Below are 57671 nucleotides of genomic sequence, written 5' to 3'. Positions count from 1 at the left end.
GTTTTAAGTCAGAATATATGCCTTCGGCTTCTACGGCAAATCCCGGCTTTTTCTCAACAAATATACGGCGAACAGCGCTCAAGCGAAAATACCTCCTTAAATATCACAGACGGGAAGTATCCCGTCCTGGAATGCTAATTTAACTGGCCTTACATTAGTGGAGTTGATACCTAAGCTGATGTAGTCACTAAGTATTTACAGCTAGATATTATTATAATTATAATGACTTGACTCTATAAAGGCAAGATTATGCAAAAAAGCAGCCCTGCGCTTACGCCTTGAGCTGCTATTGGTATTATATGTACTTATTTATTACATAAATAAATTTAATACTTTATACATGAGAGCACTTGTAACGGCACTAAACGGAATAGTTAGTACCCAGGCAAACAACATTTGTTGAGCAACACCCCACCGTACGGCAGAAACCCGTTTGGCGGAACCTACACCCATAATAGAACCTGATACTACATGGGTAGTACTTACAGGTAAGTGTAAGTTAGTGGCTATAAAGATAACCATAGATGAATTCAAATCGGCAGCAAAGCCGTTGATGGGCTCCAGTCTGAATATTTTCCCACCCATCGTTTTTATAATTTTCCAGCCGCCTACTGCCGTACCACAGGCCATAGCTGTCGCGCACGCTACTTTCACCCAGGTAGGTACTTCCAAGGACGGAATTTGACCTGAGCTTACGAGTGCTAACGTTATAATACCCATAGCTTTTTGCGCATCGTTTGAGCCATGAGAAAAAGACATCATACTGGCAGATAATAACTGCATTTTTCTGAAGCCTTCGTTTATCTTGCCCGGCTCGTGTCTGCCAAAAATCCACATCATGGCAATCATCATAAGATAACCGCCAGCCATAGCAATAAGTGGCGACAATACAAGGGACAACACAATTTTTTCAACACCGACAAAGTTAATAGCATTAACCCCTGCGCCTACCACTACCGCACCTAAAACACCACCCACAAGCGCGTGGGAAGAACTGCTGGGAATACCTAGCCACCAGGTAATCAAATTCCAGACGATAGCACCGAATAATGCAGAGATAATAACAGGCTGGTTTACTAAGGAAGCTGATTTTACAAGATCACCGCCAATGGTTTTAGCAACCCCGGTGCTATACAGCGCGCCGGCAAAGTTAAGGATAGCCGCAAGTATTACAGCGTGCTGTGGCTCCAGTGCACGGGTAGACACCGAAGTGGCAATTGCATTAGCTGTGTCGTGAAAGCCATTAATATAATCAAACGCCAGCGCAAAGAAAACCACAACATAGACTAGCGTTAAATCAGGCATATTTCACGATTACTCCCTTTAATAAATTTGCAATATCCTCACAGATATCCAGAGTTTCTTCAAGTTGAGACAAAATTTCTTTCCATTTGATTATTTCAATAGGATCAGTGCATTCTCTGAATAGTTTTGCCAGCTCCTGGCGATATAACCTGTCACCCTGAGCCTCATACTCAACAATTCGGTCACAACGTTCTTCCAGTTTGTCTTTTTGCTTCTTAATCTCTGGCAAGTGGGTAAACGCCTTATCAATCTGTTTAGCGCTTTTGCCCACAAGTTCGGCAAGCTCCCTGGCACCTTCAGAAGCAGACCCGGCATTATATAGCTCCATGCGTTCAACTGCGCCTTGCATACAGTCAATAACATCATCCAATTTGTGGGCAATGCTATAAATGTCCTCCCGGTCGAGCGGCGTTATAAATGTTTTGTGTAGAAGGCCGACAATCTTAGCAGTATTGCCGTCAGCTTTCTTTTCGAGTTCGTCAATATTAACCATTAATTCAGACAGATCGCTGCCGCGGTTCAACGCTTCCTGCAGAATATCTGCCGCATCCCGGATAAGCTGAGTGTTCTCTAATAGATAGCCATAGAATTTCTCTTCACGCGGCTTTAAGCCAAATCCCATACTTAGCCTCCTCAATTTGTCGGATTCAAACTGATTATAGCATATTCTCTCGCTATTTGTTAACTAATTGTAAAGAAATGTTATTATTCGATTAATTTAGTATTAACTATTATGACCTTGCAACAAGAAAAATTCCGCTTAATATCAATACTAATCCACCCAGCCTGAGCGGCCCAATTGCTTCATGAAATAAAAAATAAGAAGCAATAAACACTAGAACATACCCAAGACTAATCAATGGATACGCATAGCTGAGTTCCACCGTGCGCAAGGCATAAATCCAGAGAAGGGTACTTACTGCATAAATTGCTAATCCGGCAATAATCGGCCATGCAGCAATTACCTTGTCAGTAAGTGAACCTGTATCTGGAATGCGGGCAGCTCCATATTTGAAGGCAACTTGTCCAACAGCACCAATTAACACCGACAATAAGATAATATAAATATCCTTCATTCCCGAAACCACCTGTCTGTAATAGGCTCTGCCCCAAGGAGTTCAGAGCCTCTTATAAGTTATTATATTCCCTTTTAGTTCATGTATTCCTGCAAATAAATTTAAATGCTATTTCACTTTTCTGGTGCATCTGAGAGTCAAACACTGCCATACTATATCATAATTTGCCAAAAAACTTGTCAAAGTTTTTATACATTATCCTGATAATTATTACGAAAATTAGTATAAGGATAGATTGCATGAATGAGCAAAGCTGCATCCTGTAAGGGAGGACATTGTCGTGCCTAAAACTGTCCGCATTGCGGAAATCGATTGTTGTAGAGGAATTGCCATTTTGCTAATGATAGTTTTTCATTTAGTTTTTGACTTGGCCTATTTTTATCATTGGCCTCTTACCTATTTAGATGGTTTTTGGTACTACCAAGGTAAAACTGCGGCAATTCTGTTTATGTTGTTATCAGGAATAAGCAGTTTGTTCAGCAGTAATCCATTTCGCCGCGGGATTATGATTTTGGCAACGGGAGCGGTTATAAGCATGGCAACCTATTTTTACGACCCAGCTTCGTACATAAGGTTCGGCACTCTGCATCTGCTGGGAGTAGCCATGCTCGCCTCCCCCCTCTTTATACAATTAAAGGCCGTGGAACTACTAATTGCCGGTACAGTCATTATCGCAACCGGGAGACTGACAGCTACGCTTACCACCCCCACCACATACCTGTTACCGCTGGGTATCAGTCCGCCTGATTTCGCTTCGCTGGATTATTACCCTTTGATCCCCTGGCTGGGCATAGTGTTATACGGTATGGCAGCCGGAAAACTGATATACCGGAATAAACAACCTAAGTTCCCGGCAGCCGGCGCATACCGCCCTGTGCAGTGGTTAAGCCGGTTAGGGAAACATTCGTTAATAATTTATCTTGTGCATCAACCGATACTATTGCTGTTTTTGCTGGCCGTTTATAAATTAAAATAAAAATGCAAGCCGTTACCCCATTAGCACCGTTAATCAATCAACAACATTCCCGTTAACGTCACCTCACCTAATAAACTACATTTTCTTCAAATCTTTCTCCATAAAGAGGCCTATGCTGCCACAACACAAAAGAACCACTTACTGCCTTTAAGCAGCAAGTGGTTCTTAAGTTCTACAGGGTATTCAAACCCCCGTTTATTTATATCTATTTTTTCCCCATCAGCATTTCGTCAATCGCTTTGGCGGCTTTTTTGCCTGCACCCATTGCTAGAATTACGGTAGCTGCGCCAGTTACGGCATCGCCACCGGCGAAAACGCGCTCGCGGCTGGTAAGGCCTGTTTCTTCATCGGCTACAATGCATTGCCACTTGTTGGTTTCCAGGCCGACAGTAGTCGAGGAGATAAGCGGGTTAGGCGAAGTGCCTAAGGACATGATAACAGTATCCACATCCATGACAAACTCGGAGTTAGGTACTTCTACCGGTTTTCTCCGACCGGAAGCATCTGGCTCACCCAATTCCATTTTGATGCAGCGTAAGCCGCTTACCCAGCCTTTATCATCAATGATAACTTGGGTCGGATTAGTCAGTACGTCGAAGATAATGCCTTCTTCTTTAGCATGATGTACTTCTTCCACCCGGGCCGGTAATTCGGACTCCGACCGGCGGTAAACGATATGGGTTTCGGCGCCAAGGCGGGCAGCAGTTCTAGCTGCGTCCATAGCCACGTTGCCGCCACCGACTACAGCCACTTTTTTACCTGCTTTGATAGGAGTGGAATAGTCCTCTTTAAAGGCTTTCATGAGGTTATTACGGGTTAAAAACTCATTGGCGGAAAATACGCCGTTGGCATTTTCACCTGGAATGCCCATGAACTTAGGCAGACCTGCCCCGGAGCCAATGAATACCGCTTCAAAACCTTCTTCGTCAAGAAGCTGGTCGATCGTTACTGTTTTGCCGATAACAACGTTGGTTTCAATGGCAACGCCCATTTTCTTAAGATTTTCAATTTCACTCTTTACCACTGTTTCTTTAGGCAGACGGAATTCAGGAATACCATATACTAATACACCGCCTGGCTCGTGCAAGGCTTCAAAGATAGTAACCTCATAACCTTTACGGGCTAAATCACCGGCGCAGGTCAAGCCTGCCGGGCCGCTGCCGATAACAGCTACTTTTTTGCCGTTTTTCGGTTCAACTTGAGCCGTATCTACGTTGTTCTCCCGAGCCCAATCGGCAACAAACCGTTCCAGTTTACCAATGGCTACAGCTTCCCCTTTAATACCAAGAATACATTTGCCTTCACATTGTGATTCCTGGGGGCAAACCCGGCCACAAACGGCAGGGAGCGCACTGGCCTCTGCAATTACTTTGGCGGCTTCAGCAATTTCACCTTTTTTTACATGGCTGATAAACCCGGGGATATTGATTGATACTGGACAGTCGCCCACACATTTTGCATTTTTGCAATTTAGGCAGCGAGAAGCTTCCTGGGTAGCTTCCTCGAGTGAATAACCCAGACACACTTCTTCAAAATTAGTAACCCTTTTTTTCGGGCATTGTTCGCGTACAGGTACTCTTGTTTTACTCATGATGATGACCTCCGCAGCAACCACCGGTATGCTTATGGCTTGATTTTTCCGCTTCCAACACAGCCCGGCCTTCTTCGGTTTTGTACATAGCTTGACGGCGCATAGCTTCATCAAAATCAACTAAATGCCCGTCAAACTCGGGACCGTCAACACAGGCAAACTTAATCTCTGAACCGACAGTAACCCGGCAAGCACCGCACATACCGGTGCCGTCTACCATGATTGGATTTAAGCTGATAGTTGTTTTTATATTATATTCTTTAGTCAGTTTAGCAACGAACTTCATCATAATCATTGGACCAATGGCAATTACATGGTCATACTGAGCACCATTGTCAATAAGGCCCTTGAGGACTTCCGTTACAAGACCTTTATGGCCATTTGAGCCATCATCGGTTGTAACATATACAGTAGCGCCAAGCGCTTTCATTTCATCTTCTAAAATTACCATTTCTTTGTTGCGGGCACCTATAATGACATCAACTTGGACACCTTGCTGCTGTAACCATTTTACTTGAGGGTATACAGGTGCGGTACCAACGCCACCGGCAACAAATACTATCTTTTGCTGCTTTAATGCTTCAATGTCTTCATGGATAAATTCTGAGGCTTGACCAAGCGGGCCCGCGAAATCACTAAAGTTATCGCCAACTTGGTATTCTGCCATCTCTAGGGTTGATTTACCTAAAGTTTGGAATACAATTGTAACTGTTCCCTTGGCAGCATTATAATCGCAGACAGTCAGCGGAATCCGCTCGCCTTTTTCGTCCATTTTTACAATTATGAATTGACCGGGCTTCGCAGATTTTGCTACCCGCGGGGCTTCTATTTCCATCAGATAAATCTGAGGAGCAAGCTGCCGTTTCTCAACTATTTTGTACATCTTACCCTTCCTTCCCTGCTTCGACAAATTGTAGCATGAGTAGACCATCAGCATTATACCATATCCGACCAAATTTAGAAATGTGAATAAAGTGTAGGGAAAAGCCGCAGCAGCCGCTGCGGCTTAGTTATACCCGGGTAATCTCGAATTTGTTAAGTTTATCACCTAGTTGAGTGTCAGATGTCTGTTTAAGGGCAAATCCGGGATTGAGAGTATTGATAAACGCAGTCAGCCATTCGTTATAGAGGTTCTTCATCAGCTTACTGTCCGTCCCTGCCCGCTTCCAGTTAGGTTCCTGCAGACAAATCTCACTTTCCCAAACCATTTTATCCGGTGTGTTTTCCACTATGCTGTCAGCCTGATCACACGGCATACCATTAAGATAATAATCGTTCAAAACTTTGTACAGTCCAGGGGCAGTAGAGGTGTCATACTTGCCCTGTGCCTCGGCCTGGCGGGCACAATGGGCACCATGGTCGCGAAAGGCTTTGCGGGCCGCATCGACTGCGGCATCACCGCAGTTATCAACAAGCGTCTGGATGAAAGCAGCCTCCCGGGTCTCGGCCACATTAATCTGCCGTTGCAGCCAGCCATGAATATTGCTCTGGTCAATGAACTCTTTCAAATCAGCATCCGGCAGAGGCTGACCATAACTTTGCCATGCCTGGGAACGGGCCTCTTCGGCGGTTTCGGCACATAAGTTTTCGGCCTTTAGATAAATGATATTTTCCCGTTCAATAACATGACGGATCTTGTTATATAACCAATAATGGATCGGGGCTAAAAAGGCACTCATCGACAGATTCCTCCTTAGTTATTTGCCGGCACTACTTTATTAAGCGCTGCCAGCAGTTCTGTAATATTGATGCCATGAATCCCGGCGGCTTGCTGAACAGGTTCACCAGCCGAGGACGGGCAGCCAAGGCAACCCATGCCGAAAGCCCGTAAAACCGGAATTGTTTGTGGATAAACACGGATAATGTCGCTAATGACGCTGTCCTCGGTAATAGGATCACCAAACACCAAATTGCCTTCCGTCAGACCGCCTGGCCGTGGAATAATCTTTTCTCCGGCTTCTGACTGCGATACCTTAGGCTCGGTTTCAGCACTTTTTTCACCATAGAATTCAGCCAATACATCTGCCTTAAATTTTTCAAAGCCGATTCTCTCGATAAATTGACCAATCCGCTCAATATCAGCATGTTTTTGATAGTACTGGATAACTATATCGACAATGCGCAGGGTATCATCATAGTTTAAACCTGTAATCAGTCTGTCCGCCAAACGCGGATGAGATCCGGCTGACCCCCCAACATAAACGTCCCAGCCTTCGTCGGTGCCAATAACGCCAACATCCTTAACAACCGACTCACCACAGGAATTAGGACAGGCGGAGACCCCCAGTTTAATCCGGCTTGGCATTTCTTTTTTAACATATCTTCTGTCCAATTCTAAGCCTAATTTTATGCTGTCTTGTTTTCCGCGTTTACAAAATGCGTTACCCGGGCAAATTTTCACACTGCGTACACAGTTGGCAAAACCCAAAGCAGGTTCTACACCAATGTCTTGCCAGATATTCTCGATATCTTCAGCTTTAAGTCCGGTAATCATAATGCGTTGAGCCGAAGTAAGCTTCATAGTACCACCATACTTTTTGGTGACATCCACATATTTTTGCATTAAATCAGGTTTAATAAAACCGCCGGGCAAATCCGGAGTTATGGCGTAAGTCTTTCTTCCGTCACGAATTTTTTGCAGGTTTGCTCCTTTTGGCAGCATACTGCCACCTCCTCATAATTTATTCTTAATTTAAGTTAACGTAAATTAAGCGGTTACTTATTTTTTGTCGTTTATTCAGTTCTTATTAATGGTCGCCGGGCTCGCCTTCACGATACGCAGTTTGATAAATAGTGTCCATATATTTTATTAACGGATTTACCTTAACAATGGTCGGGGCACCTTTCATCCATACCTGCTGGCGAAACACCTCAATAATTTCCTCGCGTGTCGCACCATGATTTAAGGCTTTTAATAATTCCAATTTGGCGCGAACGTCGTCATCTCCGTAAATAGCGGTAGCCAGTGCAATAAGATATCTGTATTTCAGGGGAATAACCCCTTCACCCCAAACGGCGTGATGATAATCGCCAATAATTTTTTGCATATCTTCACCTAAGTCACCGGCTCCCATCCCGCAGGGAGGCACAAATCCGAACTGTCTCTTAAACTCGGCAATCATTTGCTGCTTATCAAGGTTTGCCATACTATTATCTCCTTCTATTGGTTTGTTTGATTATATTGTAATAAAAAAACGGCTCCCATTCGTTGGCAAATATCACGGTCTGCTGTGATTTTAGTCACACTATTGTACATAGTTTGCCGTTTTCAAGCCGAAACTAATCTTTGAAAAAAACTGGAGGAGATAATACTATGAATACATTACAGTTTTGCGAAAACAACATAAAGCATGAGGGAATGGAAGACTTTGTGGAGAAATGCCGTTCTGATTTCAAAAATGTTGCTATATCAATAGAGCCATGCCTGGGTGAGTGCGGTGACTGTGCCGAATTATATATAGCAATGGTAAATGACAGCTTGGTAACAGGTGATACTACCCTCGCTTTGTATGATGAAATTGAAAATATCCTTAGATAAAGAAAACACGGCTTGCGCCGAGCCTTTGGCGAAAGCGGAAGCCGATGTTGCCCTTATCCAGGCGGAAAGTTATACTTTCCTACAGGATAAGACAAAAAGCGCCGGAAAGGCGCTTTTTCTAACCAGATTTGCTTGTTGTTAGAAGGTTTGACAGCAAGTACACTTTTACATATCACGGTAACGGTTAAGGCGTTTTTCGTCTAAAATCAAAATTTGCTGGTCAACAAGATCAATAACCTTATCTTTTTTCATAGAACTAAGGACCCGGCTGACAGTCTCTCTGGTGGTACCGACCAAATTAGCTAAATCCTGGCGCGTCATGTCAACATCAATCTGTATGCCGCCGGCAACCGGCCGGCCATATTGATGGGACAGCCTGATGAGAATTTGAGCTGTACGGGTTAATGTGTCTGATAATGCCAAAGTTTTAATTTTGAGTTGCACATGCAGCAGCTTTTTATTCATTACCCTGATAATATGTAAGGCTATCCGTGAATTTTCGGCAACCACATTTTCTAAATCCATGTTTTTTATAATGCCGATAACAGAATCCTCTAAGGCAACGGCGGTTGCCGGATAAGGCCCGTGATTAAAGAGCAAAACTTCGGCAAAAACTTCGCCGGGCCCCAGAATATTAATAATATGTTCCCGCCCGTCAGATGCCATTTTCACAATCTTTACTTTGCCGTTTTTTACATAATGAAAGCCTTCTCCAGGCTCACCTTCCATAAAAATAATCATATTTTTCTTGTAGCGGCGTTCAATCGTAACTTCGCTGATCGCTGCCAAATCGGCCGGAGCCAATTCCTCAAAAATGGGTATATGTTTCAAATACTCAAATTCTACCATGTAAAATCGCTCCCCACCATTACCTCGTAACAATATGTCTTTTTCTTATTGTATCACAAATTTAAAAGTCCAGCTTGTCAGTTATCCTGACAAGCTGGACTCTTTTCATTTACTATTTTGCCGCCTTAGCCGGGACTGATAGCACCAACCGGACACACTGCTGCACAGGCGCCGCAATCGATACAAGTACCCGGGTCAATTTCGTATTGAGTATCGCCCTCCGAAATAGCTTCAACAGGGCAAACCGGAGCACAGGCACCACACTTGATGCACTCAGAGCTTATCTTATATGCCACTATTCTTCCCTCCTTTTTTCCTATACCGCCATACCAGCGGTTTATGTTAAGTATACTCCGTTCAGCCGGGTTTGTCAGTGATGCAAATCATAGTGTGCACGGCTTATATATTAGTATCCGCATTTTAGTATCTTTTAGCGTATCATTATTAAGGAAATTGTTGCTTTTTATGATATAATTAATTGTTTAAAGAAATAGCAAGGGAGTCAATTATGCGATATTTTCATTGTTTAACAATCGCTCTGCTGGTGGCTGCAACCCTATCAGCACCAGCAAATGCCGCATCAATCATTAACGGCGAATACACCAGCTTTCCTCCGGGTCCGGAGGATGACTATAAAGTTACCTGCTCTGTCGATAACCGTTACGAGCGTTTAACCGATTATGCCAATGGCTATTCCTTGCTGGTTCCCCAAGGGTTAACGGTAGATGCCTCCTTATCACCGGTAGTTACAGTACTGACAAATGACAATCTGCGTATTGAGATATACTATGATAACTTTGCCGGAACTCAAGCTACTACCGATGACTATATTAGTTTTAGCAACAAATTTATCAATAACACGCAGGAACATAAGTTGCTGCAAGAGGAAAATTATCGGCAAAACGGATTTAGCATTCACCTGTTAAACTGGACACGACGCAAACTCAGCCATGTTCCAAATGATAAGAATTACTATTCCAGTATTGAGCTGGTAAAAAGTCAAAATGAAGTCTACACTATTTTCATTAAGTCCACCCAACCAATCGACAATGCGCAAGAAATTGCCGCGAGCTTTACATTGACAGAGAAGCGGGGAAAATCGCGTTTTGCCATACCCATTAGCCAGGGACACACTCCGTTAAATGACGAAACCCGGGGATTTTATGACAAATATTTTAGTGCAAACAGTCCGCTGCGCTGGGGAATTTTTGAGCCAGCCGCCCCTCAGGAATTCGAAAAGCTGGATACTCTGGAAAAACAACTTAATTACACTTTTCCTGTCCTGGTACGGTATCAGTCTTTCGATGAAAACTTACCCATCATCGCCCTTAGATCGGCCTATGAGCATGGAAGAACTGTGGAATTAACGTTGCAGACAGGTTATAACTTTGTTGACAATTCAAGCGTCATTTATGATATTCTCGCCGGAAAATACGATGATTATTTCACACTTTATGCCCAGCAATTAAAAGCATTTGGACATCCTGTACTGTTTCGCCTGAACAATGAGATGAACGGTGATTGGTGCTGGTATTCTTCAGCTTACTACAGCAAGGATGCTGAATTGTATACAGCATCTTGGCGGTACATTCGCCATATTTTTGACGAGAACGGTGTTGACAACGTTTTATGGGTTTGGAATCCACATGATTTATCATTTCCAGACTTTAAATGGAACCATTACCTAAGGTATTATCCCGGGGATGAGTATGTCGATATCATTGGCTTGACAGGCTATAATACCGGTAATTACTTTGCTGGAGAAAAGTGGCGCGAATTCAGCGAAATTTATCCTTCCATTTATGCTGAATATGATCAGCATTTTGCCAAGCCGTTTATGATTACTGAATTTGGTTCTAATTCGGCTGGCGGCAATAAAGCAGCCTGGATGGGAAAGATGTTTGACCAGATGGGCAGATTTACTAAAATAAAAATAGCCGTTTGGTGGAACGGCATTGATTGGGATACATCCGGCAAACCGGGGCGTATTTATCTATTGGACGAAACGGAAGAAACTACCGCAGCCTTCAGAGAAGGGCTGCAAAAGTTCAGTCGGCAATAATTAGGAACGCCCGCGGGTACGCTTAATTGACCACATAATAAATCTACGAGCCTCTACCCTATTCATAGCCTTATACCTATCCAAGTCAGCTTCTGCCTGTCGCCATACCAGTTTCAGATTCTCGTCCGCTCCTGCAGGCGCAGCACCAATGGTTATACTCAGCGGCAGCTCAGGCTTACGTAAATTATGAAGGTCTAAATAATATTTTATGTCTTTTTTTACGTCTTCCAGCATATCGGCACCAACACCTGTTAATAACGCGACAAACTTATCTTCGATACGGGTAGCAAGACATTCCTCGCCCGCAATAATTTTAAGAATATCGTAGGCGGCAAGGATAGCCTCATCTCCCATTTTCTTACCTAAAAAATCATTAATTACCTTGATACCATCAAGACTGAATATGATAATAGCGGTATCCGGCTGCCCTTCGTGGGCAGCTATTATTTTTTCAAAATCCGCTCGGGAAGGCAGCCCGGTTAGGGTGTCCGGTTCCGGCATTTTATCCGCTGATTTTGTTGCTGCCGGAGCTTCCGGAAGTGGTATAGCGGCAGGCGTTATTTGTTCTACCGGAGTTACGGTTCGTGTACTTACTGTCGGCGTCGTCAGCCCTTCCGGAGGTCCAGATGTTTTCCTTATGGCCTGTGCTATCGGATTGGCCTGAGTTGCCGGAAAATCATTAAGCAGAAGCTCCTGTTTATTCTTAGGTATTTCTGTGACTTCATCTAAAGTATTTTTTGCTACAAACGGTTTGCCTCCAGATTTATAAGCAGCGTTCGCTAAAACCCTGTCAATAACTATGGCAGGTGTTACATCTGCTATAGCCGCCGGTTTGTTTCTCGCTGCCAGTTGATCCCGGGGTTCAAGCTCCTCGAACTTTTTACTGACGCGGGCAAGTTCTTTAGTCAAACGATCAATGGGATCTTCGTGATTTTCCGGCAATGGAGCAGGTTTGCTTGCTTTTTTGGGAACGGACTTCTTACTTATCACTGGCCTTACATTCTCTGCTGGAGCTTGGCGGCGTAAGAAGCAGACAGCAAATAATAGTGGTATCGCTCCTACCAAGTACACTCCACCCAGCCACACAAGCCAACGGCCAATTGCCGGTTTGCCGACAATAGTGGCGGGAATTAATTTAGCCGCCATAGAATCAACAGCAGCTTTACTGATTACTCCATAGATTACTCCAATTCTCTCTCCCTGAGAGTAAACAGGTGTTGCCAAAATAACAACATCCTGTTCTTGTTCCCAGGCGATCCCCGATATCTGTCCTACGTATTCACGGCCGGCAGCTGATTCGCTAAAAAAAAGATTATCCTTAATGGACAGGGCGCCAGTCCGGCTGGTATCAGCCACCACGTTGCCGTTAGCGTCGGCATAACCTAACGCTAATAAACCGGTTCCCGGTTCCAATAATGATTGGAACTCTTTACTCATCACTGAAGTGCTTGCAGTTAATACCGAATTCAGCTTGGCTATTCCGCGTAAATGTGCAGTTTGATTCGCTAACCAGGCGGTAGCCGCCTCTGCCCTAAGTTTGTCAAGTTCTTCTCTCTGTACGTTATTAATACTGAGTGATTGGTGTTGTTCAACATAAACAACCTCAGCAATAAAAATTAGCGGCAGCAGAACTGCCGCGACAATTAGCCCTTTTATATACCTAGCCGTTGAACCAACCTTAATCAATGCCATCCCTCCGTAGGTCTATTCATCTGTCCTTTTATCAGCAAACCGTTGTTTAATCGTTGTTAAGATATAATTACGGCTGGCTTCTCCGTGCAAATACTTATCCTGATACATACGACTATCGGCTTTTTTGAATATATCTATAATTTTTTCCGATTCGGCAGCAGCGTCCCAACCAATAGCCATACCGACAGGTACAGCAACGGTTGTAGCGTTATATTTCTTCATTGCTTGTTTTAATTCAAACCCTACTTCAGCCGCAGTATTCACAGAACCGCCAGTGATAATTATACCAAATTCATCGCCGCCGATTCGGGCAGTTACAGCATTAGCCGGTAAAGTATTTTTGATGATTTTGGCAGCAGCAACAATAAATTGATCACCAGTACTATGTCCCCAAGTATCATTAACCATTTTAAGGCCGTTCAAGTCACATACAATTATGCCTACAGGGTATAGTTCCTCACGTTCAATCCGCTCAATTTCTTTTTCGAAATACGCCCGATTATGTAATCCTGTCAATTGATCATGAAAACTTACATATTCAAGATGCAACTTAAGCCGCGTATTGACAATAGTTGAAGAAGTCTGCATAGCAAATATCTCAAGCATTTGAATTTGTTCATGAATTATTTCTTTATTATGCCGAATTTCAATTACTGCGGTAACTATTCCGAAGGAGTTAAGCGGCATAAACAGGTGTAACTGGTCTGGTGATAAATAGTATTGTCTAGATTCTACCACTTTGTTTATAAAGGTTCCTTCTAAGCTTGGCAGTTCGGCTAATTCAAGCTTTTCCTCCTGCAAACTTGCCCGTTGCAGCGTGTTTTCAGTAAGAATATAGAGAATACCTTCTTCAAAGCCGAACCCTAGAGATGAACACAGGGTTTTCAAATAATTAGTCAAAACGTCGTAATAATTTCCGGCATCATTAATTGCCTTGGTAACATAGTGAAGCATGACAAATTGGTCGAGCTGCTTTCCCAGCAGTTCCTGAAAATGCCGAAGCTTCTCATTAAGCATTATATTTTCGATTATGGCTGCCGTTTGCCGAACATACACATCCAGCAGCTGCAAATCTTCAAAAAAAATACCATTGGCTTTCTCCGCCAATAATACCGCCTTAATTTCGCCTGATTTTGTAACAATGGGAACAGCCGATTTAAGGTTATCTGGTGCCGTAACTGAAGTCTTCAAAATTATAGCCTTCTTAATATAGTCATCCTCAGCTAAGGCAACGGACTGTCCAACGCTGTTACCGCTAAGTTTCAGTTTTATCGTAAACTCATTGCTGTCATCCGGCAGCAGAATAGCTACATCGTCATAATTAAAACCACAATCACTTAAATTGTGCAGATAAGTTTTCCAAAGTTCCATCGTTGTTTGGCAGCTTTGAATATTACTGGTGAGGTAGTGGAGCATCAGATAATTGTTATTTACCTCTGCAATGCTTTGCTGAGTCCCCTTAAGCCGCAAGTTTTCGACTTCGAGCAGCGCCAATTTGGCTTTCAAATCAGCAATGCAATCGTTTGTTTGTTTTTCTTTCATCTGCCCGCCTCTTCATACAAAAAACTATTTTAGGTATTATTTGACACCCTCGCCAAATATCCTTCCTTGTATTAACGTCTATCTTGCCACCAGCATACAATATATCAGGAAAATTGGAGGTGGATGTATGGTAAAGTTACGCGCCACTAGAAAACCGTCAAAAGGAAATACCGTAGCTGGAACACACGACAACTGCGATGAATGCCCGGATTGCCCGGATTTATTACTATTGCGGTGCGCTGCCGCCGATAAACGCATTGCTATCGCTTTTTATCTGGAAGCGGCAAGAACAACTTGTATGCCCCAGCTATTTTTGGGTGTAGCTGAAGACGAAATGCGGCACTATGTAGAAATTATGCGGGAAATCTCCCGGTTGGATCCGGTGCAGGCGGAAAAGCTGCGTAATGCAGATCTTGGAATGCTGTTAATGACCCGCCCAATGGTTAAACCCAAGACCAAAGCTGCTATCGTAAAAGAAGTCGAAACCGCCGATGCTCCAATTGTTCTGCCAGACCGTGAGGATATGCCGACGGTGCATATATTAACCAAAGCTTTAGCCGGAGAATTTGAGGCAACTAATAAGTATCAGCGTTTTATGAATGAAGCTGAGACCCGCGAGGTAAAGCGTTTATTCTGTAAACTAATGAATGACGAAAAAGAACATATTGCGCAGTTCACAGCTGCCCTCTTTGAATTAACGCATGAGCCACTACCGCCAGAATAGATTAATAAAAAAAATGGCTGACACACGAGCCTGTAGCCGACGGTGTAAGCCATAACTAATTGAGTTTTATAAGGTTTGAACGAATGGGATAGGCAATGTATCCTATCCTTTTCGTTTGCCATCGTACTGTACAGGCTGTTTTCCAGTCTGTCCGGCTTTAACCTTGGCGGGAACTGCCGTTAGGACTACCTGGTTTCCTTGACAGGAAACTTTTATCTGGTAATCAACAACACCCTCTCTATACAGATTGAGTTTTAATTCCAGCAGTGCTTTACCCACAGCTTCTTTGATTTCTGGTGTAAAATATGCATTATTAATGTCTTCTGCCGGATCTTTTTTGGCAAACTTTGCTGTTGGCCTAACCGCTTCCTGCTCAGCCTCAAGTTGAGTCTCAAAAGTGGACTCTTCCTGCCAGCCTTTTAACATGTCTGCATCACTAAGATTTTTTTTGATTTTGCTCAAAATCCTTACCTCCTGGAAAACATACCGTTAAATTCTGTAACAATCTCCGCTAAAACGCCAATCATTTCTTGGCGGTGATGTTCTCTAAGCGTCCGGGCGATTTCTACCTGGAATGCATTATAATTTTTTCCATAGCCCGGATAATGCCGCCCCTCACCCCAGCGGTGAGCAGCCAGCGAAATGTTACCTACCCAATGTTTATCAAAAACAACCTTAGCTTCAGGTATAGCTTCATGTACCTTAGCCTTTAAGGTCTCACCAAACCACTTTCTAACCTTTGCCGAGCAAGTTTTACCGTAAATTGTCCCTACTTCGATACTCAACGGGCCATGAATAAGATCTCTCATGCCATGAATACCAATATGCAAATATGGTTTGGCTAAGTTACGACTGCCTAGACCTAACAGCCCCAAACTATAAAGAAACTGGCAAATGACATCGCGGTATTCCCATACAGCTTCATCATTATCCTTTCCTGGCGGACGATTAAGATCAGCAATAGTTCGTGATACTGTGCCTATAATACCGGCACAACCTGTTTTCTCTAATATTCCGGCAACAATCTCATCAGTAAAGCGGTCAGCTTTTGGCGATGTGGCGTGTACAGCATCCACATGGCAATAATGCGTACCAAAGGCATATTTTATAAAATTGCCGTTTTTCAAAGTTTCCGCCCCCTGCAATTTTCTAAATGCAAGGATTATTTTTTGCAGTTATACCGGACAGATATTCTTATAAATTCTTTATATATCCCAGTAAATCCTGCATATAGAAAACACGACTTGCGCCGAGTCTTCGGGAGGAGCGAAAGTCGATGTTGCACTTATACCCGAAGGTGTAGAAAAACAGCCGGAATTCCAGATATCGCTGAAATTCCGGCTGCAGGTTAGTAACCGCCAGACAAACGCATCAGATCTTGGTCAACGTTAGGATCCAGGCTATCTATTTCTCCAACTTTTACCTGCTGTTCAGGCTGCTCTTCCTTTTTCGACTTAGTTTCAGGAACTTCTTGTTTTGCTTCGTCCACAACAAATCCCCCTTATGTTATTCAAGTGATACTTTGTTAGTATATCCCCAATAACATTAGAAAAGACTTATTGCTGAAATAATAGTACCATCATATATTCATTAGTACCTTAGAGAGCCTAACTCTTATACCTTCTCAGTAAAACTACCAAGCTTTATAGCCGGGAATTTTCTGCTGATAGCCTGGAGAAAATGCTGTACTCCTTGCGGATGACCGCCTGCGGGCATCGCTGCCAGAAACGCGTCTGGGTCAAAATTAAGGTTTCTGAGCTGAATCATATCTACTCCGGTCTCCCCTAGGAAGTCCAGCCAGGCAGCCTGCTCTTCAGGACGATCGTTAAGTCCCGGGAACAGCAGCATATTGAGCGATACGTAAACACCCTGCTGTTTAGCATAAGCAATTGAATGTTTGACATTTTCCAAACTGTACTTGGCCTGGTAATAGGCTTGGTAAGTAGCCGGCAAGGCGCTGATGATACTTACCCGCATACTGTTAAGACCGGCATCGACAATTTTGGTAATGCCTTGGGTAAACCCGGCGTTTGTATTGATATTTATTTGGCCGCGGTCAGTTTTGTCTCTAATTAAGCCAATACCAGCGGCAATAATCTCAGCCGCTAACGATGGCTCCCCCTCACACCCCTGCCCAAAGCTGATGATGGGATCAGGCGAGTATGTTAAATGATATATCCCGATTTCGGCAATTTCTTTTGGTGTTGGTATGAAAGGTATCCGGCTTTGCGGTGCCGGACAACATTCAGAAGGCTGCAGGGAAATACAGCCAAGACAATTAGCATTGCACGCCGGAGATACCGGAATACCGGCCTCCCAGCGCCGGTAGAACAGGTTTTGCGCTGTACAGCAATGCCACGTAAGCGAGCAGTTGGCCAAATGCTCAACAAGCCGGTTGTCAGGCAAATCCCGCTTAACCTTAGCCACTCGTTTTTTCAAGTCAGGAGTATTGTAGCGGTACGGATGCCATTTTGTGTTGTCAGCCGTCTTTACTGCCGCTACATAGATTTCGTCATCAATAAGAGCGGCTGCAGTATAGCCATAAAGGGGCAATTGCGGCGCTCCAGGACGCTGTTCATAAGCAGGCAGCATAGTACGGGTGTAGCCAACAGGCAACATAGCCGCCACGGCCAAGCGTCCTTTTAATTTGCTGGGAGTCTGCCCTTCCATATATAAGGCATCTCGTCCCGGCAAATACATGAGTTCTGCCCCCTCAGGCAGCGGAATCATTTCTTCTGGAACTAAGGGGCGGCAATCCCCACCCAGCCGGCCAACGGCCTGACAGCCGGGAGCATCAAATATCTCGCCGTGTTTATCGGCATAAAGCGTTGTAATCATAAATTATTATCCTTTGTTAAACTGATTCATGGCTTTGGTAAAGCCGTCTTTGATAATACAATCGACAGCATCGGCTGCTTGCCCGAGAGCTTGGCTGATTAAGGGCATTTCTTCGGCAGTAAAGCGCCCCAGCACATAGTTGGCCGTTTCCCAGCCCTCAGGCGGGCGGCCAATACCAATACGTACCCGGGAAAAATCATCTTTACCGGATTCATAAAGCAAAGATTCAATACCGCGGTGACCACCTGAACCGCCCTTGAGTCTGAGACGCAGCCGTCCTGCCGGCAAATCAAGATCATCATAAATAACAATAATATCTTCGTATGCAACTTTATAGAAAGCAGCCAGCGGTACTACCGCCCGGCCGCTTAGATTCATGAAGGTTTGTGGTTTTACTAAGAGTACAGTTTCCTCGCCACGGTATTCCGCCACCTCTGCATTATACCGATCACGCCATGAAGTTACCGCCCAGCGCTCTGCCAGTTTGTCTATTACCATAAAGCCGATATTATGACGGGTAGCGCTGTATTCTTGTCCGGGATTGCCCAGACCAACAACAATTTTCATTTACTCCTCCGAAACTTTAAGAATTTCATCCACCGTGACAAATTTATATCCCTGAGCCGAGAGCTTATCAATGATTATGCGGGTAGCCGCCACCGTCTGGGCACGAGACAATTCACCTGCAATCCCATCACCATCATGCAGTAGGATGACCGAACCATTTTTTACTTTTCCCAGTGTCCGTTCAGCAATGACTTCGGCTCCCGGATTTACCCAGTCCCTGCTGGCAACTGACCATTCCACAACTTTAAGTTTATGCTCGGCCATAATATCCATAACAACAGCGTCGCGGAAACCATGCGGCGGCCGGATAACATGCGGAGCATAGCCAATAATGCCAGCAACGACATTATTAGTTTTTTCTACCTCACTAACTATGGTCGGGCGGTCAGCTTTGAGGAGATCGATGTGATTATAAGTATGGTTGCCTAGTTGATGCCCCTCTTCTGCAATTCTGCGAACCAAATCCGGATATTTCTTAGCATTTTGGCCAATGACGAAAAAAGTAGCCGGAACCTGCTTTTCCCTTAATACATCAAGAATTTGACCTGTATATGGCGGATTTGGTCCATCGTCAAAGGTAAGAGCCACTAGCTTTTGACTTGTATGTACTTTGGAAAATACCGGTCCATAAAAATGATTTTCCGGCAATACAGCATTGATTGTCAGCACAAACCCGGTAAGGATGCCGAGAATGGCAATACTAAGTCCCAGCCGGACCGGACGCCTGAGCACGCGGAAATAATCCATGACCAGGCTGATAATTACGATTACGGTTATTAGTCCCAGCATGCTAATAAGCCGGACTTTTGTTTCAAACATGGTAAGTTAACCCCGCTTCAGCAGATTTCTTTGAACATAATAAGCCAAGGACCCTGCGAATCATAGGTAGTTCCCCCCGGATAGTAGCCCATCTTTTCATAAACTCTGATCGCGGGAGCATTATCGGGCCGTACTTCCAGTCGTACCCGTGTCACCCTGTTCTGCCGAAAATACTTGTCTGCCTCTTTCATTAACCTGCCGGCAATACCCAATCCCCGTGAGTTTTCCGCCACGGCAATAGATAAAATCCGGGCACTAGCCGCTTTACCAGGAGAAGCCGCCGACCGGAGAAAAGCAAGTTTGTTTAGTAGAATTACTTTTACCGGATGCAGGCCAAAACCGTATTGGCCTGTCAGCCAGCGCCACGCCCAGGCAAGGAGATGCCCGCCGGTAATTGCTTTGAGCCAGAGCCTGTATAACCGGACAGGGGCAAAACAATAGCCTATAGCCTGACCCGCTTCATTTTTAGCAAGCAAAGCTGCCTCAGGCTCGGCGGCATAAACCAGGGCAAAAACATCTTGCATTGCCTGCGGCTTAGGTAGTTGCCCACCACAGTGATGCAGTACGCTGTCTATAAAACTTTCAGTAAATATTCGGGCAATAGCCGGTATATCCTCAGCCGTAGCCCTAGTAATATAATAATTGTCCATATAGAAGTTTATTTATAAATAGGGCGCGATATTCGCGCCCTATTGCAGTGACCTCCGTATGACCTTATTTATAGCTTAATTATCGAACAGTTTGCTAACAGACAATTCGCCGAAAATACGAATTATCGCTTCACCTAACAGCGGCGCAACTGATAATACCTTAATTTTGGGACTATGCTTAGATTCCGGCATAGGAATTGTATTAGTGACAATAAGTTCAGTGATATTGGATTTTTCAATCCGCTCTACGGCCGGGTCGCTTAATACGGCGTGAGTGCAGCATGCATATACAGCCTTAGCTCCCATTCTTGCTAAAGCGTTAGCGCCTTCGGTCAGTGAACCAGCAGTATCAACAATATCATCTACGATAACGGCAGTTTTACCTTCAACACTGCCGATAAGATTCATAACTTCAGCTACGCCAGGAGCAGGACGGCGTTTTTCAATAATAGCAATGGGCGCGTGCATCCGGTCAGCAAATTGACGGGCACGGGATACGCCGCCTAAGTCTGGTGATACGACAACAAGATCTTCCAGATTTAAAGACATAACATATTCAGCCAAAGTAGGAACACCGGGCAGATTGTCAACAGGAATATCAAAGAAACCTTGAATCTGTCCGGCATGAAGGTCCATGGTAACTACACGGGTAGCCCCGGCAACCGTTAAGAGATTTGCCATCAGTTTGGCTGAGATAGGCTCACGACCACGGGTTTTTCTGTCTTGCCGGGCATATGCATAGTAAGGGATTACAGCTGTAATATTTCTGGCTGAAGCCCGTTTCACGGCATCAATCATGATTAACAATTCCATCATGTTATCATTTACCGGATAGCTTGTCGGCTGAACAATAAACACATCGGTGCCGCGCACGCTTTCATCAATCATAACTTGAATTTCGCCGTTATTAAACCTTCCGACGAAGGCATCACCAACATTCAAACCAAGATATGTAGCAATTTCCTGAGCCAGGGTCGGATTAGCGTTACCACTAAATATTCGCAGTCTTTTTGTGTCTTCCATTTTTCTTACCTCCGCTGTTTTTCCACCCAGCCCTCAATATTGTTTTGGCGGGCGCGTGCTACTCCCAGGGACTTGGGAGGAACGTTTTTAGTTATCGTAGAACCGGCACCTACATAGGAACCTTGTCCCACTGTAACCGGCGCCACCAAGTTAGTATTGCAGCCAATAAAGGCATCATCTTCAATTGTAGTACGGTGTTTATGTTTACCATCATAGTTAACCGTGATAGTACCGGAACCAATGTTGACACCGGCACCCATGTCTGTATCACCAATATAGCTTAGATGCGGTATTTTGCTTTTCTGACCAACAACGCTGTTTTTTACTTCAACAAAGTTACCTACTTTTACACCATCTTTTAGTTCGGTGTTAGGTCTAAGATGTACATAGGGACCCACTGTTACATCATTGCCGATAGTTGAGTCATGTACATATGAAAAATGAAGGGTAACGTCTTCGCCAACGGTAGTATTGGTAAGGCGACTATTCGGTCCAATTGACGAGTTTGCGCCAATTTTACTTTGGCCTTCAATCCAGGTGAAAGGATAAATGATGGTATCGGGTCCAATCTCTACCTGAGCATCAATAAATGTACTTTGGGGATCCATTATAGTAACGCCGTTCTCCATAAGCGACTGCACTTTGCGCTGTCTGATTATGCATTCAGCTTCCGCTAACTGCACCCTGGAGTTGATTCCCATTGTTTCGCGGTGATCGGCGGCACTTACCGCCCATACTTTTTGCCCTTGGCTGTTTAAGATAGCAACAACGTCGGTCAAGTAATATTCACCCTGAACGTTATTGCAAGTCAAACCCTCAAGTGCTTTTAGCAATAATCTTGCTTCAAAGCAATAGATACCTGTATTGATTTCGCATACTTTTAGTTCTGCCGGAGCAGCATCTTTATGCTCTACGATTTTTATGACTTGTCCGGCCGTATCACGGATTACTCGTCCGTACCCGGTCGGATCAGGCATAACTGCTGTCAACACAGTAGCTGCAGCTTGCTCTTTATTGTGCTCCACGTAAAGTTTTTGCAGAAGTTCTCCGGTCAAAAGCGGAGTATCGCCACAAAGCACCATTACTGTACCATCAAAATCAGCCAACTGCTCTTTGGCCTGCATCACGGCATGCCCTGTTCCCAGTTGGTCAGCCTGAACAGCAAATTCAGTTTGACCGGCTAAAGCGTCAGCTACGGTTTGCGCGCCAAAACCAATAATAACAACACTTTTGGCTGCTCCGGCGAAAGTTGCCGCATCCAGTACATGCTGAACCATAGGCTTGCCGCCTACCTGGTGTAACACCTTAGGCAACGCTGATTTCATCCGCGTTCCTTTACCAGCTGCCAGGATGACGGCCATCAGTTGTGACATCAATATACCTCCTATTCACGACTACTCCTGAAAGTTCAGGACCCTAGTCAATTGAAACCAGCAACTATTACACTTTCGACACAAATAGCCAAATTCCTCTCACCTTAATCAAATTATGAGTACTTCTTTTCACAAACTGGAAGGAAACACTAAATAATCTCGACTTTATATCCTTCATTGCGAAGGCAGGCCATAATCTGTTCGGTATGGAGAACATCTCTCGTTTCCAGGCCAATCTCGACAACGGCCTGCCCCAGCGGCACATGCCGTTCTACCCGGTCATGGGATACATACAGTACATTGGCTTGGACTTTAGCAATAATGGCAAGCAGCCGCTGTAAATTTCCCGGTCTATCGACGACAATAGTCTGCAGGCGTACCCGCCGGCCAGCTTTCACTAAGCCCCGTTCAATGATACGGGAAATAAAGTTTACGTCGACATTACCACCTGATACAACACTGACAATCTTGCCCTTTACAGGAATTTTGCCATGCAAAACAGCAGCAAGACTTGTTGCGCCCGCACCTTCAACCATCAGCTTAGCCCGCTCTAAGAGCATCAAAATAGTGCTGGCAATGGCTTCATCGTCAACAACGAAAATGTCATCAACATATTTATCTATAAGGTCAAAGGTTAATTCCCCCGGAATTTTTACAGCAATTCCATCGGCAAAAGTTTCGGCATCTTTGGTTGTCCTAATGGCGTGGGCTTTCTTAGACATGTACATAGCCGGCGCCCCTTGTGCCTGTACCCCATAGACCTTTACGTGCGGCGCTAATTCTTTAATGGCCACCGCAATGCCGGCAATCATGCCACCGCCGCCAATAGGGACAACAACGGCATCAACATCTTCTAAGTCCTGCAATATTTCAAGACCGATTGTTCCTTGCCCGGCAATAACCGCCGGATCATTAAACGCATGGATAAAAGTTTGTCCCGTCTCGGCCTGCAGCTCTTTAGCCTTGTTATAAGCTTCATCATATACGGCACCAGCCAGAACAACCTCGGCACCATAGCCCCGGGTAGCAGTAATTTTAGCTAAAGGCGCAATCTCTGGCATAACAATTGTGGCTTTGATTCCTGCCTGATCTGCACCGTAGGCAACCCCCTGGGCATGATTACCGGCCGATGCGGCAATAACCCCGTGAGATTTCTCTTCCGGGGTTAAACTCATTATTTTATTGTAAGCACCTCGAATCTTAAAAGACCCCGTCTTTTGCAGGTTTTCCAACTTCAAATACACTTCGTTGCCTGTTAAACTGCTAAAAGTATTACTCTTATCCAAAGTAGTGCGATGAACGACACTGGACAAAACTTCCCGTGCCTTTTCCACATCAGCTAAAGTTACAGTAGCGGTTCTATCCGACATACTGCTCCCTCCTTTTAGATTTTACTATAGACAAGGGTTTTTAGACTATTTCCTATTTCCTGAAGGTTCACCAGTTGTTAAAACCGGTCTTATGTCTGTTACTTTAGTATGTTCATCAACATCATGTAAAATAAGTAATGCCGAATAGTCATCCACCAATTTATGTTCAGGTTCTGCTGTTGCTACCAAAACTCCAATACCAGCAACTTCAGCCCCCACTTCCTGAACCAAGTCAACCATGCCGCGAGCCGTACCACCGGCTTTCATAAAGTCATCCATAATAAGCACTCTTGCTTTAGCCGGCAGCGCCCGTTTAGGAAGTGACATTGTTTGAATACGCTTGGACGAACCTGTAACATAATTAATGCTGACAGCCGAGCCCTCCGTCACCCTACTGCCCCGCCGTACAGTTATTAGTGGAAGATCAAAGGCACGAGCTACCATAAAAGCCAACGGAATTCCTTTTGTTTCGACTGTTAGAATATAATCGGGTGCCAAATGCGCCAGCCGTTCCAGAAATATTTCTCCTACTTTGGCCATTAAATGCGGAGTAAATAGTAAATCTGACATGTATAGAAATGCTCCTGGAATAATACGGTCAGGTTCTGCCAGCCGACGTGCCAATTCGTGCAGGAGTTCATCCGTTTCGCTTGCCGGTACGGTAGGAATAAATCGAACGCCTCCGGCTGCTCCAGCTACGGTTTCAATAGTGCCTAAGCCAAAATAACTCATTGTTTCTTTTATTGTAGTAATATCTTCACATATAGTCGACTTAGCCGCACCGAAAAGTTCGCTGAAATGACTAAGCGAAAACAAATAACGGGGTCTGTCCGACAATATTTTTGTTAAAGCCGCTACCCGTTCCATTTTCCGTACTTTATCCATACTTACTGCCTCCACACTCAGGGAAATACCGAATATTTTCTCCTAAATATATTTTTTTATTCACATTCTCTATAGAGAGCTTAATTCCTGCCAGGCTAAGAAAATTGTCTATTAAAGAAATAAACGCGGATACCCGCGTTTATCCGATGACTAAGATTCAGACGGAGTTAAAACTTCACTGAATCAAGTCTCACTTTATCAACAGTTTTGCGTAAAACAATTCCTCACAAGGTCTAAATCACTGGGTTTATCCACATCAATCCCAAGTTCGGCATACCGTGACTGGATAACGGCACCCTGAATTCCCAGGATCTCTCCTACCCGTTTCTCAACCTGTTTTAATTTTAGTGTTCCCAGTAAAAACTGCACTACAAACGTCCAGCCTAACTGGCAGCAAAGCTTAAACGGATTTTTCCGGTTGTCAATAATTCGTTCAGCCACTTGCACGCATTGTGATACAATACTGGGGTTCACTAGAAAAATATTCCCGCCGGTAAACGTGCCTTCCCGCAAACGCACATAGGTCCGTTTATTACCCGGAAAACGGCATTCGTGGTCACTTCTAGTAACAATAGGATAATATAAATCGGCATTTATGCTGGTACATTGCATTATAAAATCATCAATAGCTGCCGCCGTCAGGAGCGGAATATCCGCCGTCACAACAAGTGTAAGATTTTCATGCCCCAATGCCTTTATCCCCAGTTGAATGGTTTCCATAATTGTCCGGCCGCTATCTACAATAACCGTATTAGCAGGAAAAGAACACCGTTTGAGCTCAGCTGTGGGCCCAGCGACAAAAATGCGGGAGACATGCGGACTTAAAGCAAGCGCTTCTGCCACAAACTCCACCATCGGCCTGCCGGCAATTTCGATCAAGGCCTCAAAAGGCTGAGAAGTATAGTGATTCAAATGCCGGTTATTTTCGCCACCAGCCAAGATCAAGGCATCATACATTGGTTACACTCCTTTGAGAAGTTAAGCGTGACGACGTTCGTTCAAATCCTGCAACAAAGTTTGTTCTGAGTTTTCCATATGTTCACGGGCGATTTGCTGTGCCAGCTCCAAATCACGGCCAGCAATGGCTTCTACCAAACGCCGGTGTTCTTCCACTGTTTTTTGGATACGCCCCGGATACTGCATAGATATGGAGCGGAACCGCGTAAATTGTTCTCTTAGATTATTTATAATTCCCACTAAGCGGTCGTTGCGACTGGCTCTGTATAAAATATCATGAAACTGGCCGTCTACTTCCACAATCTTGTCAGCATCGCCCTGTTCAGTTAGATCGCTGATTTCGACCAAAAGCCGTTCGAGCTGTTCCAGTTCATCTTCGGTAATCCGTTCCACAGCCAGCCCGGCTGCAAGCACATCAAGCGCTGTGCGTATTTCGAAAACTTCATTAATATCTTTTATTGATAAATCGGCCACATACGTCCCACGACGAGGAATCATAACAACAAAGCCTTCTAGTTCCAATTTGCGAATTGCTTCCCGCACCGGAGTCCGGCTAACACCTAATTCTTCAGCTAATTGAATCTCCATTAGCCGTTCACCAGGACTTAAAGTTCCGTTAACAATAGCTTCTCTTAATGTCTCGGCCACTACTTCCCTAAGCGGTTTATAACTGTCCAATTTAATAGGTACTAATCGCCTCTCCACAATCACTCCACCTTTGACACTGTTTCTGCCACAAATACTTCAGGTATACCCTCAGTCTTTAACTGACTAGCAATAACCTCGGCCTGCTTCTGGCAACCGGCAAGACCAAACACGGTCGGCCCGCTACCCGACATTAGCGCAGCCATGGCCCCGTATTTGAGCATCGACTCTTTGATTTTAGCAATTTCCGGATGCGCCGGAATAGTTACACTCTCAAGAACATTAGCCAAATTTCCGGCAACACCGTCAATACTGCCTTGCTCAAGAAATTTAGACATAGCCGCGATATCCGGCCGGACCTGAACTCTATCAGCTTTAAACTCCTGGTAAACCCAAGCGGTAGGTACCTCAACCGCCGGTTTCGCAAGTATAACATAACACTTAGGCAAAGGCGGCAACGGCGATAGAAGCTCCCCCCGCCCGGTAGCCAGCATTGTGCCGTTATACAGGCAAAAGGGCACATCAGAGCCCAGTTTGGCCGCCAGCTTGCTTAGCTTATCCAAGCTCAAGTTAAGTTCCCATAGATTATTTAAACCTTTTAACACGGCAGCAGCATCGGCACTGCCGCCTGCCAACCCAGCTGCAAGAGGAATGCGTTTATCAAGAGTAATCAATACCCCTTGCTGAATTCCTGCATACTCTTTAATCAAGGCTGCAGCCCGGTAAGCTAGATTACTAGCATCATCGGGTAACCCGGGAATATTGACATTAAGTACAATATCCCCCGGATGACTTGTAAGGATAATGGTATCGGCTAGACTAACAGCCTGCATCACCATCGCTACTTCATGATAACCATCAGGACGTTTATATAGGACATCAAGCGCCAAATTAATTTTGGCAAAGGCTTTTACTGTTAGCATATCCAGATTTCTACGCATTAAGCTGCTTAAGAGCAATTGCTTCCTGGGTACTCAGAATTTGGTCAATTTCCAGCAAAATCAGTAAACGTCCGTCAAGCTTGCCCACCCCTTGAATATACTTGGCATCCAGAATGAATGACGGCGGAGGCGGCTCCACACTTGACAAGGAAATCCTTACTACTTCGGCAACAGCGTCAACTATGATACCTACAGTTTGTCCATTTACTTCAACAATAATAATACGGCTATCATCATTATACTCCGAAACTTCGAGTTGAAAGCGTTTTCTAAGATCGACTACCGGAATAATCCGGCCGCGCAGATTGATAATACCTTCCATAAAGGCGGGCGTCTGCGGCAATTTAGTGATAGGAACCAGACGGTTGATTTCTTGTACCTTAGTAATAGGTAAACCATATTCTTCTTTAGCTAACCGAAAAATAACTAATTGCAATTCTTGATCGGCAGCTGCAGTGTTTATTTCCATCCGGAACACCTCCATGACAAATCTATACTATGTATATTCTACCTGTTCGGATATTTGCCTGCAACTGCCAAATTGCATTAACCCAATTTTTTCGTTATCCTTCTACCCTAACTCCGGCAACTATTAACTCCTGATAGACCGGCGTTACCTCCGCACTGCGTGTAGCTGATGGCGAAAATTCATTAATTGCACTAGATACAGTATCATAGTCCTCGTAAAAAATAGCGATTAAATCTCCAGCCTCGGCTTCTGACAAAGCAACAGCCACAGCCCGGCTTTCGTCTAAAACAGTTTGTATACATTCAGGATCAAGCCCCGCTTCCACCACGCCTTGTTTTAATAACGCAGCTGTTTCACCGGGCTGCCGCCCTCGTAAATCAGCGTCTTCTTTGATATATATTTTATTAAAACCTTGCCCGGCCTCCCGTCCGAGACTGATAATAACATCATTGCGGCGGTCACCGGGAGCCGCGATTACCCCAACTAACCGTTTAGGATTAAGTTGCCGCAACGTATTAGAAAGCGCCCGGCAGCCTGCAGGATTATGAGCATAATCAATACATACTTGAAAACTGCCAATATCCATAAGCATAAGCCGTCCAGGGTTCTCACAAAAGTCAGTTAATCCACTGCGGATATCGCCAATAGATAGCCCCTGGGACCAGCAGGCGGCGGCAGCAATAACAGCATTTTGGATATTATGGTTTGCAACACCTTTAAGAGTAATAGGGATATCTGATACTTTGATTAATGCCTGCTCAGTTTTGCCTTCGGCTAGATAGATTATATCATTCTTAACGAAACAGGCTTTACCGCCTTCCCCTAAGTGACGGCGAACAGTAATATTATCAGACTGGGTACTAAAATATACAATTTTGGCTTTGGCTCTCGCTTTAAGAGCAGCCACCCGACGATCATCAGCATTTAACAGCGCGATACCGTCTGCATGGACAGTTTCGATAATCAGAGACTTGATATAAGCCAAATCGTCTAAATCTTCGATACCATCCTGACCGATATGGTCTTCAGTAATGTTGGTAATGATACCGACATTGGCAAAATCGTACCCCAGACCACCGCGAATAATGCCACCGCGGGCTACCTCCAAAACAGCAACCTCAACGATAGGGTCGGCTAAAACCATACTCGTGCTGGCTGGACCAGTCGTATCACCTTTTACAATACATTCATTGTCAACATAGATGCCATCTGAGGTTGCCATACCTGTTTTAAAGCCGGCCCGGCGAAAAGTATGGGCAATTAATCTCGTAACCGTTGTTTTTCCATTGGTACCGGTAATTGCAATAATAGGAATTCTGCCATCATCACCATCCGGAAACAGATAATCAACAATGGCTGCACCAATATCCCGCGCCACTCCGCGGCTCGGGTGTAAATGCATCCGGAGACCGGGAGCCGCATTAATTTCAATGATCGCGCCGTATCCAACCGTTAACGGCTCCGAAATATCGGGAACAACCAAATCGACACCGGCTACATCTAGCCCAATGAGCCTCACTGCCCGTTCAACCTGACAAATGGTTTCGGGATGAATAATGTCAGTAATATCGTTCGCAGTTGCACCGGCACTAAGATTAGCGTTGTCACGGATATAGACGACCTGTCCACAATCCGGCACCGCTGCCGCTGTTAAACTTTGTTTCGCCAAGGTCATACAGGCTGCCGCATCTAATTCCAGCCGGGTTAAGGGGCGACTATGTCCACTCCCCCGCGTCGGGTCCTGGTTAACAATATCTACAAGTTCACTAATAGTATGCTTGCTGTCTCCAACCACATGGGCCGGAATTCTCTCCGCTCCGGCAATAACTTTGCCATCGACGACACACAGCCTATATTGACGCCCAGTCACATACTCTTCTACCAACACCCGCTTATCGAACTCAGCCGCCAAAGCAAAGGCCGCCTCAACCTCGGACATATTCATTATATGTAAAGTAACCCCTTTGCCGTGGTTGCCGCCAGCGGGTTTCATAACAACCGGTGCACCAATAGCGGCAAAAGCATCCTTAGCTTCATCAGAGCTCACTACGACATACCCATGCGGAACAGGCAGTGCATTTTGTCCTAAAATCTTATTAGTAAGAAATTTGTCACAGGCCAAATCAACAGCGGAAGAACTTGTGCGACTGGTAATAGAAGCCCAAACCCTGTTTTGTTTTTTTCCATGACCCAGAATAAGAAAATTAGTGTCATAATCAGGGCGATGCACCGGAATGCCACGCTGTTTTGCGGCTTGATATATAGCTTCAGTACTTGGTCCAAGTTTAGTATCGTCGCCAATTCTTTTGATCGTGGCCACCAGTTCCTGGACGTTAATTGCTTGTCCAGTCAATGTTGCAGTTAACACTTGATAAGCGCCTTCAGCAACTGCCAGCCCCACCGGTTCGCACCTACATCCAAATACGACATTATAAATACCGCGGTGACCTGACCCCCGCGTCTTGCCGAATCCAGAAGAATATTCCTTCCCGGCAAGCGATTGCAGTTCAAGCGCCACATGTTCAAATATATGAGCTAAATAAGTTCCTTCCCGCAAGCGTTCCGCAAAACCACCGGGATATCCCCGTGAACAGGAATGTTCGCCAAGCCCCGGCAGAAGACTCAGTAAGCGGGATACAAAATTGCAAATGGCATTACTGGCAACATCCTCATAGGTGCCAATATCAAGTATTGCTTTTATAACCGAATGATAACTATAAATGTTAGGTCCGGGAATAAAACGCGTGGACAGTAATTGCATGATAAGTCCCCCTAGTTTAGTTGGTCTCAAGCTGTATAGGCAGCCTTCGGTTTAAATCAAAACCAAATCCGGAAGGCAAAATATGCAGTAAAACATTAGATATAGCCAAGGGCTGATTACGGTTAGACTCGGAGATATTGGAGTAGATGATATTCTTTCCATCAATGATAGTAACGGTTTGTGAACCAATTACTTTACACATTCTATCCGGACCGACACTAAGAGCGGTATCCTCATCAATACCAATCCCTAATACATGAGGATTCTGTGCTACCGCAGCCAGCAAACGGTTGATTCGTCCCCGCTGAGCAAAATGCTGGTCAATTACTCCTTCGTTTAAAAACCCCATGCCATGCGCCATGCTCAAGGAAGCCTTCTTAGGCGTATCATTAGAGTTGCCACCGACAATCATTGTTTCACTCATTACCGCTGCGCCGGCACTGGTACCAGCAATAACAGCTCCCTGAGTAAAGGCAGCACGAAGGGCGGCGTCTACTGCCGATCCCCCTAAAATGCTGGTCAGCTGCAGTTGGTCGCCGCCTGTAAAAAATATGCCTGTAGCTTTTTTAATACTCTCCGCCTGTTCTTTCTGGTTTGCCGTTTCTCTGTTGGTAACATCCATAATACTTACCGCGGCTGCACCTAAAGTAAGAAACAGCTCACGATATTCATTTCCGACAGTACGCGGCTCATCTGTGGCCGTGGCAATTACTACAATACTGCTATCCCTGCCACCGGCCATGTCAATAAAATGCTTTAGAATCTGACATTCTCCGGTCTTATCCTCATGACCGCCAATAATCAGAAGACTGCCAGATTCCTTACTTGAACCGGTATCGCTCTTTTTACTCATTTCGTCATATTTCTCCCGTTTTTACCTTTACTCCTATTTTTACCAAAATTGCAGCTACTTTATACAACAACTTTGCTAACCAAAACCGGCTATGCTGAATATAATGAAGAAGAAATTTGGGAGAAAACGGAGGTAGTGAGTATTATGAAAGTCAGAACGATTTATTTGCCTGAATCATTAAAGACTATTAACTTGCCTGAAGGCGAAAACTATATTTCCTATTGTCACAGCCAACCCGCCAACGTTACTGAAATTTCCCCGATTCCCCTAGTAGGCAGAGCCAGCTTTACACTTCCCCGGGCTAACATATTGCTTATCAAATCCCAGCGCCAGCTTACTTTGTTCGATGGCAATAGTCCTATCCGGCAATATCCGGTAGCAATCGGTAAACCTTCCACACCAACACCTGCCGGCAATTTTGCCATCGCTACCAAGATCATGAATCCCGGTGGAGTGCTAGGGACACGCTGGATGGGGCTTAATTTTGATGCTTACGGCGTTCATGGAACCAACTCACCTTGGTTGATCGGTCAAATGGTATCTAATGGCTGCATCAGAATGCATAATGCCCATGCCGAAGAGTTGTTTACATTAATAAACATCGGTACGCCTATTTACATTAGGGATTAACTCACTTAACCGTTCCGCCACCCAGGTAGCTTTACCGCGTCGGGCTATGAGAAACTCACCCAATGCTTGCCGTTCCTCTATATTCGCTAACCACTCCTGGGGTATACTTTCTACAAACGCCAGCAACTCTTCATCAGAAATCTTTTCTACAATTTGAGCATAATGCAAAAAATGCTTTGGATTAAGGTAGTATTTTAAAAGCACACCATACGACCTTCGATGATTTAACGTTATGCTGTCAGTCATATTTTTAAGCATCTCAATAGTCCACCGGCCACGGCGAAATAGGTGCGAGTTATCAATAGCATATAATTTGTAGCCGTTTGATTCTTTACGCAGTAAAAGATTCTTGCGGTTTTCCGTACGATCGGGATTATGGAACAGATGGTCAAACAGCATTACACCGGCCATTTGTTCTTTATTTATTGCCCGGTGCAAGTTATATTTGGTTACATATCCGGCTCTATCTAAATACTCACAACCAAAATGCCAGCCCGGGGGTACCCCTGCCGCGCCCAGTCTTCTGCTCTTTTGCAGCAAATCCTGAGGGATTTGGATTAATCCTCCTGGCGGAAAACACAAATCCATCCATTTACCAAACTGGACAGCTAATAACTCATTTACCAAAACTTTAGCACCCAGCCGGTTTATTGTGAGCTTTACTACACAGACTTTAATTTTACCAGCATCGTTTTGGGCACGGAATAGCTGGGGAGATGTAGCTCCCAGCCCAACCGGACCAATGTACTGCAGTGCCCGAAACATTAGGGCCATCTCCTCTCTAGTGCCGAAACAGCTTATTATCCTTGTATCTAAACATCCTCAATTCGAAAACAATACCCAGGGACTTGATACATCCCTGGGTCGCTGTTCTCTATCCTTTCGAAGTAGTACCGCTTACCAGCCAACTGGCAATCCAACCGGTGGTAGTTCCATCCGGTAAGACTACTTTGTACCAACCAAAAGCCTGTTCTTTAACTGTTAAAGTAGTGCCTTTATTAACCTTGGCTACTACTGGGAAGTTAGTACCTGGACCTGTTCTTACATTAACAACATTGCCTGTTACTGTTACAGTTCCAGTAACACTTGTCGAAACTCCTGCGGTAGGAGTCATCGGACCAGTAACAATAACATTCTGCTCACCATAGCCTGCTATGTTCCCACCGCCAGTCTCGGCAGCGGACACACTTTCTTCAGTAAACTGACTAGCGCTGACATGGTCTGTGCCTACATTGCTGGCGGTTGTGCTTTCAACGATACCAACTTCATCTACAGGACTCAAGGCATAAACATCCATCTCGGTAGTAGTAACCACTCTGGCCCAAACTTTAAGTACAATCGTAATATGGACTTTACGCCTATCGTGGGCATCGTGATCGTGATGATGATCGTGATGGTGATCGTGATGATGGTGATGATGCTTATCAAAATCGTAGTCAACAAACTCAACCGATACATCGGCAGTAGCCTTCATATCAGGTTTAGCGCCGTCTATTCCGATGTCCCGTGTCCAGCGAATATGTTTCTTTTCAAAAGCGTGTACCGGCTGATTAGGTAAATCGGCCACATACATAACTTTTACTTCCAATTCGCCACGCACAACTACTTTATCGTAGATAACATCAACCTTAGTAATTTCCAACTCTTTTACATATACGTCAACTACTTGATCAATGTCTGGTTTCTGTGCCGGAACAAACATATCAAATTCAACTACCCGTTGCGCCATTTCGGCTCCTAGAACCTGTTCAACCTCTATGGTTTCCGGTCCCGGTTGCGGGCAGGTACAGCCGAGCTCGGAACTATCGGTAGTAGTAACGCCTGAGACTGTTTTTACTGTCGAATTTGAAGTGTCTGTCGAGCCTGAAGCCACCCTTGTTTTGTCGTCCATTTTTCCCCCCCCTTAATCAGACTATGCTTACCATTATCCTTTTGGTTTGGTAGGCAGGCCACCGGTATTGATCATAACTTCACGGTCGGTCATAACTTTGGCAGTTACTTTCAAAATTACCGATACATCAAATTCACGAAGACAATGGTGGTGGTGGTGATGGTCATGGTCATGGTCATGGTCGTCGCATTCTTCCTCAGTTGCAGCTTCTTCTTCTTCACAATCCATTGGCTCATGGTTCTTGTACTTATACGCACGGGTATGATCATCAACATCATAATCAACAAATTCGACAACTACGCTTGCCTCAGCATCCATTCCCCGGCGAGCACCCGGAACATCAATATCAAGAGTCCACCTATAATGTTTAATCTCTACAGCATGCACAGGTTGGTCAGGCAGACAAGCAACATATATAGCCTTAATCTCGAATTCGCCGCGAACAACCACTTTATCAGTGATAACATCAACGCTGTTTACTTCTACTTCTTTGACAAATACATCGACAATTTGCTCAATGGCGGGTTTCCTATCCGGAACAACTACGTGAATATCCAGGGCCTTTTGCTTTTCCGTTTCCCCAATTATTTGCCGCACGATAATAGTTTGCGGCCCAGTTTCCGCCCCTAAAGTACATTCTTTACTGGCTCTATCGTTCATGCAGATTCCCCCCTTTGTGTATTCTAGTTATATATATGCCTGCTCTAATTTTTATGTGACAAAAAAACTAAAAAATGGCAAGAAACAGCCGTTATTGCGCACAACTGCTATCGCAGGCAAACCCTAGATTATAACTATGATTCCCTTTAGAAAAACATGATTAGAAAACGGAATAATACGTAAAAAAAATAGGCTTGTCCTGCAGAAAAAATTAGCATTCTGTTGTTGAATAAAAAAAATCAGAGTGTTATGTCGAAACAACATAACACTTTTTGGATCTTTTTCATAGAATATAGCAGATGCCTCCCTTGGAAGGGAAAAACCAGTCATCTAAATAAAAGGAGGTAGTGCTATCAATGAAGTCTTATAAAAAGTCCCCTTATTGGAAATGCGATGACGAATATTCTAAGTGCGGCTGTAGTGAAAAAAGCGAAATGATGGATGAATGCCACGATATGGATATGTCTTGCTACGTTCCCAAAATGAAATGTATGCCGACAAAAGAGTGTGTAAAAACTTATAAATGTTACTATAAACTCTACAGGATGTGCACCTATCGTCTATACAAAGTATGCCCCTGCTGCGGCCACGAGTTTGACTACCATGCTCATCGCGGCGCTTGCCCTAAATGTATGTAAATTTAAAAAACCCGCGCAAAATCAATTGCGCGGGTTGTAAAATTTCTTTACTTATTTAATGGCTGATAAATTCCTGGACAACGTATGCTGAACCGGAAGAATCATAGCGAACACCAATACCTACGTCGGTATAGTTGGGGCTTAAAATATTGGCGCGATGACCGGAACTGTTCATAAACGCCGTTTCAGCGGTAGTTACATTGGTATTTACAGCCAGGTTTTCACCAGCATAGCGATAGCTGATTCCAGCTTGGCGCATACGGTCAAACGGGGACTGCCCTTCCGGGTTATAGTGAGAAAAGAACTTACGATTAATCATGTCACTGGCATATCCTTCGGCTAAATGAACCAGGCTATTATTAATTTTGAGTGCAGGCAGACCATTAGCTGCCCGGTCGGCATTTAACAGTTGAAATGCCTTGGTCTCGTCAGCGGTAAGTCCGGAAACAGATGGAGCAGTAGACCCGGTCGAGTTAGAAATAGAATTCGACGTATTAGAATTAGATATATTAGAATTGGAAGGAGTCGGAGAAGTTGAAGCAATGGGTTGAGTTGGGGTGCTAACTGTATCGGTATTTTTGGCCGGAGCCGAATGACTGCCACCCTTTTTACCGCCGGCCAAAACCGCCAATAAACCTAGCGCCACGATTCCACCAATGACTGCTGAATTATCACCGCTTTGTACAGACTCTTCTTCTACCGATGCCGCATAAGCCGAGGTAGCCCAGGCACCACCGAAAGAAGTTGTAACCAAAGACATTATTACTAATCCGAAAACTGTTTTTGTCAGGTACTTTTTAATTTGCATGGATTTCACATCAACCTACCTTTCAAGTTTTTTTAAAATATAGAAACATTGAAATTGGCATTTAGTTTACCAAACTGCAGTCACAGTTTGTAATTATGTAAATTCGACTCGTTAGTCAAAATTCCTGTTGATCACCTGCTAGCAATTTCTGTGTAATAAATAATCATTATTTATAACTAATCATTCGAGAAATAAAATTAGCACACTGAAACCTTGGTTTTTGGTAACACTATTGCCAGGAGGTGATTACATGGGCAATATTTATGATGACAATCAAAAGTCCTTACATGGGCCTTCCGGCCAAAAACAAACGCATCAAGGTCCCTATGGAGGCAAAAATGCCGATAATTTATCGAATAATAATGCATCTCAAGTCCTTCAGCCTACTAAAGATATTAAGGCCAGACCCAAACATCAATAAGACCTATCTTTTGCAAAATAAGCAAGATGTCCAGCATTTTGTAATGAAAAAGCCAGTTATGCGTTAGAAATAAGACTTAATAACAAGAAAGAATTTAAAGGCAACTTCTCTCAGTGCAAAACAAAAAGCAATGAGGACGTCAGTCACGACGTCCTCGTTGCCTTTTGTTTGTCATAATTAATATCGATTCACCCTGTTTATCGGCTTGTTCGATATGTTCAATATCACTTTCCGTCAACCCGTAGATTCGGTACACCAGCCAATTCAATTCTTTATATGTTCGCTTAAACTCTGCAAACAACTCCCCACTAGTCTTCGGTGCCTCTGTTTGACGGTACAGCCTGCAACTAAGCCTTTCCAGATGCTCTCCTAGTTTAATCAGACTGTCCCCGTACTGATAATCAATTATTAGCGGCATCTTTTCCACTGTTTCAATATCTACTTGAGCCATGGATCGCCCTTTTTCCAGCGTCACTGTTTGATAGTAAAAATTCATCATCCGAGAGTTAAGAATACACACTAAATACTCCAGACTAGCTTGCTTTTTTACTATTGCCAGAGAGTGTATATTATTCAAATGATACAAACCAGACCGATCAACGGCCGCAACCAACCTGTCACCTGTTTGCCTTAGGAAAATTTTAGGGATAGCCATAACTTCAGCATCCCAACCGCCTTTGTTTAATTTAGCCGGATTAACATCTAGCCAGTCACCTTGATAGATAAGTGCAAACGGAAGTACTTGAGAAGAAGATACTAATCCTTGCCGCCAGGATTCACTGTGCTTACTTTTGCTTTTTATATCGGCTTGAGTAGTAAGCGAGCGCATCCCTGTCCGTATTTTAGTAAATTCTTTGAAGGAATATGGTGCTTGTTCTATTTTGTCAATAATGGCTTTATCCCTGGGGTGAAAAAATAATCTAAACCGCTTGTATACCTGTTGGGAAAAGTATTCTTGCTTATATTGATAGGCTGCAACCGATGCGGCTCTACTATTTAGTTTATTTGCTGTAACTGTGGCAGCATCAGAACTTAGTCCAGCTTGTTTTTTTTGTAATACTGTAATTACGGGAATACCTACCATTACGCCACCAAATACGGGGCTGTCAATTAGGGTAAGTTCTTTAATATCACAAACCGCCAGCATATACTCACGGATCTTGGAGTAATATCGTCCCAATAGATAACTGTCAGGTGTTATAAAGCCAAGATATCCCCCCGGCTTCAGCGCCGCAATGCCTCGCTCAAAAAACAAGGCATAGTAACTGAGTTTATATTGTGCGGAGTGCGGATAATGGGCTCTTAAATATTGAGCCTGAACGGCAGGCATTTTGCTGACACGATTCAAGCCAAAGCTTATGTACGGCGGATTCCCAATAATATAATTATATTTTTGCGACCAAAAGGCAGCAAGCATCCCTGTAGCGTTGTCCTTACTATTTATAAGGTTAATTTCCTCTTCCCATTTAATTAAGCTATCACAAATAACTAAATTAGGCTTAACTCCGTCGGGCAATTGCTCCTGACCTTTTTCCTTAAGGCGGGTTTGAGCTTTCTCAACAGCCCAGGAATCCATATCTGCACCATACAAACAATGGCAAATAATATGATAGGGTAGATTTTCCTGACACCAATAGGAGTAACCGTCAAGGGAAGCTTCTGTCTCTCCATACTTAATGATATATTGTTGTTCGGCATATTGCCGCTGTAAAGCCGACAACTTGTCCGTAAACTTAGCCAGTAATAACTCATACGCCGCCACCAAAAAATTGCCGGTGCCACAGGCCGGATCGAGAATTTTGGGATTTGGTTCGTCTACTACATCATGTTTTGCCAAAGTCTGCTTAAGAATGTAGTCGACAATATGGATGGGTGTGTAAAAAACGCCAGCAGCTTTACGGTCAGCACGGTTGGAGTTGTACTCACTATTTTTTTGCACACTTGCCTCCCAGAAGGAAAATTATTACTATAAGGCGTAATTCGCCGAAACTTTATGGTTCCCTGTCAGAAGATAACAATTATATTTAAGAAGACGCGGTTCGCACCGATTACCTAATAGGCAAAAATCACTCTACCCGGCAATTAGATTAAAGCACTGACCATGAAAGAAAAATACGCCCACACGCGGGCGTATTGGTATCTATTTTATCGGTGTCTTGGGCATACCCAGCCGGAATTTTCCCCTGGTCTCTAATCCGCCTACACCATCTACACCGGTCACTGATGCCGTAATCGCATCACTTACGTCTACCGTTTTATTAATGGGAGTAAAAGCTACTTTTTCTGCAATAAACACCGGATCGTAGGCATGAATGAAGATACGGTTAGGCGAACTGGCGAAGTTTGCTCCTGAGGCCAGAATGGCTTCAAAATGGGATTGGCATGCCCCGGCAAATATAACTAAGTCATCGCGGGAGGGTTCATAAATCCGGGCCTTTTTTACTGCTGCAACAAAATGCTTGGAATTCCGGTAGTTATTAATATCATTTATATCCTTTTTCCCATGACCAGCAAGAGCATCATGCCCGGTAAGTACAAGAATATCCGGCCGCACCTCATGTAATAAATCCGCAATAGCATCGGCTTGTTTGGATTCTTCAACCCAACGGCCAACAGCTTCAATGTTCAGTTGGCTGTATGTCTTTAAACACATGTTGAGATATTCATCATCGCCATCTAAATGTAAGACCCGGCCGGGTACATCAAAAAAAGTAAATTTTTTTGTAGCTTCAGAACGCCTTAATTCAACCTGTTCCCGCTCACGGCTGCGCCGCATCATAACCCGCCGCATGGTATCATTGTGCATACTTTCCATGCGAACAACTTCATTACGCAAATGTTCCGCTTCAATCCGCTGCAGGTCATCAATCGGCGAATCAGCCATTAATCTGAGATGTAATCCTTTTAATACACAATGTGTTTGTTGAGTTTCATCAACAAATATATCAACAACTTTAAATACAATATCACCGCCATGAGACTTCCTGATCACCAGGTCGCCTACTCCAATGTCCACATTCATTCCCTCCCTTAGCTAGCGCCTATAACTATTACATACTACGTAGCGCCCAGCCAAAGTGCTACAAAATTATCCCTGTCGTGTGGCAAATGAGTTACCCTTACTATATACTATAGTGAGCCCCCCGTGAGGCCGCTTTACCCAATGATCCTAACACGCACTCTTACTCCGAGGTGATGGACGTGATTTGCGTGGTCGTTCCGGCCAAAAATGAGGGGGGGCGCATTACCACCGTATTGCAGAATTTGGGAACTTTGCCTGTCGATCATATCATCTTAGTGGCTAATGGCTCCAAAGACAGCACAATGCGCGAGGCTTTAGCAATGCGTCTCCCCAAGCTGCAGATTGTTTACTTCCATGAGGGTTTAGGAATTGACACTCCCCGCGCCATTGGCGCTAAAGTGGCGTTGGCTCTTGGCAGCGATGTCATCGCCTTTGTAGACGGAGACATGGTAGGCACCTTTAACGAAAATTTGATGGAACTGATTGACGGTGTGCTATTGAAGCATTTAGACATGGCTCTGACCAACTGCTATCCTTCTCCACCGCGCCATATCGAAAGATATAACCCTACGTTTCAGTGGCGGCTTAATCTCAATAAAGAGCTGGGGCTTGATAAAAAAATCAGTTTAGCCAGCCCAGCCCACGGTCCTCATGCTGTATCCCGCCGTCTCCTAGAAACAATTCCGCTACGAGAACTTGCTATCCCTCCTGTAACTATGGCGCTTGCCCGCATGCATAAACTGAAAATAGATGTTGCAACAACTATTCCTCACTACCGTTTGGGTTCATCGGTAAAAAATCAGATTCACACCAATAAAATTATTGATACCATTGTCGGTGACTGCCTCGAAGCCATTGCCGCTTTCCATGATCAGACTCGAAACCGCCAATGGCAAAACAAAACGTACTTAGGGTATCATGTTGACCGCCGGTTTGATTTATTAGAAATGTTTTTAAACGAAAAGCCCTGCTCAAAATGAGCAGGGCTTTCTCAATGACGTTTAGCCGGCGACTTAGCTTCAGGTAGGGTTAAAACCCTGCCTGAAGCTAAGTCTACATTATGAAATTAATGGGCGTTTGTCAGGTTTGTCCAGGCATTAGCAATAGCTGCAAATTCGTCAAGAGACAATTGCTCACCACGTCGCATGCCGTCAACATTAGCTTCTGTCAATACTTGTTCAAGAATTTCCTTATCAAGTCCACCGGCCTTTAAGGCATTAGCCAGCGTTTTCCGCCGCTGAGCAAACGCGGCTTTGACTACGCGAAAGAACATTCTTTCACTGGCTACCTGCACCGGTGGCGTAGTTCGTACTGTACAACGGATTACAGCCGATTCTACGGCAGGGGACGGAATAAAGGCTTTCGGCGGCACAATAAACATTATTTCCGGCTCAGTATAATACTGAACAGCCACCGACAATGCGCCATAGTCTTTGCCGCCTGGTTTAGCCACCATTCGTTCAGCGACTTCTTTCTGCACCATAGTTACCAGTAATTCGACAGGCAGGTGTTCCTCCAGGAATTTCATGATAATGGGTGTCGTAATATAATAGGGTAGATTTGCGACGAGTTTGTATTTTTCTTTGTTTATTTCCCGGGAAATGTCAATTTTTAAAATGTCGCCATGCACAACTTTGACATTATCATACCCTTCCAGCGTTTTAGCGAGTACATCTAACAAGCGGCGGTCAAGTTCTACTGCCGTAACGTCAGCACCCGCTTCGGCCAACCCCTGCGTCAACGTACCAATTCCCGGGCCAATTTCCAATACGGCATCCCCTTGGCTGACTTTAGCCGCCGATACGATCCCCTCGACGACATTGCCGTCTATCAGGAAGTTTTGGCCTAATTTCTTACTCATATGAATGCCAAAAGTTTTTAATATATGTAAGGTTACGTCTTTTTGCGCAATACGCGGCTTAATGGCCATAATGCGTTTCCTCCACAGCACCAGCTTGAACTCCATCAGTCTCTAAGCTCTTGATCGCTTCTTCAAATTCTTCACGGGTAACACCATAATTATTAAGGCGATATAAAAAGCCCTTAGCATTAGAATACCCGATTCCCAGCTTTTCGCCGACAACTGCCCTGCGAACAGTAGCATCCGGTACACCCGTTAATCTCGCAACAATAATATCCTGCCAGCTAAACTCATTCGACGGCTGCCAGTCCTGCAGCCGAACCTTGCTAAGCGCATCCCTTATCGCCGCCGGTGATGCCTGCTCAATACCGATATCATTGTTGGCATTAGCCAGCGCTCTGGGAACAAACGCATGCTTAGCCTCCGGGAACCGCTGAGTTAAGTATTTTCGAATCCGTTCCCCAGCACTGTCAGGATCGGTCAGGATAATAATCCCGCGCTTTTTATAAGCATCATCAATACGGCTAATAGTACGAGGCAACAGGTTAAAGCCTTCGGTCGCAATGCACTCAGCATCCACGGCCCGTCGAACAGCGACAATATCCTGTTTCCCCTCTACGACAATTACTTCCTTAATCATTTCGCACTCCAAAATTCATTATCAATAGGCAATATGAATATATTACCACAATTGTCAGGTTTTTATCTAGCTTTTTTATAAGAAAACCACCTTACGGCAATTTTCTTTGTCTTAGAAGTTTCCATCGACTGGTCCCGTCAATAGTTTGCCTTTTTGTTATTCTACAACTATCAGAAACAGTCATGTAAATCACTAACTCCCCCGTATCGCGTTAAAGCTTTGCATGCGGGTGGTGTGTTGGCAAAAGCGGAAGTCAAGCGCCATCGGTGGAGCGTTGTCAATACACCACCCGCATGCGCCTTCAAATTTCTTATTGCCAAAAACCATCATTAACTCACAAACTAGGGTTTACAAAAATTTCTTCAATAAGACCTGCTGCCACACATCCGATTACATTTATTATCAAAACAATACCTACTCCAACCCAGCTCACATTACCCATTTTTACCATTTCCGCTTCTTGGCTTTCAATTGTTGAGTACTTCGATTTTATATTGGCTATTTTTTTATTCACGTGCTTGTAATACAATTATTCCCGCAGGCGCCTAATAAGATTAATACTCCAATATTTATACTTTGACGCAAATTAATTGCAGTAAATGTTTCTATAAGATTAATTATTAACGACAATCCGGCTATTATCAGTGCATGTAAATACATTTTCCTATATCCTAGCCAAAAAAAACCTCCTAAACAACTAGACCAATTCCATCCCGCACTTTTATTAGGATCTTCGGACGCTTTCCATTTTTGTAAATAATAATCGGCATTCTTACCAACAAACAATCTAATTTGAGAATCATCAAGTCCCTGAACTGCATCTGATTTATCATTATCCATAATTGCCCTCCCAACTTCCAAGTAATCCACATATTTTACATTACATTCCAATATATCGTTTTGTCAACGCAAAACGTCTCTCAAATTGTCCATGCTCATTGGACAAAACTGCTCATGTATATAAAAAACCACCTCCCGGCGGTTTTCTAACTCCTATAAATTAAGCACATTCCAACAGCCGTTCCCATCAATGGTCAACTTCTTCTTATGATGGCAGGTAAGTGTTCCTCTGTGACCTACGCTGATTATTACTGTACCTGGCAGTCGCTCGCGCAGCAGGGTATAAAACGCACGCTCGGCCGGTTCATCCATAGCTGAAGTTGCTTCATCCATGAACAACCATTTAGGCTTTTGAATAAGCGCCCGGGCAAAAGCAATACGCTGTTGTTCACCTAACGACAAAACGTGTGACCAGTCTTCTAGTCGGTTAAGGTTTCCCCTTAACCAATCTAACTTACACAGAGCCATAGCGGCACCGATTTCTTCATCGGTTACTTGCCGTTTGGAACCAGGGTAGAGCAATACCTCCCGTAACGTCCCTAACGGTAAATAGGATTTCTGCGGCAAAAACAGGAAGTCCTTTTTCTGAGGTACCGCCATAGTCCCCTGAGCATACGGCCATAAGCCGGCCAGGGTCCTTAGCAACGTACTTTTACCGCTGCCGGAAGGGCCGGCTACCAGTAAGGATTCACCGCTAGACAGAGACAAACTAAGATTTGACAATAGCGGGCGTCCCCCTGGCAAGCAGACACTAAGACCAGAAACAACCAGCTGTTGCGCCTCGGTCATTTCAACTTTGGCACCGATTCCAGATAATTCTCCTACTTTATGCATATTGCGGACAAAACCGGTAAGCCGTTCTACCACCGACTTCCATTCGGCCAGCAAGGGATAGCTATCAACAAAGAAAGATAAAGCATCCTGCACCTTGCCAAACGCCGACATTGTCTGCAGTAAGCCGCCTAGTTGCATCTCTTTGGCAAAATAACGGGGGGCGGCAACCAGGACAGGAAAAATGATAGCTATTTGTCCATACCCGGACGTAAACCAAGTCAATTGTTTCTGCCGTTTCATAAATTTTCGGAAGTTATCAACAACACAGGCGAATCTGCCCAAAAACAATTTTTCTTCCCGGGATTCCCCGCTGTAAAAAGCAATGCTTTCGCAGTTTTCCCTTAGCCGGACCAAACTAAAACGGAAATCAGCCTCATACCGCTGTTGATCAAAATTTATTTTTATTAACGGCTTGCCAATTTTATGAGTTAGCCAAGTTCCTATTACAGCATAAAAAATGGCAACCCACACCATATATCCAGAAATATCCACCTGCATGCTGCCAAACGGTATTGTGAGTATACCTGACAGCTGCCACAGAATAGCTACAAATGCAGCTAAAGTAGCAATTGCTTTTAATAGACCCATCGACAGCCTAAGCGTATAGTTGGTAAATAGCTGCAAATCCTCACTAATCCGCTGATCGGGGTTGTCGGTATTATTATCAACAAGCAGAAGCCGGTAATAGGTTTGGTTTTGCAGCCAATTAACCAGATACTTTTTTGTCAGCCAGCGACGCCATTTTATCTCCAGCTTTTGCTGAAGATATAGCTCATATACGGCTACAATAATAAAAATAGCAGCCAAAATGCTGAATTCGCCTAAAGCGCTGGAAAACTCCTCTTTGTCAAGGTTTTGCAGAGCGTTATAAAAACGATTATACCATATATTAAATAGCACCAATAAATAAACATGTGCCAGATTAAGCGTCACAATTACCGCAGTTAACCCCCATGCCTGTCCCTTTTCTTCAGAGCACCAATACTCGCGGATAAGCTGCCAACTGTCTTTGAGAAAGGCACAGTTCATACCAGACAATAGCACCAGTCCTTTCGTTTACTAATGGTAAAATTTGTAATTTATATATTCGATGTAACTTGGGCTATCCCTTCCGACAAAAGAAAATATCAGTCTTGCCTCAGGAGACTGAAGAAATTACTGCTTGCATCAGGCCTTCCCAACAACAGTAGCATGTTCCTTTAATACAGGCGAAAAGTTAATTTTGTCTAGAAATAGAAAATAGCAGGGTCTAAAACCCTGCTATTTTCTACTCTAAAACATAAACTTTTACTGTCCGGCGGCCAAATCGCCAAGCTTCACTTGAGCTTTCTACACATAAGTCAATCTTGTCGCCAACAATGGCGCCGCCTGTATCTGCTGCCAGTGCTAATCCATAGCCAGGTATAAATACACGAGTACCGAGCGGAATAACATCTGGGTCAACGGCAACAATTCCGTGCCGGGCTGCGATACCAGTGGCCGTCAGCCCTTGGGCTGAGCCATCGGTAGGCAGATAAGCAGTTGCTTCCATGTAGTGGATATTCCGGAAGCGCATGGCACCCCGTGAAGTATCAACGGTATCCCTTGTGCCTACCCGGATAATCTGCGGTTTGGAGCTTACGGCTACAATTTCTGAAAGTACATCTGTGGAAACTTTAATACCATCTTCAAACTTTACGCGTACAGTGGCTTTTTTGAGACCATTTTCCCCGGCCTGCATAGTTTCCTCCACCCCTTTTTCCAAAGTAGAATCAGGTTGGCGGACAACTTGGTACAAATCGGGAAGTTCCTGTTCTTCAATTTTTTCACTCAGCGTAACAGCTCTGATGTTCATGCCGGCAACCGGCCTGGCATCATCTCCTGGTATTAATTTTACTTTTTCCTGAGGTATTCCTAGTTGATCGGCAACTTCGCGCACGGTCGGTTTGCCAGTAATCAAATTCATGGTTTTACCCTGATAGATTACAGACACCGGTACGGCACGAAATACTTCGATGACGGTACCGTTATCAACACTAGGTGTTGATAACCTGATTTCATCATCAGAGCCAATCGTAATTCCTGCATTATTTAAAATTCTATGAGGAGTCTTGTACAGGGTATTTACAGTGTATTTTTGACCATCTGCCATAATATGTACTTTCTTGTATGCCCAAACAAATCCGGTTGCCAGCAGTGATGCCAGTAGTAATGCGATAATCAGCACTACTTTGCTTTGCCTGTATTTTACCAATACAGACTTTCCATCACTCATGAGTAACCCCCTTTCTGTGAGCCCTGAAATTATAACATAACATGGTTTTTAAGTCAAATCACGACAACTTTTCAACCATATTTAACCCACCTATTACCAGGAGTATTACCATTTTCTGGTAAAATTATACCAAAATAAAAATTCGGTGAATATTACTATTGTAAAATATTCACCGAAATTCCAAATTATTCCTGCTTGTATGCTTTTTATTTTTATTTTTCTATAAGGTAGACTAACCTTCAGGTGGAATTAAACCCCACCTGAAGGTTAGTCATTGGATAAATCAGCCTAAAATCCCAAACAGACGCTTGGTATTTGCGGTTGCCGCTTCTGCTAGCGCCTCAAAATCCATTCCGCGAACCCGCGCTACTTCTTCTGCCGTAAACTTTACATGCGTCGGTTCATTGCGGCGTCCCCGGTACGGCTGCGGCGTCAAGTAAGGGCAGTCTGTTTCTACTAATATCCGTTCCAGCGGAACAGAAGCTGCCACTTCCTTGAGTTTACCATCTTTTGCATAGGTAACCGGTCCGGCAAAAGAAACATAAAAACCAATCTTAATTACTTCTTTTGCCATTTCCGAACTTCCGGAAAAACAATGCAGCACCCCAGTCAAACCTTTCGCTTCCTTTTTAAGGATTGTCATAACATCTCCATGGGCATCCCGGTCATGAATAATAATGGGTTTACCCATTTGGCGTGCCACATCAATATGGCGAACGAATACCTGCTGTTGAACGTCACGTGGTGACATATCGTAATAATAATCAAGGCCAATTTCGCCGATAGCCACTACTTTAGCCAGCGAGCTCCAAACAGCCAACTGTTCGTAATCATGGTCCTTGGCCTCTTTGGCATCATGCGGATGGATACCGACAGCTGCATAAACCATATCATGCTCTTGGGCTAAGGTAATCGACCGGGCTGACGATTCCATACAGGCACCCGCATTTAAAATACCCACAAGCCCGGCTTCAGCCGCCCGTTTTATAACTTCATTCCTGTCCTCGTCAAACCGGCTATCGTCGACATGGGCATGCGAATCAAATAGCATATTACTTCACCTTACTGCCTGGAGGCATATCGGCAGTAACCAATTGCAATTTATCATCACAAGACGCAGCAAGTACCATACCACGGGATTCTATGCCCCGGATTTTTGCAGGTTTCAAGTTAACTACCATAACAACGTTTTGGCCAACAAGTTGTTCCGGCTCATAGTGTTTTGCAATACCAGAGATGATCGTCCGTTGTTCATTGCCCAAATCTACAGTTAACAGCAGAAGTTTATCAGCCTTTTTCACCTTTTCGGCAGCCAACACTTTGGCTACTCTCAGATCCACTTTGGCAAATTCATCGATGGTGATTTCAGGTGTTGCCGGTGTTTCTTCAACCGGAGCCTGCGGCGCAGGAGCAGTTGTTGTTTCGACCGGCTTGGTTTCAGCCTGATTAGCTGACTGTTCTTCAATCCGCGGGAAGATAGGCTCAGGTTTGCCAACAACCGTACCGGCCGGCAAACGACCCCAAGCCTGGGCTTCTCCTAATGTTATGCTGGCAAAGTCAGTTTTTAGACCAAGCTGCTGCCATATTTTCGCGGCAGTAACCGGCATAAAGGGCGAAATCAGGATAGCTGTCATTCTTAGCACCTCGGCTAAATTGTACAGCACGGTATTCAAACGGCTTTTTTTCGCCGGGTCTTTAGCCAATGCCCACGGACCGGTTTCATCAATATATTTGTTGGTACGTCCAATGAGCGCCCATACTTCTTTGAGGGCCACATTTATATCCTGATGCTCCATATGTTTTTCATATTGGGCAGCAGTAGTACGGGCAAGTTCAATAAGCTCCTGGTCAATAGCCTCAGTTTCACCCGAAGCTTCGATTACACCATTATTAAAGCGGCCAATCATGCTCAAGCTGCGGTGCAGCAAGTTGCCCAGATCATTGGCTAAATCAGCATTAATCCGGTTAATCAACGCATCGCGCGAGAAATTGCCGTCAAGACCCAGGGTAATTTCCCGTAGCAGGAAGTACCGGATGGCGTCAGGGCCAAATTCGTCAATAAGGGCTACCGGATCAATTACATTGCCTTTGGATTTGGACATCTTGTCGCCCTCGACTACCAGCCAGCCATGTCCGTATACCATTTTCGGCAGTTCCAGACCCAGAGCCATCAGGATAACCGGCCAAATGATCGAATGGAAGCGAACAATTTCTTTACCTACTAAATGAATATCGGCAGGCCAATATTTGTCGAATTTTTCTCGGTCGTTAAGATAACCGGCGGCTGTTATGTAATTGGTTAACGCGTCAAACCAAACGTAAACAACATGCTTAGTGTCAAATGGAACCGGGATACCCCAATCAAAAGTCGTACGCGACACGCATAAATCTTCCAAACCGCCTTTAATGAAATTAATCATCTCATTACGACGAGAGGTTGGCTGAATAAATTCAGGGTTTTCTTCTATATATTTGAGTAAACGATCCTGGTATTTGGACATACGGAAGAAATAACTTTCTTCCTTAACTATTTCTACAGGACGTCCGCAGTCCGGGCATTTACCGTCAGTAAGCTGGCGTTCAAGCCAGAAAGTCTCACAGGGTGTGCAATACCAACCTTCATATTCGGCCTTATAAATATCGCCCTGATCGAAAATCTTCTGAAATACTGCTTGTACTAATTCATAGTGCCTGGCTTCAGTAGTACGGATAAAGTCGTCATTAGAGATATTGAGTTTCTCCCATAAATGTTGGAAGGAAGCAACAATCTTATCAACATATGCTTGCGGCGTTGTTTTGTTTTCTTCCGCCTTGCGCTGAATCTTTTGTCCATGTTCGTCAGAGCCTGTCAGAAAAAATACGTCAAAGCCGGCCATCCTTTTGTAGCGGGCAATAGTGTCGGCAACAGTAGTACAATATGCATGACCTATATGCAACCGGTCACTGGGGTAGTATATGGGCGTGGTAATATAAAAAGGTTTTTTCGACATAATGTCCTCCTTTATTTAACTTTTTATTTGTATTTTACCAATTATAGATATTGGCAAAATCAATGTCAATAGTTGTATTTTTCGACATAAAGTAGTATTATATGACAAGTAATAGTAAATTTATGCAAGCTAAATTCATTTTTTTTAAAAAAATATTCATATTTGTAAAAAACTGGGTTGACATGCTTTGTAATATTTGGTATTATTTAGTTGAGCGGGTTTTGTCGAATCTTGTTTGATTGGATACTTTTCGAAAATAATTTATTATGTATATGTAGGAAGGGGAAAAAAAAATGAAATCAACTGGTATTGTACGCAAAGTGGACGAGCTGGGTAGGGTAGTTATTCCTATCGAATTACGCCGCACTCTGGATATCGAAGAAAAAGATGCTTTGGAAATCTATGTCGACAGCGACCGTATCATTCTCCGGAAATATGAGCCAGCTTGCGTTTTCTGCGGCAATGCTGCTGATGTAACCAACTTCAAAGGCAAAAACGTATGCAAAGACTGTCTGGACTCCATGGGTCAACGCGCTGTATAATTTAATTTAAGTTACTTTCGAGAATAGTTTGGTAAACCTGTCTTTTAGGTAAACCTTTTTGAGACGCCACTTCACGGATGGCGTCTTTTTTATTTACCCCCCGGCTTATGAGTTCTGCCACAGCTTGTACAATGTCAAGCCCGACCAGACTATCAGCTTCCTGAACCGTCTCTATATCACCATGGCTACCTGCTACAATCAGAGTAAACTCACCACGCGGCTGGTTTTCGACAAAATGTTGTATGACAGTTGTTAAACTTCCCCTTATAAACTCCTCAAACTTCTTGGTCAATTCTCTGGCAGCTACCGCCGGACGATCCCCAAAAACATTGGTAATCTCGTCTAAGGTATTGCGTACCCGGTGAGGAGCTTCATAGAACACCATAGTATAAGGATGTTTAGCCAGTTTGGCCAGCAGTTCCCGCCGGTGTTTATTGGTTTTTGGCAGAAATCCAACAAAAGTAAACATAGTGGTATCCAAACCGGACGCAATCAGTCCTGTAAGGGCCGCGTTTGCGCCAGGCAGCGGCACAACCGGGATATTTTCCTCAATCGCCAGACGGACTAAATCCATACCAGGATCTGATATGCCAGGCATACCGGCATCGCTTACTAAGGCTATATTATCCCCGCGTAAGAGCCGGTTAATAATCCCCGGGCCGCGTTCTGCCTTATTATGTTCATGATAACTAATCAGCGGAGCATGAATATCAAAATGATTGAGAAGTTTGATGGTATGCCTAGTATCTTCGGCAGCAATGGCTGCCGCTTCTTTTAAAATCCGCACCGTTCGGAAAGTCATATCCTCCAGATTTCCGAGCGGTGTTGGGCATAAAAACAATGTACCTGGCTGCGTCACAGAATCACCTGTCCTACTTATAAAGCTCATTAATATCTTCACTATACTTTCCATCTGTAGTATATACAATTAATGGCGGCAATACATCTATTCCCGGATTTGCCCCACGTACCCCTTCAATCAGTACCATGTTGGGCTTCTTGTTTACAGCCGGATAGACAAACTGCAACCGTTTGGGTTCAATTCCTGCCTGACACATAGCCACTGATATCTCGGCCAGTCGTTCTGGCAGATGTACCATGGCAAACCGGCCGCGGTACTTAACAAGGTATTTGGCTGCAGCTACAACCTCTGCTAAATTTGCCGTCAATTCATGCCGCGCCACGGCCACCTTATCGTTAGGGTTTATGTAACCGCCTCCCACTGGCCGGTAAGGCGGATTAGAAACAATTAATTCAATACTGCCGCTTGGCATATATTCTTTAACCTGACGCAAGTCTCCATTAAGAATAGTAAACTTGTCCTCTAGACCATTTAAGCGCGCCGAACGGCGCGCCATGTCGGCCATATCGGAATTTATTTCCAAGCCGGTAACGGTACCAGCACCTCTTGCCAAGAGCAGCAGACCAATCACTCCTGTGCCGGTTCCAAGATCGGCTACTGTACTCCCTGGACGCACACTGGCAAAATGAGCCAGGAGAACCGCATCCAGGGAAAAACAGAACTGGTCAGGGTGCTGAATAAGTTTTAAACCGTTAATGATTAGATCATCTATACGTTCCCCAGATTTTAGCGTTAATTCTCCTGGTTCCATTATTCCTTTTCCACTACTTCATCCCAAGGAATAATCAACGTCTTTCCTTCTGCCAAACTAATCGTTGCTGTCCGCTTCTGCTGGTTAATGGAAATTACCTTACCTTCACCATCTATGGTAATAACTTCTTTACCCACAGTAGGCGGTGCAATCTTTTTGGCACAACATCCACCATAACAGTCATTTTCATATTTGAGACAGCACATCAGCCGCCCGCAAATACCGGAAATTTTAGTTGGATTGAGTGATAAATTCTGGTCTTTGGCCATACGAATGGACACAGGTTCAAAATCACCCAGGAAAGTAGCACAGCACAGTGAACGGCCGCAGCAGCCAATACCATTCATTAGTTTAGCTTCGTCCCGTACACCAATTTGCCTAAGTTCAATTCGGGTGCGAAATACACTTGCCAAATCCTTCACTAGTTCACGAAAGTCAATCCGACCTTCGGCGGTAAAGTAAAAGATAATTTTATTAACATCAAAGGTGTACTCTACATCCACTAAATTCATTGGCAGCCCATGGGTCTGGATTTTTTGTTCACAGATTTTGAAAGCTTCTTTTTCCTTCTTCCGGTTGTCTTTGACCTTTTCCTCATCTTCGGTCGTGGCGAGCCGCAGCACAGGTTTAAGCGGGGCAACAATTTGACTTTCTGCTACCTCGCGCGGACCAATAACTACATCGCCGAACTCAAGCCCTCTTGCAGTTTCCACAATCACATGGTCATCCGCTTTAATATCCAACCCGCCTGGATCAAAATAATATATTTTACCCGCCTTTTTAAAGCGGATACCTACTACTGTCAGCATACTAAATCTCCTTTTTCCGGCATATCTCTTAATTTTATTAATAGTTCTTCGATCGCTAATCGTGTATTGGCATTACCGCCAATGGCACGAATGGTATCTTTGACAGCAGTTATGGCCGCCAAGCTGCGCCCCTCTGACCAGTCTGGCGCCCACTTAGCGAGTTGCTGCCCAAGATCAATATTATATATTAGTTGTTGACTATAGCCACCGGCTATCATTAGTACATCACGAAACAAATACAAAAAAAAGTCCATCGTGGTTAACAGTTCTTTAGTTTCCAGACTATCTAGTTTGGTAGCCTGATCCCAAACTGCTGTCATATCTTTGTTTTGGAGACTATCGAAAAGATGTACAGCCATATCCCGGGCGGCTAGTCCTTGGGGTTCCAACAGGGTTAGCGCCCTTCCCATCCTTCCACCGCTCAAACGGGCAGCCACCATGGCCGCCTCCGGGTTAAAACCTTTATTAACAAGTGCCAGCTCCAGTTCTTCGACAGGAAGCGGATGAAACCGAATTTGACGGCATCGGGATAAGATTGTTGGTAACAGCGGCTTTAAAGTTCCTGCCACCAAAATAAAAACAAAACCGGGAGGCGGCTCTTCCAATAATTTGAGCAAGCTATTAGCCGCCTGAACAGTCATAAGCTCAGCATCTTCAATAAGACACACCCGCCCAGGACTAACAGAAGGAGCCAAGGACGCGAAATGCTGCACCGCACGAATCTGGTCAATTTTAATGGCCGCTCCGTCCGGGCGAATCAAGGTAAAGTCGGGATGGGCGCTGCGGTCGTACAGCAAACAAGACTGACACTGCCCACAGGGTTTACTGTGGTTGTCGGTACATAAAATGCCGCCTGCTAATAGTTGAGCCGTCAAACTTTTCCCAATACCTGCCGGTCCGGTAAATAGTAAGGCATGCGGCAGCTTGCCGCTGGACAGCATAGCTTTACACAGGCTGACGGCATTCGGCTGGCCAATAATATTATTCCACTGCATAACCATTAGGTGTACAAGTCAACTAACATACCGCGAACCGCATCATGCTTAGACATAATCGACAACTGCCGTTCTTGTCCAACCCGCACATCTTCCGTCATTTCCGCCAGCTTTTCGTCAATTTTCCTAATGGTAGTGAACATTTTCTGGCGTCCATGTCGATCCCATCCGCCACGGGATTCTACAGTATACATGCGGGAAACGGCCTCACCGATAAATTTGCGTACATATTCCCGGTAGGTCTTGAGCTCACTGTAGGTCGGCATATGGGACAACTTCTGGCCACTTTCGTCGATTTTTGCCAGGTATTCCTGTAAACGTTCTGTGTACTGGCTATCCTGACTTCGCCTTAGGTCAGCGGCAAAAAAATCGCCGGATTTTTCGACCTTATTACCAGGTTCGCGGTCTGGCAATAACGGTTGACTACTCAAGCCAAAACCATTTACTTTCATGCTCATCTAATTTATCCTCCTGCCTTCTAATTCCAGGGCAGATAACATTCCTTCTTATCCCTTAAATTATATATGTTTTCTTTGAAATAATCAAATATTTGGCAAATATAGTATCGAATAAAAACTCACAAATAATAAGAAAATCATCGACAGATTTTTATTAAACTCTGCCGATGACTTTAATTGCTATTTGATAAAGTTCCTCGTGAATGTCTTCAATACTCTTTATCTGCCGGTCAAAGGCACAATTCACCTTGTGCCAGCCAAACTTCTCCGCTACTTCACAAGCATTGGTAAAACAATGCGCTAAATACTCACTGTTTTGCTCATGAATGTCTTTGCCATTGCCTGCCTTATTTTCCCGCCCACGCATTAGCTCCAAGCTGATGTCCGGCGGCATAGCCAAGAAAAATACTTTATCCGGAACAGGTAACCCGCACTTGGTAAACTCAAAATCCCACAGCCATTCTAAGTACTTTTCTTTCTCGACCGTATCCTTAATTTTGGCAGCTTGATGAATCATATTGGAAGTAGTATACCTATCGGCAATAACAATACCGCCGTTTAGATAAAAATCTTCCCAATCTTTTTTATAGGAAGCAATCCTGTCGACCGCGTAGAAAGTCGAAGCTGCATAAGCATTAACATCTTCCGGTTGGCTGCCAAAATCGCCGTTTAAATACATCTTAACTAACGCCGAGGACTGGCTCTGGTAATTGGGATAATCCACCTTACGCACATTTAATCCTTCAGCGGTTAGCCTGGCTACCAGCTTGCCGGTTTGAGTAGCCTTGCCGCTACCATCTGTACCTTCAATAACAATTAATTTACCGCGCATGCCGCCTCCGTTAATCCACTACTTTAATAGTATTGAGTAAATAGTCTTCCGGGCCGGAAATATGCATGTCAGCACTTTGCAAAACATGACAATAATCAATAATTTCCTGCGTGATTTTTTCTCCCGGGCACAGTATCGGAATACCTGGTGGATAGAAGGTAACAATTTCGGCGCAGGTCATGCCTGCAGCGTCATTAAAGGGCACCATACACGTATTGCCAAACAAGGCATCACGCGGCGATCTAACCTGCTCAGGCGGCGTAGGATATTTACCTGCCTCATAAATCCTGCTGATGGCGGAGAAATCACGGGTGCCTTGGTGGCTTGCCGCCAAATCCCGCAAGGCAGACACTAGCGCCTCCACTTCCCGTTCACTGTCTCCCAAGGTTATCAGGAAGAGAATATTATAGACATCAGATAGTTCTACCTGAATTTTATATTTTTGCCGCAGTATCCGTTCGGCTTCTGCTCCTTTTAGCCCCAATCCCTTTACAGTAACGGTAACTTTAGTCGCATCTATGCTATGTACACCAGGATTACCCAATTTTTCTTCACCAAAACAATACAATCCCGGAATCTTGTTTATTTCTATCCGTGCTTTGTTGGCTAAATCAACTGCCTGCTCAATAAGTTCCCGCCCTTGGGTAGCCATTTGCATTCTGGCGACATCCAGAGAAGCCAGCAGGATGTAATTAGGACTTGTCGATTGTACCAGTTGCAGCATAGCTTTAAGTCGTGGCACCCTTATCTGGCCTTCCCGACAATGTACCAGCGAGCATTGAGTAAGAGCCCCGATAATTTTATGAGTACTCTGGGCGACAATATCGGCTCCGGCATCTAAAGCCTGTACCGGCAACCGGTCTGAAAACTTAAGATGCGGTCCATGGGCTTCATCAACTACAACAGGAATATTATAGTTATGGACAATATCAACAATTTTTTTAAGGTCGGTAGCTACTCCATAATAGGTGGGGTTAATAATAAGCACACCTTTGGCATCAGGATGCTGCTGTAATGTCCTGGCAACAGTTTCCGGGGTAACCCCCATAGCCAGTCCCAACTCGTTATCGACTTCCGGTTGCATAAAGACCGGGATAGCCCCGCTTAAAATTATGCCGCCGATAATTGACCTATGGGCATTGCGCGGCACAATAACCTTATCTCCGGGACCGGCAATTGTAAGAATCATGGCATAAATGCCACCGGTTGTACCGTTAACGACAAAATAGCTATGGTCGGCGCCATAAAGATCAGCTGCCAAGTCTTGTGCAGCCTTAATCGGCCCGTGCGGTTCATGCAAATCATCTAACTCATACATAAGCGCCAAATCCAACGCTAACGTGTCACGCGGCACAACATCGGCAAATACCTGATGCATGCCTTTACCCATTTTGTGTCCGGGTGTATGAAAAGGAATTACTTTGTCATGTACATATGTATTCATAGCTGCCAGTAATGGCACTTTGGTCTGATCTAGCACGCCGCCACCACCTTTACATTATTCACTTAGTATTCCCTTGTAGACTGTAAATATTTTAGCACACGCTTCCCCTTGGTACAAGATTCCAGAAGAAATAAGCTGACATTAATTACAAATGTCAGCTTGCAAAATCTATACGGTTATTCCTTACCTTTTCATTTTCATCCCTATCCTGATTACCTGACAAATACGAGTAGTTCCTTGTTCGATTAGTTCAGCAGCGTTTGTTATACATTCTTCCAAAGACATCGGTTGCGGAATTATGCTGGCAGCAGCGTCAATTCCCTGCGCAAACACATCCTCATAACCTTGCCCCAAACCGCCTGACAGACAAAGTACCGGCACATCATACGCTTTTGCTATCCTTGCTACACCTACCGGCGCTTTACCAAAGGCGGTCTGAAAATCGGTTCGCCCCTCACCGGTAATTACTAATTGAGCCTGTTTGACTAATCCTGCAAAACCTGTTGTTTCCAAAACAATTTCCACACCCGGACGCAGCTGAGCATTGGTGAAAAATAAGAGTCCGGCACCCAATCCACCGGCAGCTCCTGCACCAGGATTATTAGCAATATCCTTACCTGTAGCTATTTTAGCTACTTCGGCAAAATGCCGTAAATTGTCATCCAATTCCTTAATGATTTCGGGTGTCGCGCCTTTCTGAGGACCATAAACTGCCGAGGCCCCTTTTGGACCGCATAGAGGATTATCGACGTCGCAGGCAACCAGAATTACCGTCTCGGTCAGCCGCGAATCCATTTCGCTAAGTTCAATGCGGGCTAAAAGGTTAAGCACCCCGCCGCCATAGGCTAGCTCCTTTCCGGCTGCGTCGAGGAATTTTATCCCCAGCGCCTGTGCCATACCTACACCACCATCATTGGTAGCACTACCACCAATACCGATAATAATTTTTCGCAAACCCCGATCAAGTGCCGCCTTTATCAGTTCGCCTGTCCCGTAAGTGGTAGTCAGACGCGGATCGCGTTTTTCTGCAGGCACAAGGGGCAAGCCGGACGCCGCAGCCATTTCAATTACGGCAGTTTCACCGTCGCCCAATATGCCCCAGCAGGCTTTAATTTTGTCTCCCAACGGCCCCGTTACGTCTTTATAAACGATTTCCCCACCGGTCGCCATAACCAAGGCCTCAACTGTGCCCTCGCCGCCATCGGCTATAGGCACTTTTATTACCTCCGCTTCCGGAAATACCCTTTTGATCCCCTTCTCCATGGCGTTAGCAACACCAATCGCCGATACACTTCCCTTATAGGAATCAGGAGCAACTACAATTCGCATAAAAATCCCCCCAATTTTTCTATTATCAACATTACTTCTACGATTACGATTCATCTTCTTCTACCTAAACACTATATACATTGCGATTAAAAATAGCCATAATGGCTCTGTGACGAAATAGCGTATTAGTAAAGTATCTAATGAATAAAACTGAACTATCTTATATAATAAAGTATATATAGCCATTTGGCCATTTCTCTTATGAGGTAAAAAATCATGCTTCTTACCAGCGATTTAGCGCAACAAATCGTAGATAACATTATGCCTATCGCCCAACAAAACATCAACATCATGAACAGTCAAGGATTTATTATCGGCTCCGGTCATAAACACCGGCTGAATACGTTTCACAAAGGAGCCGAAGACGTCATCGCCAGCGGCCAAGTTGTCGAAATTAGTCAGGACGAACTTGCTCTTTACCCTGGCGCGCTTCCCGGCCTCAATATGCCAATAACCTTAAACCAACAGGTTGTGGGTGTTGTCGGAATATCTGGCGACCCTCAGATTGTCAGAAACACAGCTAAAATGGTTAAAATGGTTACCGAGTTAATATTAGAACGCGAACTACTACGCGAAGAATTTCGCTCGCAGTCACAATTGCAGGAGCATTTTGCGGCATTGCTATTATCTGACCAAGCAGCCGGCAACTATGAT

General features: G+C 44.4%; 61 protein-coding genes (2 of these 61 only partly in view). 10 read left to right on the top strand and 51 right to left on the bottom strand.

The annotated features are described in order from the left end of the window. The 4 genes from SRRS_RS01495 to SRRS_RS01480 form a co-directional block, all read right to left on the bottom strand. Positions 1-82: the start of a phosphoribosylformylglycinamidine synthase gene (locus SRRS_RS01495; RefSeq protein WP_371365589.1), read on the bottom strand. The gene continues 3689 nt to the left of window position 1, outside the view; the window shows 82 of its 3771 coding nt (coding positions 1-82); its start codon is at positions 80-82; its stop codon lies off the left edge, out of view. Positions 83-312: 230 nt separating this feature from the next. Continuing rightward, on the bottom strand, positions 313-1305 hold the full coding sequence (locus SRRS_RS01490) for an anion permease (RefSeq protein WP_371365587.1): 993 nt from the start codon (positions 1303-1305) through the stop codon (positions 313-315). Then, the gene (locus tag SRRS_RS01485) at positions 1298-1927 is read right to left on the bottom strand and encodes a DUF47 domain-containing protein (protein ID WP_371365586.1); all 630 of its coding nucleotides are present in this window, start codon (positions 1925-1927) and stop codon (positions 1298-1300) included. Before SRRS_RS01485 ends, SRRS_RS01490 begins: the two co-directional genes overlap by 8 nt. A gap of 109 nt (positions 1928-2036) precedes the next feature. Continuing rightward, entirely contained in the window at positions 2037-2393 is a 357-nt protein-coding gene (locus SRRS_RS01480; protein ID WP_371365584.1) for an EamA family transporter, read from the bottom strand. Positions 2394-2661: 268 nt separating this feature from the next. Between SRRS_RS01480 and SRRS_RS01475 the strand changes: the two genes are divergently transcribed. Further along, positions 2662-3357 carry a heparan-alpha-glucosaminide N-acetyltransferase gene (locus SRRS_RS01475; protein WP_371365582.1) on the top strand — a complete coding sequence of 232 codons (696 nt, stop codon included), beginning with the start codon at positions 2662-2664 and terminating at the stop codon, positions 3355-3357. 205 nt (positions 3358-3562) lie between these two features. On the opposite strand, the gene gltA is transcribed toward SRRS_RS01475, so the two are convergent. The 5 genes from gltA to SRRS_RS01450 all read right to left on the bottom strand — a co-directional run bounded on the left by gltA (position 3563) and on the right by SRRS_RS01450 (position 8094). Beyond that, positions 3563-4948, bottom strand: coding sequence for an NADPH-dependent glutamate synthase (gltA, locus tag SRRS_RS01470; RefSeq protein ID WP_371365580.1), 1386 nt, complete (start codon positions 4946-4948; stop codon positions 3563-3565). Beyond that, positions 4941-5831, bottom strand: a complete 891-nt coding sequence (locus SRRS_RS01465; RefSeq protein ID WP_371365578.1) for a sulfide/dihydroorotate dehydrogenase-like FAD/NAD-binding protein — start codon at positions 5829-5831, stop codon at positions 4941-4943. The genes gltA and SRRS_RS01465 overlap by 8 nt, the downstream gene beginning before the upstream one ends. Positions 5832-5958: 127 nt before the next feature. Further along, the gene (locus tag SRRS_RS01460; protein WP_371365576.1) at positions 5959-6627 is read right to left on the bottom strand and encodes a hypothetical protein; all 669 of its coding nucleotides are present in this window, start codon (positions 6625-6627) and stop codon (positions 5959-5961) included. 14 nt (positions 6628-6641) lie between these two features. Next, positions 6642-7610, bottom strand: a complete 969-nt coding sequence (locus SRRS_RS01455) for a DUF1858 domain-containing protein (protein WP_371365574.1) — start codon at positions 7608-7610, stop codon at positions 6642-6644. Between the two features lie 85 nt (positions 7611-7695). Beyond that, positions 7696-8094 (bottom strand): carboxymuconolactone decarboxylase family protein, encoded by a 399-nt coding sequence (locus SRRS_RS01450; RefSeq protein WP_371365572.1) that lies wholly within the window; start codon positions 8092-8094, stop codon positions 7696-7698. 167 nt (positions 8095-8261) lie between these two features. Here SRRS_RS01450 and SRRS_RS01445 point away from each other — a divergent pair, with 167 nt between their 5' ends. Then, on the top strand, positions 8262-8486 hold the full coding sequence (locus SRRS_RS01445; RefSeq protein ID WP_371365570.1) for a DUF1450 domain-containing protein: 225 nt from the start codon (positions 8262-8264) through the stop codon (positions 8484-8486). Between the two features lie 165 nt (positions 8487-8651). Here SRRS_RS01445 and SRRS_RS01440 read toward each other — a convergent pair whose 3' ends face one another. Further along, entirely contained in the window at positions 8652-9335 is a 684-nt protein-coding gene (locus SRRS_RS01440; RefSeq protein WP_371365569.1) for a Crp/Fnr family transcriptional regulator, read from the bottom strand. 125 nt (positions 9336-9460) lie between these two features. Continuing rightward, positions 9461-9631 carry a DUF362 domain-containing protein gene (locus SRRS_RS01435; RefSeq protein WP_371365567.1) on the bottom strand — a complete coding sequence of 57 codons (171 nt, stop codon included), beginning with the start codon at positions 9629-9631 and terminating at the stop codon, positions 9461-9463. Between the two features lie 212 nt (positions 9632-9843). Between SRRS_RS01435 and SRRS_RS01430 the strand changes: the two genes are divergently transcribed. Then, complete coding sequence (locus tag SRRS_RS01430) at positions 9844-11397, top strand: glycoside hydrolase family 26 protein (protein WP_371365565.1); 1554 nt, start codon at positions 9844-9846, stop codon at positions 11395-11397. Here SRRS_RS01430 and SRRS_RS01425 read toward each other — a convergent pair whose 3' ends face one another. Then, positions 11398-13083 carry a diguanylate cyclase domain-containing protein gene (locus tag SRRS_RS01425; RefSeq protein WP_371365563.1) on the bottom strand — a complete coding sequence of 562 codons (1686 nt, stop codon included), beginning with the start codon at positions 13081-13083 and terminating at the stop codon, positions 11398-11400. It lies immediately after the preceding gene. Positions 13084-13101: 18 nt separating this feature from the next. After that, positions 13102-14631 (bottom strand): GGDEF domain-containing protein, encoded by a 1530-nt coding sequence (locus SRRS_RS01420; protein ID WP_371365561.1) that lies wholly within the window; start codon positions 14629-14631, stop codon positions 13102-13104. Between the two features lie 127 nt (positions 14632-14758). Between SRRS_RS01420 and SRRS_RS01415 the strand changes: the two genes are divergently transcribed. Next, positions 14759-15355: a ferritin family protein gene (locus SRRS_RS01415; protein WP_371365559.1), complete on the top strand. Its 597-nt coding sequence runs from the start codon at positions 14759-14761 to the stop codon at positions 15353-15355. A gap of 102 nt (positions 15356-15457) precedes the next feature. On the opposite strand, the gene SRRS_RS01410 is transcribed toward SRRS_RS01415, so the two are convergent. The 17 genes from SRRS_RS01410 to SRRS_RS01330 form a co-directional block, all read right to left on the bottom strand. Beyond that, positions 15458-15817 carry a hypothetical protein gene (locus tag SRRS_RS01410; protein ID WP_371365557.1) on the bottom strand — a complete coding sequence of 120 codons (360 nt, stop codon included), beginning with the start codon at positions 15815-15817 and terminating at the stop codon, positions 15458-15460. Positions 15818-15822: 5 nt separating this feature from the next. Then, on the bottom strand, positions 15823-16482 hold the full coding sequence (locus tag SRRS_RS01405; RefSeq protein ID WP_371365556.1) for a hypothetical protein: 660 nt from the start codon (positions 16480-16482) through the stop codon (positions 15823-15825). Between the two features lie 221 nt (positions 16483-16703). Then, positions 16704-16844, bottom strand: coding sequence for a hypothetical protein (locus SRRS_RS01400; RefSeq protein WP_371365554.1), 141 nt, complete (start codon positions 16842-16844; stop codon positions 16704-16706). Between the two features lie 125 nt (positions 16845-16969). Beyond that, positions 16970-18193 (bottom strand): radical SAM protein, encoded by a 1224-nt coding sequence (locus tag SRRS_RS01395; RefSeq protein WP_371365552.1) that lies wholly within the window; start codon positions 18191-18193, stop codon positions 16970-16972. 6 nt (positions 18194-18199) lie between these two features. Beyond that, entirely contained in the window at positions 18200-18760 is a 561-nt protein-coding gene (gene pth / locus SRRS_RS01390; RefSeq protein ID WP_371365550.1) for an aminoacyl-tRNA hydrolase, read from the bottom strand. Continuing rightward, a complete protein-coding gene (locus SRRS_RS01385) occupies positions 18761-19579 on the bottom strand; it encodes a polysaccharide deacetylase family protein (protein WP_371365548.1) in 819 nt (272 codons plus the stop codon). 17 nt (positions 19580-19596) lie between these two features. Then, positions 19597-20229, bottom strand: a complete 633-nt coding sequence (locus SRRS_RS01380) for a GNAT family N-acetyltransferase (RefSeq protein ID WP_371365546.1) — start codon at positions 20227-20229, stop codon at positions 19597-19599. A gap of 75 nt (positions 20230-20304) precedes the next feature. Beyond that, positions 20305-21252 carry a ribose-phosphate diphosphokinase gene (locus tag SRRS_RS01375; protein ID WP_371365545.1) on the bottom strand — a complete coding sequence of 316 codons (948 nt, stop codon included), beginning with the start codon at positions 21250-21252 and terminating at the stop codon, positions 20305-20307. Between the two features lie 5 nt (positions 21253-21257). Beyond that, positions 21258-22625 carry a bifunctional UDP-N-acetylglucosamine diphosphorylase/glucosamine-1-phosphate N-acetyltransferase GlmU gene (glmU, locus tag SRRS_RS01370; protein ID WP_371365543.1) on the bottom strand — a complete coding sequence of 456 codons (1368 nt, stop codon included), beginning with the start codon at positions 22623-22625 and terminating at the stop codon, positions 21258-21260. Between the two features lie 149 nt (positions 22626-22774). Beyond that, complete coding sequence (gene ilvA, locus SRRS_RS01365) at positions 22775-23995, bottom strand: threonine ammonia-lyase (RefSeq protein ID WP_371365541.1); 1221 nt, start codon at positions 23993-23995, stop codon at positions 22775-22777. Positions 23996-24040: 45 nt separating this feature from the next. After that, on the bottom strand, positions 24041-24880 hold the full coding sequence (purR, locus tag SRRS_RS01360) for a pur operon repressor (protein ID WP_371365540.1): 840 nt from the start codon (positions 24878-24880) through the stop codon (positions 24041-24043). Positions 24881-25078: 198 nt separating this feature from the next. Continuing rightward, positions 25079-25837, bottom strand: coding sequence for an NTP transferase domain-containing protein (locus SRRS_RS01355; RefSeq protein WP_371365538.1), 759 nt, complete (start codon positions 25835-25837; stop codon positions 25079-25081). Between the two features lie 21 nt (positions 25838-25858). Continuing rightward, positions 25859-26542 carry a GntR family transcriptional regulator gene (locus SRRS_RS01350; RefSeq protein WP_371365536.1) on the bottom strand — a complete coding sequence of 228 codons (684 nt, stop codon included), beginning with the start codon at positions 26540-26542 and terminating at the stop codon, positions 25859-25861. A gap of 2 nt (positions 26543-26544) precedes the next feature. Beyond that, entirely contained in the window at positions 26545-27405 is an 861-nt protein-coding gene (gene ispE / locus SRRS_RS01345) for a 4-(cytidine 5'-diphospho)-2-C-methyl-D-erythritol kinase (RefSeq protein WP_371365534.1), read from the bottom strand. 10 nt (positions 27406-27415) lie between these two features. Next, positions 27416-27892, bottom strand: a complete 477-nt coding sequence (locus tag SRRS_RS01340) for a chemotaxis protein CheW (RefSeq protein ID WP_371365532.1) — start codon at positions 27890-27892, stop codon at positions 27416-27418. Positions 27893-27986: 94 nt separating this feature from the next. Continuing rightward, positions 27987-30653 carry a cyanophycin synthetase gene (gene cphA / locus SRRS_RS01335; RefSeq protein WP_371365530.1) on the bottom strand — a complete coding sequence of 889 codons (2667 nt, stop codon included), beginning with the start codon at positions 30651-30653 and terminating at the stop codon, positions 27987-27989. Between the two features lie 16 nt (positions 30654-30669). After that, the gene (locus SRRS_RS01330; RefSeq protein WP_371365528.1) at positions 30670-31506 is read right to left on the bottom strand and encodes a cyanophycinase; all 837 of its coding nucleotides are present in this window, start codon (positions 31504-31506) and stop codon (positions 30670-30672) included. A 144-nt stretch (positions 31507-31650) separates the two neighbouring features. Here SRRS_RS01330 and SRRS_RS01325 point away from each other — a divergent pair, with 144 nt between their 5' ends. Then, entirely contained in the window at positions 31651-32136 is a 486-nt protein-coding gene (locus SRRS_RS01325; RefSeq protein ID WP_371365527.1) for a L,D-transpeptidase, read from the top strand. Here the strand turns inward: SRRS_RS01325 and SRRS_RS01320 are convergent. The 3 genes from SRRS_RS01320 to SRRS_RS01310 form a co-directional block, all read right to left on the bottom strand. Next, positions 32098-32901, bottom strand: coding sequence for a HipA family kinase (locus SRRS_RS01320; protein WP_371365525.1), 804 nt, complete (start codon positions 32899-32901; stop codon positions 32098-32100). The two genes, SRRS_RS01325 and SRRS_RS01320, sit on opposite strands and share 39 nt — an antisense overlap. Before the next feature lie 109 nt (positions 32902-33010). Further along, positions 33011-34027 carry an SH3 domain-containing protein gene (locus SRRS_RS01315; protein ID WP_371365524.1) on the bottom strand — a complete coding sequence of 339 codons (1017 nt, stop codon included), beginning with the start codon at positions 34025-34027 and terminating at the stop codon, positions 33011-33013. 33 nt (positions 34028-34060) lie between these two features. Beyond that, positions 34061-34687: a DUF3794 domain-containing protein gene (locus tag SRRS_RS01310; RefSeq protein ID WP_371365522.1), complete on the bottom strand. Its 627-nt coding sequence runs from the start codon at positions 34685-34687 to the stop codon at positions 34061-34063. A gap of 356 nt (positions 34688-35043) precedes the next feature. On the opposite strand from SRRS_RS01310, the gene SRRS_RS01305 reads away from it, so the two are divergent. Beyond that, a complete protein-coding gene (locus tag SRRS_RS01305) occupies positions 35044-35325 on the top strand; it encodes a hypothetical protein (protein ID WP_371365520.1) in 282 nt (93 codons plus the stop codon). Between the two features lie 55 nt (positions 35326-35380). Here the strand turns inward: SRRS_RS01305 and SRRS_RS01300 are convergent, their stop codons facing one another. Continuing rightward, positions 35381-36133, bottom strand: a complete 753-nt coding sequence (locus SRRS_RS01300; RefSeq protein WP_371369693.1) for a CAP domain-containing protein — start codon at positions 36131-36133, stop codon at positions 35381-35383. Positions 36134-36383: 250 nt separating this feature from the next. Between SRRS_RS01300 and SRRS_RS01295 the strand changes: the two genes are divergently transcribed. Then, positions 36384-36554, top strand: coding sequence for a hypothetical protein (locus SRRS_RS01295; protein ID WP_371365518.1), 171 nt, complete (start codon positions 36384-36386; stop codon positions 36552-36554). Between the two features lie 139 nt (positions 36555-36693). Here SRRS_RS01295 and SRRS_RS01290 read toward each other — a convergent pair whose 3' ends face one another. Then, positions 36694-38493: an Eco57I restriction-modification methylase domain-containing protein gene (locus SRRS_RS01290; protein WP_371365517.1), complete on the bottom strand. Its 1800-nt coding sequence runs from the start codon at positions 38491-38493 to the stop codon at positions 36694-36696. Positions 38494-38694: 201 nt separating this feature from the next. After that, complete coding sequence (yabG, locus tag SRRS_RS01285) at positions 38695-39576, bottom strand: sporulation peptidase YabG (protein ID WP_371365515.1); 882 nt, start codon at positions 39574-39576, stop codon at positions 38695-38697. Between the two features lie 179 nt (positions 39577-39755). Here yabG and SRRS_RS01280 point away from each other — a divergent pair, with 179 nt between their 5' ends. Then, a complete protein-coding gene (locus SRRS_RS01280; RefSeq protein WP_371365513.1) occupies positions 39756-40556 on the top strand; it encodes a glycosyltransferase family 2 protein in 801 nt (266 codons plus the stop codon). 86 nt (positions 40557-40642) lie between these two features. On the opposite strand, the gene rsmA is transcribed toward SRRS_RS01280, so the two are convergent. The 7 genes from rsmA to metG form a co-directional block, all read right to left on the bottom strand. Further along, complete coding sequence (gene rsmA, locus SRRS_RS01275; protein WP_371365511.1) at positions 40643-41506, bottom strand: 16S rRNA (adenine(1518)-N(6)/adenine(1519)-N(6))-dimethyltransferase RsmA; 864 nt, start codon at positions 41504-41506, stop codon at positions 40643-40645. Beyond that, positions 41496-42077: a ribonuclease M5 gene (gene rnmV / locus SRRS_RS01270; protein ID WP_371365509.1), complete on the bottom strand. Its 582-nt coding sequence runs from the start codon at positions 42075-42077 to the stop codon at positions 41496-41498. The genes rsmA and rnmV overlap by 11 nt, the downstream gene beginning before the upstream one ends. Before the next feature lie 510 nt (positions 42078-42587). Beyond that, the gene (locus tag SRRS_RS01265) at positions 42588-42917 is read right to left on the bottom strand and encodes a DUF2628 domain-containing protein (RefSeq protein WP_371365507.1); all 330 of its coding nucleotides are present in this window, start codon (positions 42915-42917) and stop codon (positions 42588-42590) included. Positions 42918-43070: 153 nt separating this feature from the next. Next, positions 43071-44780: an ABC transporter ATP-binding protein/permease gene (locus SRRS_RS01260; protein ID WP_371369691.1), complete on the bottom strand. Its 1710-nt coding sequence runs from the start codon at positions 44778-44780 to the stop codon at positions 43071-43073. A 238-nt stretch (positions 44781-45018) separates the two neighbouring features. Further along, positions 45019-46005 carry a 3D domain-containing protein gene (locus SRRS_RS01255; protein ID WP_371365505.1) on the bottom strand — a complete coding sequence of 329 codons (987 nt, stop codon included), beginning with the start codon at positions 46003-46005 and terminating at the stop codon, positions 45019-45021. 283 nt (positions 46006-46288) lie between these two features. Beyond that, positions 46289-47056: a TatD family hydrolase gene (locus SRRS_RS01250; RefSeq protein ID WP_371365503.1), complete on the bottom strand. Its 768-nt coding sequence runs from the start codon at positions 47054-47056 to the stop codon at positions 46289-46291. 1 nt (position 47057) lies between these two features. Continuing rightward, positions 47058-48995: a methionine--tRNA ligase gene (gene metG / locus SRRS_RS01245; protein WP_371365501.1), complete on the bottom strand. Its 1938-nt coding sequence runs from the start codon at positions 48993-48995 to the stop codon at positions 47058-47060. A 293-nt stretch (positions 48996-49288) separates the two neighbouring features. On the opposite strand from metG, the gene SRRS_RS01240 reads away from it, so the two are divergent. After that, positions 49289-49537 carry an AbrB/MazE/SpoVT family DNA-binding domain-containing protein gene (locus tag SRRS_RS01240; RefSeq protein ID WP_371365499.1) on the top strand — a complete coding sequence of 83 codons (249 nt, stop codon included), beginning with the start codon at positions 49289-49291 and terminating at the stop codon, positions 49535-49537. Position 49538: 1 nt separating this feature from the next. Here the strand turns inward: SRRS_RS01240 and rsmI are convergent, their stop codons facing one another. The 8 genes from rsmI to SRRS_RS01200 form a co-directional block, all read right to left on the bottom strand. After that, complete coding sequence (rsmI, locus tag SRRS_RS01235) at positions 49539-50426, bottom strand: 16S rRNA (cytidine(1402)-2'-O)-methyltransferase (protein WP_371369689.1); 888 nt, start codon at positions 50424-50426, stop codon at positions 49539-49541. Next, positions 50410-51150, bottom strand: coding sequence for a tRNA1(Val) (adenine(37)-N6)-methyltransferase (locus tag SRRS_RS01230; RefSeq protein ID WP_371365497.1), 741 nt, complete (start codon positions 51148-51150; stop codon positions 50410-50412). Before SRRS_RS01230 ends, rsmI begins: the two co-directional genes overlap by 17 nt. Continuing rightward, positions 51150-51959 carry a stage 0 sporulation family protein gene (locus SRRS_RS01225; protein ID WP_371365495.1) on the bottom strand — a complete coding sequence of 270 codons (810 nt, stop codon included), beginning with the start codon at positions 51957-51959 and terminating at the stop codon, positions 51150-51152. Before SRRS_RS01225 ends, SRRS_RS01230 begins: the two co-directional genes overlap by 1 nt. Beyond that, complete coding sequence (gene holB / locus SRRS_RS01220) at positions 51953-52960, bottom strand: DNA polymerase III subunit delta' (RefSeq protein WP_371365494.1); 1008 nt, start codon at positions 52958-52960, stop codon at positions 51953-51955. The genes SRRS_RS01225 and holB overlap by 7 nt, the downstream gene beginning before the upstream one ends. After that, on the bottom strand, positions 52960-53412 hold the full coding sequence (locus SRRS_RS01215) for a YaaR family protein (RefSeq protein ID WP_371365492.1): 453 nt from the start codon (positions 53410-53412) through the stop codon (positions 52960-52962). Before SRRS_RS01215 ends, holB begins: the two co-directional genes overlap by 1 nt. 154 nt (positions 53413-53566) lie before the next feature. Beyond that, positions 53567-54244 carry a dTMP kinase gene (locus SRRS_RS01210; protein WP_371365490.1) on the bottom strand — a complete coding sequence of 226 codons (678 nt, stop codon included), beginning with the start codon at positions 54242-54244 and terminating at the stop codon, positions 53567-53569. A 10-nt stretch (positions 54245-54254) separates the two neighbouring features. Then, positions 54255-55724 carry an aminotransferase class I/II-fold pyridoxal phosphate-dependent enzyme gene (locus SRRS_RS01205; RefSeq protein ID WP_371365488.1) on the bottom strand — a complete coding sequence of 490 codons (1470 nt, stop codon included), beginning with the start codon at positions 55722-55724 and terminating at the stop codon, positions 54255-54257. Between the two features lie 147 nt (positions 55725-55871). Further along, positions 55872-57017 (bottom strand): glycerate kinase, encoded by a 1146-nt coding sequence (locus SRRS_RS01200; RefSeq protein ID WP_371365486.1) that lies wholly within the window; start codon positions 57015-57017, stop codon positions 55872-55874. A 216-nt stretch (positions 57018-57233) separates the two neighbouring features. Between SRRS_RS01200 and SRRS_RS01195 the strand changes: the two genes are divergently transcribed. Further along, positions 57234-57671, top strand: the 5' end (the start) of a protein-coding gene (locus SRRS_RS01195; RefSeq protein ID WP_371365484.1) for a CdaR family transcriptional regulator. It continues 729 nt past the right edge of the window; the window shows 438 of its 1167 coding nt (coding positions 1-438); the start codon lies at positions 57234-57236; the stop codon falls past the right edge of the window.

Origin of the sequence: Sporomusa rhizae, assembly GCF_041428845.1 — a bacterium.
Lineage (GTDB): Bacteria > Bacillota > Negativicutes > Sporomusales > Sporomusaceae > Sporomusa > Sporomusa rhizae.
This window is presented reverse-complemented; position numbering and strand designations above follow the sequence as displayed.

Excerpts from the sequence above, each read along its gene's own strand:
- SRRS_RS01230 (WP_371365497.1), bottom strand. The coding sequence starts at position 51,150 with ATGGAACCAGGAGAATTAACGCTAAAATCTGGGGAACGTATAGATGAT.
- holB (WP_371365494.1), bottom strand. The coding sequence starts at position 52,960 with ATGGTTATGCAGTGGAATAATATTATTGGCCAGCCGAATGCCGTCAGC.
- yabG (WP_371365515.1), bottom strand. The coding sequence starts at position 39,576 with ATGAATGTGGACATTGGAGTAGGCGACCTGGTGATCAGGAAGTCTCAT.
- pth (WP_371365550.1), bottom strand. The coding sequence starts at position 18,760 with ATGAAAATTGTTGTTGGTCTGGGCAATCCCGGACAAGAATACAGCGCT.
- SRRS_RS01265 (WP_371365507.1), bottom strand. The coding sequence starts at position 42,917 with ATGGATAATGATAAATCAGATGCAGTTCAGGGACTTGATGATTCTCAA.
- SRRS_RS01310 (WP_371365522.1), bottom strand. The coding sequence starts at position 34,687 with ATGAACGATAGAGCCAGTAAAGAATGTACTTTAGGGGCGGAAACTGGG.
- SRRS_RS01325 (WP_371365527.1), top strand. The coding sequence starts at position 31,651 with ATGAAAGTCAGAACGATTTATTTGCCTGAATCATTAAAGACTATTAAC.
- rnmV (WP_371365509.1), bottom strand. The coding sequence starts at position 42,077 with ATGATTAAGGAAGTAATTGTCGTAGAGGGGAAACAGGATATTGTCGCT.
- ilvA (WP_371365541.1), bottom strand. The coding sequence starts at position 23,995 with ATGTCGGATAGAACCGCTACTGTAACTTTAGCTGATGTGGAAAAGGCA.
- SRRS_RS01415 (WP_371365559.1), top strand. The coding sequence starts at position 14,759 with ATGGTAAAGTTACGCGCCACTAGAAAACCGTCAAAAGGAAATACCGTA.
- SRRS_RS01340 (WP_371365532.1), bottom strand. The coding sequence starts at position 27,892 with ATGGAAATAAACACTGCAGCTGCCGATCAAGAATTGCAATTAGTTATT.
- cphA (WP_371365530.1), bottom strand. The coding sequence starts at position 30,653 with ATGCAATTACTGTCCACGCGTTTTATTCCCGGACCTAACATTTATAGT.
- ispE (WP_371365534.1), bottom strand. The coding sequence starts at position 27,405 with ATGCTAACAGTAAAAGCCTTTGCCAAAATTAATTTGGCGCTTGATGTC.
- rsmI (WP_371369689.1), bottom strand. The coding sequence starts at position 50,426 with ATGAGCTTTATAAGTAGGACAGGTGATTCTGTGACGCAGCCAGGTACA.
- SRRS_RS01240 (WP_371365499.1), top strand. The coding sequence starts at position 49,289 with ATGAAATCAACTGGTATTGTACGCAAAGTGGACGAGCTGGGTAGGGTA.
- purR (WP_371365540.1), bottom strand. The coding sequence starts at position 24,880 with ATGGATAAAGTACGGAAAATGGAACGGGTAGCGGCTTTAACAAAAATA.
- SRRS_RS01490 (WP_371365587.1), bottom strand. The coding sequence starts at position 1,305 with ATGCCTGATTTAACGCTAGTCTATGTTGTGGTTTTCTTTGCGCTGGCG.
- SRRS_RS01260 (WP_371369691.1), bottom strand. The coding sequence starts at position 44,780 with ATGAACTGTGCCTTTCTCAAAGACAGTTGGCAGCTTATCCGCGAGTAT.
- SRRS_RS01315 (WP_371365524.1), bottom strand. The coding sequence starts at position 34,027 with ATGGACGACAAAACAAGGGTGGCTTCAGGCTCGACAGACACTTCAAAT.
- SRRS_RS01430 (WP_371365565.1), top strand. The coding sequence starts at position 9,844 with ATGCGATATTTTCATTGTTTAACAATCGCTCTGCTGGTGGCTGCAACC.
- SRRS_RS01295 (WP_371365518.1), top strand. The coding sequence starts at position 36,384 with ATGGGCAATATTTATGATGACAATCAAAAGTCCTTACATGGGCCTTCC.
- SRRS_RS01465 (WP_371365578.1), bottom strand. The coding sequence starts at position 5,831 with ATGTACAAAATAGTTGAGAAACGGCAGCTTGCTCCTCAGATTTATCTG.
- SRRS_RS01445 (WP_371365570.1), top strand. The coding sequence starts at position 8,262 with ATGAATACATTACAGTTTTGCGAAAACAACATAAAGCATGAGGGAATG.
- SRRS_RS01300 (WP_371369693.1), bottom strand. The coding sequence starts at position 36,133 with ATGCAAATTAAAAAGTACCTGACAAAAACAGTTTTCGGATTAGTAATA.
- metG (WP_371365501.1), bottom strand. The coding sequence starts at position 48,995 with ATGTCGAAAAAACCTTTTTATATTACCACGCCCATATACTACCCCAGT.
- SRRS_RS01450 (WP_371365572.1), bottom strand. The coding sequence starts at position 8,094 with ATGGCAAACCTTGATAAGCAGCAAATGATTGCCGAGTTTAAGAGACAG.
- SRRS_RS01210 (WP_371365490.1), bottom strand. The coding sequence starts at position 54,244 with ATGCGCGGTAAATTAATTGTTATTGAAGGTACAGATGGTAGCGGCAAG.
- SRRS_RS01320 (WP_371365525.1), bottom strand. The coding sequence starts at position 32,901 with ATGTTTCGGGCACTGCAGTACATTGGTCCGGTTGGGCTGGGAGCTACA.
- SRRS_RS01305 (WP_371365520.1), top strand. The coding sequence starts at position 35,044 with ATGAAGTCTTATAAAAAGTCCCCTTATTGGAAATGCGATGACGAATAT.
- SRRS_RS01395 (WP_371365552.1), bottom strand. The coding sequence starts at position 18,193 with ATGATTACAACGCTTTATGCCGATAAACACGGCGAGATATTTGATGCT.
- SRRS_RS01225 (WP_371365495.1), bottom strand. The coding sequence starts at position 51,959 with ATGCTGACAGTAGTAGGTATCCGCTTTAAAAAGGCGGGTAAAATATAT.
- SRRS_RS01215 (WP_371365492.1), bottom strand. The coding sequence starts at position 53,412 with ATGAGCATGAAAGTAAATGGTTTTGGCTTGAGTAGTCAACCGTTATTG.
- SRRS_RS01330 (WP_371365528.1), bottom strand. The coding sequence starts at position 31,506 with ATGAGTAAAAAGAGCGATACCGGTTCAAGTAAGGAATCTGGCAGTCTT.
- gltA (WP_371365580.1), bottom strand. The coding sequence starts at position 4,948 with ATGAGTAAAACAAGAGTACCTGTACGCGAACAATGCCCGAAAAAAAGG.
- SRRS_RS01440 (WP_371365569.1), bottom strand. The coding sequence starts at position 9,335 with ATGGTAGAATTTGAGTATTTGAAACATATACCCATTTTTGAGGAATTG.
- glmU (WP_371365543.1), bottom strand. The coding sequence starts at position 22,625 with ATGTCACAACTGATGGCCGTCATCCTGGCAGCTGGTAAAGGAACGCGG.
- SRRS_RS01355 (WP_371365538.1), bottom strand. The coding sequence starts at position 25,837 with ATGTATGATGCCTTGATCTTGGCTGGTGGCGAAAATAACCGGCATTTG.
- SRRS_RS01255 (WP_371365505.1), bottom strand. The coding sequence starts at position 46,005 with ATGAGTGATGGAAAGTCTGTATTGGTAAAATACAGGCAAAGCAAAGTA.
- SRRS_RS01420 (WP_371365561.1), bottom strand. The coding sequence starts at position 14,631 with ATGAAAGAAAAACAAACAAACGATTGCATTGCTGATTTGAAAGCCAAA.
- rsmA (WP_371365511.1), bottom strand. The coding sequence starts at position 41,506 with ATGGCCATTAAGCCGCGTATTGCGCAAAAAGACGTAACCTTACATATA.
- SRRS_RS01485 (WP_371365586.1), bottom strand. The coding sequence starts at position 1,927 with ATGGGATTTGGCTTAAAGCCGCGTGAAGAGAAATTCTATGGCTATCTA.
- SRRS_RS01375 (WP_371365545.1), bottom strand. The coding sequence starts at position 21,252 with ATGGAAGACACAAAAAGACTGCGAATATTTAGTGGTAACGCTAATCCG.
- SRRS_RS01250 (WP_371365503.1), bottom strand. The coding sequence starts at position 47,056 with ATGCTATTTGATTCGCATGCCCATGTCGACGATAGCCGGTTTGACGAG.
- SRRS_RS01380 (WP_371365546.1), bottom strand. The coding sequence starts at position 20,229 with ATGGACAATTATTATATTACTAGGGCTACGGCTGAGGATATACCGGCT.
- SRRS_RS01460 (WP_371365576.1), bottom strand. The coding sequence starts at position 6,627 with ATGAGTGCCTTTTTAGCCCCGATCCATTATTGGTTATATAACAAGATC.
- SRRS_RS01455 (WP_371365574.1), bottom strand. The coding sequence starts at position 7,610 with ATGCTGCCAAAAGGAGCAAACCTGCAAAAAATTCGTGACGGAAGAAAG.
- SRRS_RS01385 (WP_371365548.1), bottom strand. The coding sequence starts at position 19,579 with ATGTTTGAAACAAAAGTCCGGCTTATTAGCATGCTGGGACTAATAACC.
- SRRS_RS01200 (WP_371365486.1), bottom strand. The coding sequence starts at position 57,017 with ATGCGAATTGTAGTTGCTCCTGATTCCTATAAGGGAAGTGTATCGGCG.